Source organism: Symbiobacterium turbinis (assembly GCF_055383075.1).
Window position 1 is genome coordinate 3,204,771 of sequence record NZ_AP042433.1, and the last position, 57,671, is coordinate 3,262,441.

The 57,671-nt window shown below is 64.1% G+C and carries 38 protein-coding genes, 20 tRNA genes, 6 rRNA genes, 1 other RNA gene, 3 pseudogenes and 1 riboswitch (2 of these 69 cut by a window edge); of the genes and pseudogenes, 60 read left to right on the forward strand and 8 right to left on the reverse strand.

Features of this window, described 5'->3' with window-relative positions:
• From ACZ45O_RS15395 to rrf (ACZ45O_RS15510), 24 genes are all read left to right on the forward strand, one after another.
• Positions 1-274 carry the 3' end of a MetQ/NlpA family ABC transporter substrate-binding protein gene (locus ACZ45O_RS15395; RefSeq protein WP_464854225.1) on the forward strand. 572 nt of this gene lie to the left of the window's left edge, so 274 of the gene's 846 nt are visible here — the last part of the coding sequence; its start codon lies off the left edge, out of view; its stop codon occupies positions 272-274.
• Positions 275-582: 308 nt separating this feature from the next.
• A riboswitch (cyclic di-AMP (ydaO/yuaA leader) is annotated at positions 583-746 on the forward strand.
• Positions 747-906: 160 nt separating this feature from the next.
• Positions 907-2,001, forward strand: coding sequence for an NAD/NADP octopine/nopaline dehydrogenase family protein (locus tag ACZ45O_RS15400; protein WP_464854227.1), 1,095 nt, complete (start codon positions 907-909; stop codon positions 1,999-2,001).
• Positions 1,994-3,640 (forward strand): methionine synthase, encoded by a 1,647-nt coding sequence (locus tag ACZ45O_RS15405; RefSeq protein ID WP_464854228.1) that lies wholly within the window; start codon positions 1,994-1,996, stop codon positions 3,638-3,640. Before ACZ45O_RS15400 ends, ACZ45O_RS15405 begins: the two co-directional genes overlap by 8 nt.
• Before the next feature lie 16 nt (positions 3,641-3,656).
• Complete coding sequence (gene asnB, locus ACZ45O_RS15410; protein ID WP_464854230.1) at positions 3,657-5,177, forward strand: asparagine synthase B; 1,521 nt, start codon at positions 3,657-3,659, stop codon at positions 5,175-5,177.
• 91 nt (positions 5,178-5,268) lie between these two features.
• On the forward strand, positions 5,269-6,318 hold the full coding sequence (locus ACZ45O_RS15415) for a DUF1646 family protein (RefSeq protein ID WP_464854232.1): 1,050 nt from the start codon (positions 5,269-5,271) through the stop codon (positions 6,316-6,318).
• A gap of 439 nt (positions 6,319-6,757) precedes the next feature.
• Positions 6,758-8,321: ribosomal RNA gene (locus tag ACZ45O_RS15420) — 16S ribosomal RNA — on the forward strand.
• 445 nt (positions 8,322-8,766) lie between these two features.
• Positions 8,767-11,711 (forward strand): 23S ribosomal RNA (locus ACZ45O_RS15425).
• Between the two features lie 56 nt (positions 11,712-11,767).
• A 5S ribosomal RNA gene (gene rrf, locus ACZ45O_RS15430) occupies positions 11,768-11,875 on the forward strand.
• Between the two features lie 6 nt (positions 11,876-11,881).
• A tRNA-Lys gene (locus ACZ45O_RS15435) sits at positions 11,882-11,957 on the forward strand.
• A 5-nt stretch (positions 11,958-11,962) separates the two neighbouring features.
• Positions 11,963-12,038 (forward strand) — tRNA-Glu (locus ACZ45O_RS15440).
• Positions 12,039-12,061: 23 nt separating this feature from the next.
• A tRNA-Met gene (locus ACZ45O_RS15445) sits at positions 12,062-12,138 on the forward strand.
• Positions 12,139-12,143: 5 nt separating this feature from the next.
• Positions 12,144-12,219 (forward strand) — tRNA-Phe (locus tag ACZ45O_RS15450).
• Positions 12,220-12,224: 5 nt separating this feature from the next.
• Positions 12,225-12,309: transfer RNA gene (locus ACZ45O_RS15455), tRNA-Tyr, on the forward strand.
• 6 nt (positions 12,310-12,315) lie between these two features.
• Positions 12,316-12,391, forward strand: a tRNA-Gly gene (locus ACZ45O_RS15460).
• A 7-nt stretch (positions 12,392-12,398) separates the two neighbouring features.
• Positions 12,399-12,474, forward strand: a tRNA-Ala gene (locus ACZ45O_RS15465).
• Between the two features lie 32 nt (positions 12,475-12,506).
• A tRNA-Val gene (locus tag ACZ45O_RS15470) sits at positions 12,507-12,582 on the forward strand.
• A gap of 27 nt (positions 12,583-12,609) precedes the next feature.
• A tRNA-Asp gene (locus tag ACZ45O_RS15475) sits at positions 12,610-12,686 on the forward strand.
• A gap of 5 nt (positions 12,687-12,691) precedes the next feature.
• A tRNA-Leu gene (locus ACZ45O_RS15480) sits at positions 12,692-12,782 on the forward strand.
• A gap of 10 nt (positions 12,783-12,792) precedes the next feature.
• Positions 12,793-12,868: transfer RNA gene (locus ACZ45O_RS15485), tRNA-Thr, on the forward strand.
• A 3-nt stretch (positions 12,869-12,871) separates the two neighbouring features.
• Positions 12,872-12,948, forward strand: a tRNA-Ile gene (locus ACZ45O_RS15490).
• 9 nt (positions 12,949-12,957) lie between these two features.
• A tRNA-Met gene (locus ACZ45O_RS15495) sits at positions 12,958-13,034 on the forward strand.
• A gap of 338 nt (positions 13,035-13,372) precedes the next feature.
• Positions 13,373-14,936: ribosomal RNA gene (locus ACZ45O_RS15500) — 16S ribosomal RNA — on the forward strand.
• A 183-nt stretch (positions 14,937-15,119) separates the two neighbouring features.
• Positions 15,120-18,064, forward strand: a 23S ribosomal RNA gene (locus tag ACZ45O_RS15505).
• Positions 18,065-18,120: 56 nt separating this feature from the next.
• Positions 18,121-18,228: ribosomal RNA gene (rrf, locus tag ACZ45O_RS15510) — 5S ribosomal RNA — on the forward strand.
• The 16S, 23S and 5S rRNA genes sit together here with 13 tRNA genes alongside, the layout of an rRNA operon.
• A gap of 62 nt (positions 18,229-18,290) precedes the next feature.
• Here the strand turns inward: rrf (ACZ45O_RS15510) and ACZ45O_RS15515 are convergent.
• Positions 18,291-19,280 (reverse strand): S41 family peptidase, encoded by a 990-nt coding sequence (locus tag ACZ45O_RS15515; RefSeq protein WP_464854234.1) that lies wholly within the window; start codon positions 19,278-19,280, stop codon positions 18,291-18,293.
• A gap of 212 nt (positions 19,281-19,492) precedes the next feature.
• Between ACZ45O_RS15515 and ylbJ the strand changes: the two genes are divergently transcribed.
• The 16 genes from ylbJ (at position 19,493) to ACZ45O_RS15595 (ending at position 29,442) form a co-directional block, all read left to right on the forward strand.
• Positions 19,493-20,731 (forward strand): sporulation integral membrane protein YlbJ, encoded by a 1,239-nt coding sequence (gene ylbJ, locus ACZ45O_RS15520; RefSeq protein WP_464854236.1) that lies wholly within the window; start codon positions 19,493-19,495, stop codon positions 20,729-20,731.
• A 101-nt stretch (positions 20,732-20,832) separates the two neighbouring features.
• The gene (locus ACZ45O_RS15525) at positions 20,833-21,336 is read left to right on the forward strand and encodes an inorganic diphosphatase (RefSeq protein ID WP_464854238.1); all 504 of its coding nucleotides are present in this window, start codon (positions 20,833-20,835) and stop codon (positions 21,334-21,336) included.
• A gap of 189 nt (positions 21,337-21,525) precedes the next feature.
• Positions 21,526-24,066, forward strand: a complete 2,541-nt coding sequence (gene rnr, locus ACZ45O_RS15530; RefSeq protein WP_464854240.1) for a ribonuclease R — start codon at positions 21,526-21,528, stop codon at positions 24,064-24,066.
• Between the two features lie 163 nt (positions 24,067-24,229).
• Positions 24,230-24,706, forward strand: a complete 477-nt coding sequence (gene smpB / locus ACZ45O_RS15535) for an SsrA-binding protein SmpB (protein ID WP_464854242.1) — start codon at positions 24,230-24,232, stop codon at positions 24,704-24,706.
• Between the two features lie 45 nt (positions 24,707-24,751).
• Positions 24,752-25,131, forward strand: a transfer-messenger RNA (tmRNA) gene (ssrA, locus tag ACZ45O_RS15540).
• Positions 25,132-25,408: 277 nt separating this feature from the next.
• Positions 25,409-25,858 carry a MarR family winged helix-turn-helix transcriptional regulator gene (locus ACZ45O_RS15545; protein ID WP_464854244.1) on the forward strand — a complete coding sequence of 150 codons (450 nt, stop codon included), beginning with the start codon at positions 25,409-25,411 and terminating at the stop codon, positions 25,856-25,858.
• 156 nt (positions 25,859-26,014) lie between these two features.
• Entirely contained in the window at positions 26,015-26,833 is an 819-nt protein-coding gene (gene murI, locus ACZ45O_RS15550; protein ID WP_464854246.1) for a glutamate racemase, read from the forward strand.
• A 24-nt stretch (positions 26,834-26,857) separates the two neighbouring features.
• A complete protein-coding gene (gene rph / locus ACZ45O_RS15555; RefSeq protein WP_464854247.1) occupies positions 26,858-27,679 on the forward strand; it encodes a ribonuclease PH in 822 nt (273 codons plus the stop codon).
• Complete coding sequence (rdgB, locus tag ACZ45O_RS15560; protein WP_464854248.1) at positions 27,615-28,187, forward strand: RdgB/HAM1 family non-canonical purine NTP pyrophosphatase; 573 nt, start codon at positions 27,615-27,617, stop codon at positions 28,185-28,187. Before rph ends, rdgB begins: the two co-directional genes overlap by 65 nt.
• A gap of 1 nt (position 28,188) precedes the next feature.
• Positions 28,189-28,701, forward strand: a complete 513-nt coding sequence (locus tag ACZ45O_RS15565; RefSeq protein ID WP_464854250.1) for a metallophosphoesterase family protein — start codon at positions 28,189-28,191, stop codon at positions 28,699-28,701.
• Between the two features lie 43 nt (positions 28,702-28,744).
• Positions 28,745-28,821, forward strand: a tRNA-Pro gene (locus ACZ45O_RS15570).
• 37 nt (positions 28,822-28,858) lie between these two features.
• Positions 28,859-28,932: transfer RNA gene (locus tag ACZ45O_RS15575), tRNA-Gly, on the forward strand.
• Positions 28,933-29,060: 128 nt separating this feature from the next.
• Positions 29,061-29,136 (forward strand) — tRNA-Arg (locus tag ACZ45O_RS15580).
• Between the two features lie 33 nt (positions 29,137-29,169).
• Positions 29,170-29,246, forward strand: a tRNA-His gene (locus tag ACZ45O_RS15585).
• A 5-nt stretch (positions 29,247-29,251) separates the two neighbouring features.
• Positions 29,252-29,327 (forward strand) — tRNA-Gln (locus ACZ45O_RS15590).
• 40 nt (positions 29,328-29,367) lie between these two features.
• Positions 29,368-29,442 (forward strand) — tRNA-Lys (locus ACZ45O_RS15595).
• A 105-nt stretch (positions 29,443-29,547) separates the two neighbouring features.
• On the opposite strand, the gene ACZ45O_RS15600 is transcribed toward ACZ45O_RS15595, so the two are convergent.
• Positions 29,548-29,632, reverse strand: a tRNA-Leu gene (locus ACZ45O_RS15600).
• A gap of 102 nt (positions 29,633-29,734) precedes the next feature.
• Positions 29,735-29,926, reverse strand: a complete 192-nt coding sequence (locus ACZ45O_RS15605; protein ID WP_464854252.1) for a DUF378 domain-containing protein — start codon at positions 29,924-29,926, stop codon at positions 29,735-29,737.
• A gap of 524 nt (positions 29,927-30,450) precedes the next feature.
• Here ACZ45O_RS15605 and ACZ45O_RS15610 point away from each other — a divergent pair.
• The 16 genes and pseudogenes from ACZ45O_RS15610 to ACZ45O_RS15685 all read left to right on the forward strand — a co-directional run.
• Positions 30,451-30,585 (forward strand): annotated as a pseudogene (locus ACZ45O_RS15610) (IS256 family transposase); the annotation flags it as partial.
• A gap of 137 nt (positions 30,586-30,722) precedes the next feature.
• Positions 30,723-32,216 (forward strand): IS21 family transposase, encoded by a 1,494-nt coding sequence (istA, locus tag ACZ45O_RS15615; RefSeq protein ID WP_464857806.1) that lies wholly within the window; start codon positions 30,723-30,725, stop codon positions 32,214-32,216.
• Positions 32,213-32,986, forward strand: a complete 774-nt coding sequence (gene istB / locus ACZ45O_RS15620) for an IS21-like element helper ATPase IstB (RefSeq protein ID WP_464854254.1) — start codon at positions 32,213-32,215, stop codon at positions 32,984-32,986. Before istA (ACZ45O_RS15615) ends, istB (ACZ45O_RS15620) begins: the two co-directional genes overlap by 4 nt.
• Positions 32,987-33,118: 132 nt before the next feature.
• A pseudogene (locus ACZ45O_RS15625) lies at positions 33,119-34,210 on the forward strand (IS256 family transposase); the annotation flags it as partial.
• A 44-nt stretch (positions 34,211-34,254) separates the two neighbouring features.
• Positions 34,255-34,830 (forward strand): M20/M25/M40 family metallo-hydrolase, encoded by a 576-nt coding sequence (locus ACZ45O_RS15630; protein WP_464854255.1) that lies wholly within the window; start codon positions 34,255-34,257, stop codon positions 34,828-34,830.
• A gap of 398 nt (positions 34,831-35,228) precedes the next feature.
• On the forward strand, positions 35,229-35,771 hold the full coding sequence (locus ACZ45O_RS15635) for a hypothetical protein (RefSeq protein WP_464854257.1): 543 nt from the start codon (positions 35,229-35,231) through the stop codon (positions 35,769-35,771).
• Between the two features lie 251 nt (positions 35,772-36,022).
• The gene (locus tag ACZ45O_RS15640) at positions 36,023-36,883 is read left to right on the forward strand and encodes a cysteine hydrolase family protein (RefSeq protein WP_464854259.1); all 861 of its coding nucleotides are present in this window, start codon (positions 36,023-36,025) and stop codon (positions 36,881-36,883) included.
• An 87-nt stretch (positions 36,884-36,970) separates the two neighbouring features.
• Entirely contained in the window at positions 36,971-38,323 is a 1,353-nt protein-coding gene (locus ACZ45O_RS15645; protein WP_464854261.1) for a uracil-xanthine permease family protein, read from the forward strand.
• A gap of 186 nt (positions 38,324-38,509) precedes the next feature.
• Positions 38,510-39,697, forward strand: coding sequence for an amidohydrolase family protein (locus ACZ45O_RS15650; RefSeq protein ID WP_464854263.1), 1,188 nt, complete (start codon positions 38,510-38,512; stop codon positions 39,695-39,697).
• Positions 39,698-40,951: a hypothetical protein gene (locus tag ACZ45O_RS15655; RefSeq protein ID WP_464854265.1), complete on the forward strand. Its 1,254-nt coding sequence runs from the start codon at positions 39,698-39,700 to the stop codon at positions 40,949-40,951.
• 25 nt (positions 40,952-40,976) lie between these two features.
• Positions 40,977-42,548, forward strand: a complete 1,572-nt coding sequence (gene fdrA / locus ACZ45O_RS15660; protein ID WP_464854266.1) for an acyl-CoA synthetase FdrA — start codon at positions 40,977-40,979, stop codon at positions 42,546-42,548.
• Positions 42,545-43,975 carry a YlbE family protein gene (locus ACZ45O_RS15665; RefSeq protein ID WP_464854268.1) on the forward strand — a complete coding sequence of 477 codons (1,431 nt, stop codon included), beginning with the start codon at positions 42,545-42,547 and terminating at the stop codon, positions 43,973-43,975. Before fdrA ends, ACZ45O_RS15665 begins: the two co-directional genes overlap by 4 nt.
• 19 nt (positions 43,976-43,994) lie before the next feature.
• Positions 43,995-45,110, forward strand: a complete 1,116-nt coding sequence (atzD, locus tag ACZ45O_RS15670) for a cyanuric acid amidohydrolase (protein WP_464854269.1) — start codon at positions 43,995-43,997, stop codon at positions 45,108-45,110.
• 38 nt (positions 45,111-45,148) lie between these two features.
• Positions 45,149-46,090 (forward strand): carbamate kinase, encoded by a 942-nt coding sequence (arcC, locus tag ACZ45O_RS15675; protein WP_464854271.1) that lies wholly within the window; start codon positions 45,149-45,151, stop codon positions 46,088-46,090.
• A gap of 115 nt (positions 46,091-46,205) precedes the next feature.
• Positions 46,206-47,150: a carbamate kinase gene (locus ACZ45O_RS15680; protein WP_464854272.1), complete on the forward strand. Its 945-nt coding sequence runs from the start codon at positions 46,206-46,208 to the stop codon at positions 47,148-47,150.
• A gap of 17 nt (positions 47,151-47,167) precedes the next feature.
• Positions 47,168-48,832 (forward strand): PucR family transcriptional regulator, encoded by a 1,665-nt coding sequence (locus tag ACZ45O_RS15685; protein WP_464857808.1) that lies wholly within the window; start codon positions 47,168-47,170, stop codon positions 48,830-48,832.
• A gap of 25 nt (positions 48,833-48,857) precedes the next feature.
• On the opposite strand, the gene ACZ45O_RS15690 is transcribed toward ACZ45O_RS15685, so the two are convergent.
• Entirely contained in the window at positions 48,858-49,340 is a 483-nt protein-coding gene (locus tag ACZ45O_RS15690) for an oxamate carbamoyltransferase subunit AllH family protein (RefSeq protein ID WP_464854273.1), read from the reverse strand.
• 633 nt (positions 49,341-49,973) lie between these two features.
• Here ACZ45O_RS15690 and ACZ45O_RS15695 point away from each other — a divergent pair.
• Both ACZ45O_RS15695 and ACZ45O_RS15700 read left to right on the forward strand, forming a co-directional pair.
• The gene (locus tag ACZ45O_RS15695) at positions 49,974-50,213 is read left to right on the forward strand and encodes a hypothetical protein (protein WP_464854274.1); all 240 of its coding nucleotides are present in this window, start codon (positions 49,974-49,976) and stop codon (positions 50,211-50,213) included.
• On the forward strand, positions 50,210-51,460 hold the full coding sequence (locus tag ACZ45O_RS15700) for a nickel pincer cofactor-dependent isomerase, group 22 (RefSeq protein WP_464854275.1): 1,251 nt from the start codon (positions 50,210-50,212) through the stop codon (positions 51,458-51,460). Before ACZ45O_RS15695 ends, ACZ45O_RS15700 begins: the two co-directional genes overlap by 4 nt.
• A 100-nt stretch (positions 51,461-51,560) precedes the next feature.
• Here ACZ45O_RS15700 and hydG read toward each other — a convergent pair.
• Positions 51,561-52,652: pseudogene (hydG, locus tag ACZ45O_RS15705) on the reverse strand ([FeFe] hydrogenase H-cluster radical SAM maturase HydG); the annotation flags it as partial.
• A gap of 129 nt (positions 52,653-52,781) precedes the next feature.
• On the opposite strand from hydG, the gene istA (ACZ45O_RS15710) reads away from it, so the two are divergent.
• Positions 52,782-54,275, forward strand: coding sequence for an IS21 family transposase (gene istA / locus ACZ45O_RS15710; protein ID WP_464857611.1), 1,494 nt, complete (start codon positions 52,782-52,784; stop codon positions 54,273-54,275).
• Positions 54,272-55,045: an IS21-like element helper ATPase IstB gene (istB, locus tag ACZ45O_RS15715; protein ID WP_011196820.1), complete on the forward strand. Its 774-nt coding sequence runs from the start codon at positions 54,272-54,274 to the stop codon at positions 55,043-55,045. Before istA (ACZ45O_RS15710) ends, istB (ACZ45O_RS15715) begins: the two co-directional genes overlap by 4 nt.
• Positions 55,046-55,126: 81 nt before the next feature.
• Here istB (ACZ45O_RS15715) and ACZ45O_RS15720 read toward each other — a convergent pair whose 3' ends face one another.
• The 3 genes in view from ACZ45O_RS15720 to hydF are tightly spaced (at most 15 nt apart) and all read right to left on the reverse strand, a layout consistent with a single transcriptional unit that may run on beyond the window.
• Positions 55,127-55,504 carry a hypothetical protein gene (locus ACZ45O_RS15720; RefSeq protein WP_464854276.1) on the reverse strand — a complete coding sequence of 126 codons (378 nt, stop codon included), beginning with the start codon at positions 55,502-55,504 and terminating at the stop codon, positions 55,127-55,129.
• Positions 55,505-55,519: 15 nt separating this feature from the next.
• A complete protein-coding gene (gene hydE / locus ACZ45O_RS15725) occupies positions 55,520-56,572 on the reverse strand; it encodes a [FeFe] hydrogenase H-cluster radical SAM maturase HydE (RefSeq protein ID WP_464854277.1) in 1,053 nt (350 codons plus the stop codon).
• Positions 56,569-57,671 carry the 3' portion of a [FeFe] hydrogenase H-cluster maturation GTPase HydF gene (gene hydF / locus ACZ45O_RS15730; protein WP_464854278.1) on the reverse strand. The gene runs 139 nt beyond the window's last position, so 1,103 of the gene's 1,242 nt are visible here — the last part of the coding sequence; the start codon falls outside the window, past its right edge; the stop codon is at positions 56,569-56,571. Before hydF ends, hydE begins: the two co-directional genes overlap by 4 nt.

Sequence of the window (57,671 nt, forward strand, 5' to 3'; positions counted from 1 at the left end):
GCAGGCCGAGTTCCTGCCGCGCAGCCTGCAGGACGTGGACGCCGCTGTCATCAACACCAACTACTACCTGGACGCTGAGAAGAACCTGGGCTTGAAGGCCAACGTGCTGGCCCGGGAGTCGGCGGAGGATAACCCGTATGCCAACATTGTCGCCGTGCGCGCCGGCGACGAGGCTCGCCCGGAGATCAAGAAGCTGATGGAGCTGCTGCAGTCTGAGGCGGTGGCGAAGTTCATCGAGGAGAACTACGACGGCGCGGTGATTCCGGCGTTTTGATCTAAGTGGGGAGGGGGGAGGTGTCCCCCCTCCCCACACCCCTCCCCCTGCCAGTCGGAGGGCAGTGCCACGGTGCCGCCCGGCAGAGCCGGTCGGACACCGTGAAGTGGGGAAGGTACCAGGCGTGTAACGCTGGGGAAAGCTGTCACTTCCCGACGCTCCCTCGCCTGCCAGTCGGAGGGCAGTGCCACGGTGCCGCCCGGCAGAGCCGGTCGGACACCGTGGGAGTCAGAAAATTCGGCGCGCTTGACGCCGGTCCTGATGATTTGGTAGAATAGTCTCGCTTGCGGTAACGGAATAACGCTGGACCCGCCTGATCGCTGAATCCCCGCGCAAGCGGGGAACGGGGGAACCACATTCCTGGGGCGAATCGCACCGAGGCTCCGGCGGAGGCCGGAGGGAGGATGCGTAGGGGCACGCTTTGGCGCCCCGAGTCCGTCAGCTAACCTCGTAAGCGTGGCTGAGGTGGTGGGCCCTTGCCATTGTTGCCTATACATAATACGGAGGGGGTCACCAGACCTTAAGCTTTGCTGTGCCTTCAGGCGGGCGCCGACCAACGCGGTCGGCGCCTTCTCCGTTCCCCCAAGCCTGGCTGGACGCCAGTAACCAAGGCATTGAGGAGGGAGGAGACCGTGCTGCGATACTGCGTGATCGGAGCCGGCCACGGTGGGCTCGCCATGGCCGGTCATCTGGGAGTGATGGGGTTCCCTGTATCGCTCTGGGCCCGCAATCCCGAGGCACTGCAGCCGATCGAGGCCGCCGGAGGCGTCTTCCTGGAGGGTGAGGTAGAGGGCTTTGGCCCCGTGCAGGTCGCCTACAGTCTGCAGGCGGCCCTGGAGAGCGCCGATGTCGTGCTCGTCGTGCTGCCCGCCTCGGCCCACCGGGAGATCGCCACGAGGTGCGCGCCCTACGTGCGCGACGGGCAACGGATCCTCCTGCTGCCCGGCCGGACGGCGGGGGCCATCGAGTTCAGACACGCGCTGAGGGAGGCCGGGTGCACCGCCGACGTAATCGTCGGCGAGGCACAGACCTTCCTTTACGCCAGCCGCAAGATCGGACCTTTCCAGGCCCGCATCCACGGTATCAAGCGCCAGGTGCTGGCAGCGGCCCTGCCGGCGTCGCGCACCGGAGAGCTGTTGGAGGGGATCAAGCCTGCCTTTCCCCAGTTCATGCCGGCCCGCTGGGTCTGGAAGACCTCGCTGGACAACGTGGGGGCCATCTTCCACCCCGGCGTGACCCTCCTGAATGCCGGGCGCATCGAGTCCACCGGCGGCGCCTTCCGTCACTATGTGGACGGCATCACCCCCTCGGTCGCGGCGCTCCTCGAGCAACTGGACCAGGAGCGGGTTGCGGTTGCCCGGCGCCTTGGCGTGGGCGCACTGACCGCCCGGGAGTGGCTGGCCGAGGCGTACGGGGTGGAGCGCCCGAGCCTGTACGAGGCGATTCAGGCCACCCGGGCCTACGCGGACGTGGGGGCGCCGGCGCAGCTCCACCACCGGTACATCTGGGAGGACGTGCCGACCGGCCTCGTCCCCATCGCCTCGCTGGGCGCTGCCTTCGGCATCCCGACGCCCGTCGCCGATGCGCTGATCCACATCGCCAACGGGATCTGCGGCGTCGACTTCCGGGAGACGGGCCGGACAGTGGAACGGCTCGGCATGGCGGGATGGGCCCCTGAGCAGATCAGCAACTACGCACTGGAAGGAGATGTGATGGACCTTGTCTAATCGACGCATTATTGGAGCAGCCATCGGGGACGACGTGCACGTGGGGGGCGTCATCCGTTTTCTCCAGATGGCCGAGCAAATGGGCTACGAAGCACGCTCCCTCGGGCCCGCCGTCTCCGTGGAACGGCTTCTCGCCGAGGTGGCCGCCTGGGATCCGGAGATCGTCGCCGTCGGCTACAGGCTTACGCCCGAATCCGGCCGCGCAGTGCTCGCCCACCTGGCCCAGAGCGCGCGGGAACAGGGGCAGGCCGGCCGCCGCTGGGTGCTCGGGGCCACGGATCCCGTGGCCGAGCACGGACGGGCTCTCGGCTTCTTCGAAGCGGTGTTCGGCGGGTCTGCGGACTGGCAGGAGGTGGTGGACTTTCTGCGCGGGGCTCCGGCCCGGGAGGCGGGCGGCATGCCGCCCCAAACGCTGGTGGAGCGCATTCTGTGGAAGCGGCCTTTCCCGCTTCTGCGCCACCACTTCGGCCAGCCTACCGTCGCCGCGACGGTGGAGGGGGTCCGGCAAATCAGCGAGGCCGGGGTGCTGGACGTGATCAGCCTGGGCACCGACCAGAACGCCCAGGAGCACTTCTTCCGGCCCGATGAGATGGACCCGCGCGAGCACGGCGCCGGCGGCGTGCCCGTCAGGACCGCCGATGACCTGAGGGCGCTTTACGCTGCCTCCCGAACGGGCAACTTCCCGCTGATGCGCTGCTATGCCGGCACCCGCGATCAGCTGGCCTGGGCCGAGATGCTGCACGACACCATTCACAACGCCTGGGCGGCGGTGCCCCTCTTCTGGTACAGCCAGCTGGACGGGCGCTCACAGCGGCCGCTCCTGGAGTCGATTCCGGAGGTGCAGGCCGTGTTCCGGTGGCACGCCGAGCGCGGCATCCCTGTGGAGTCGAATGAGAGCCACCACTGGTCGCTGCGGGACGCCCCGGATGTGGTCGCGGTGGTCGCCGCCTACATCGCGGCCTACAACGCCAGGCGGGCAGGCGTCACCGATTACATCCAGCAGCTGATGTGGAACAACCCGCCCCTCACCTCGCCCGCCATGGACCTGGCGAAGATGCTGGCCAAGCTCGAGCTCGTGGAATCGCTGGCCGGCCCGAACTTCCGGGTGTGGCGGGAGTGCCGGACGGGGCTCACCTCGATGCCTGCGGGCTTTGACCGGGCAAAGGGGCACCTGGCCGCCTCGACCTTCCTGCAGATGGCGGTGAAGCCTGACATCGTGCACATCGTGGGCCACTCCGAGTACCACCACGCCGCCACGGCGACGGACGTGATCGAAGGGTGCCACGTGGCCATTGGGGCCATCCAGCTGGCGCTTCAGGGGCTGCCGGACATGACGCAGGATGAGGCGGTGCAGGCCCGAAAGGCCGAGCTGGTGGCCGAGGCCAAGCTGCTCCTGGAGGCGATCGCCTCGCTGGCCCCGGCGGGCGTGGATGATCCCCTCACCCATGCCCCCACGCTGGCGGCTGCCGTCCGAACGGGGCTGCTGGATGCTCCGCACCTGATGGGCAATCCGGCGGCCAGGGGCGAGGTGGCGGTCCGGTTCGACGACGGCGCGTGCCGCGCGGTCGACCGGCAGACGGGGCGGATGCTCAGCGAGGCGGATCGCATCGCCGCACTGCTGGAGAAAGAGATCGTGTAAGGAGGAGGTCGCTACATTGAGTGGGATCGCAGGGATCCTCGGCAAGCCTGATCAGGCCCGCATCGCAAGGATGCTGGATCAGCAGGCGCACCGGGGGCCTGACGGTCGGGGTATCTGGACTGCAACGGCCGGTTTTGGCCTCGGGCATGTGCGTCTGGCCACCGTCGATGTTGAGGGCGGTGGCCAGCCGCTGGCCAACGAAGATGGCAGCCTGTGGCTGGCGATGACCGGCGCCATCTACAACCACCGCGCCCTCCGGCAGGAGCTGGAGGGGCGACATACCTTCAAGACCCAATCGGATGCCGAAGTGGTGCTGCACCTGTTCGAGGAGCACGGCCCCGCCTGCGTGGAGCGGCTGGATGGCATGTTTGCCATTGCCATCTGGGGCGAGGAGCTGGGCCTGTTTCTCGCCCGCGATCCACTGGGCATCCAGCCGCTTTACTGGGGGGAGGATGACGAGGGGAACCTGCTCTTCGCCTCAGAGATCAAGGCCTTGATCGGGGAGACGAATCAAGTGCGGGAGTTTCCCCCGGGCCACCGGTGGCGCGTTGGGGAGCCTATGGAGGCCTACGAGCAGATTCCGGCACACACAGGGGAGCTGACGGACCCGGACCAGGCGGTCCTCACCCTGGACCGCGTGCTGAACAACGCGGTGCGCAAGCAGCTCGCGGCAGACGTGCCCGTCGGCTGCCTGCTCAGCGGCGGGCTGGATTCCAGCCTGATCACGGCCATCGCGCGCCAGCACGTGGACGATGAACTGCACACCTTCGCGGTGGGGCTGGAAGGGTCCGCGGACCTGGAGCAGGCCCGGCGTGTGGCCGAGGATCTGGGCACCATCCACCACGAGCGTGTGCTGACGGAGGAAGAGGTGACCGCGGCCCTGCCGCGCGTGATCGACGCCCTGGAGTCGTGCGATCCTGCGCTGGTGCGCAGCGCCGTGGCCACCTACTACGTGTCGGAGCTGGCCTCCGAGCACGTGAAAGTGGTGCTCTCGGGCGAGGGCGCCGACGAGCTGTTCGCCGGTTACGATTATCTGACGGAGCTTGAGTCCGACGCCCAGGCCCTGGGTGCGGAGCTGTACGAGATCACGGCCGCGATGCACAACTCCAACCTGCAGCGGGTGGACCGCATGACCCAGGCCCACGGCCTGGAGGGGCGGGTGCCCTTCGCGGATCAGGCCGTCGTGGATCTGGCCTTCCGGATCGATCCCTTTCTGAAGCGCCGGGATGGCGAGAGCAAGTGGATCCTGCGGCGCGTGGCCGAAGAGTACCTGGCGCCCGGCATCGTCTGGCGCGAGAAGGAGAAGTTCGCCATCGGTTCGGGCGTTGCGCCTTTGCTGGAGGGCTACGCCGCGGAGGCCGTGCCCGTAGAGATCTTCAACCAGGAGCGGAGCCCCAAGGGCATACCCTTTGCTTCAAGGGAAGAGTTGCTGTACTGGCAGCTCTTCCGGGAGCGGTACGGCCGGGAGGATGTGCTGGCGCTCATGGGCCGCAGCCGCAGCCTGAACCAGGGCGAGCGCTGGGTGGGAGCACTTTAGTCCGCTGGCGGACAAAGTTCATAAACCACTTGCCCCATCAGCCTTGCAGTCGTTATCCTGTTGAAGGATTTAAATTGAGGAGGCCAGATACGTGGCACCTGCGTACGTCATTCCGGGGCTTGTGGTCATTCTGCTTCTGGTACTGACCCTTCCGTTTCTGTTCAAGGCTGTTGAGCAGCAGCTCGAGATCTTTCTCTTCGTGATGGGTGTCGCGGCTGCCCTCGTGAGCGGTATCATGGACCGGGACCTGATCATCAAGGCCCTTGAGGAGCCGGTCATGATCACGGCCGCTGTCCTGATTGCCGGCATCCTGTTCAAGGTGTTTCAGACGAAGCTGCAGTCGGGCATTCGGGCGACGCTTCGGGTGGTGCCGTTCCGGGTATTTGTCTTTCTGGTCGTCACCGTCCTTGGCCTGGCCTCCAGTGTCATTACGGCCATCATCGCGTCGCTGGTGCTGGTGGAGATCGTCAGCGCCCTGCGACTCGACCGCAAGACAGAGGTCAACTTCGTCATCCTGGCCTGTTTCAGCATCGGCCTCGGGGCTGCCCTCACTCCGTTAGGCGAGCCGCTGGCCACCATCGCGATCTCGAAGATGAACGGCGACTTCTGGTACCTGATGCGCACCATCGGGATCTATGTCATTCCGGCGGTGGTTGCGCTGGGGCTCTTCGGGGCCTTCTTCCTGAAGGGTCGCCCGGAGGCCGCGGCGCGGGCAGAGGGCCCCGGTCTGATCCATGAGGAGGAGGCTGCCGGGGAGAGCTATAAGGACGTCGTCGTGCGGGCCCTGAAGATCTACCTGTTCGTTATGGCGCTGACCTTTTTGGGGGACGGCTTCAAGCCGCTGATTGACAAGTACGTATTGGGCCTGCCCAGCCAGGCGCTGTACTGGATCAACATGCTCTCGGCAGTGCTGGACAACGCGACCCTGACCGCCGCCGAGCTGAGCCCGGCGATGGAGTTGACGCAGGTGAAGGCCATTCTGATGGGTCTCCTGATCAGCGGCGGCATGCTGATTCCCGGCAACATCCCCAACATCGTGTCGGCCAGCAAGCTGAAGATCGGTTCGAGGGAGTGGGCCCGCATGGGCGTGCCCTTCGGACTGGTGTTGATGGTGATCTTCTTCTTCATCGTCGCGATGTAATGCTTAAGGTCGGCAACCGGCGGGCTCCTTCTGGAGCCCGCCTTTTGGGTGCGCGAATGGGCCTTTCTGGCTGTTGACTGGAGTGTGCCGCGCGTCGTAAGATAGCTATCGCTGCACGGAACGGCGCCGGCCGAAGGGGCGCGGATGCGCTTTGCCAGGCGTTGGGTGTTGACGAAGCGCACTGGTTTCGGCTAGACTATTTGACGCCCCAACGGGGTGTCCGCAGCAGCGGCGGGCTCGGCCGGAGCGGTCGGGCCGGAAGCTTCCGGTGGAAACGAACGGCTGGAACGAACTGGCCGGTTGACACGAAGCCGAGAGCTTGTTAAACTGATAAAGCTGTCGCCTGACGGCGGCGGCGGTCTCGAACCTTGAAAACTAGACAGTGCAGAAGAGGAAAAGCCAAGCGAGCCGAGTACTTCAAACGAGCCAATCGAACTTTTCCACGGAGAGTTTGATCCTGGCTCAGGACGAACGCTGGCGGCGTGCCTAAGACATGCAAGTCGAGCGGGGCTTTGAGGCTTCGGCTTCAAGGCCTAGCGGCGGACGGGTGAGTAACACGTGGATAACCTGCCCTTTGCTCCGGGATAACAGGCCGAAAGGCCTGCTAATACCGGATAAGCTCACGGCCTCGCATGGGGCTGGGAGAAAAGGCGCTAGAGCGATTGGCGCTGGCAGAGGAGGGGTCCGCGGCCCATTAGCTAGTTGGTGAGGTAACGGCTCACCAAGGCGACGATGGGTAGCCGGCCTGAGAGGGCGACCGGCCACACTGGGACTGAGACACGGCCCAGACTCCTACGGGAGGCAGCAGTCGGGAATTTTGCACAATGGCCGAAAGGCTGATGCAGCAACGCCGCGTGAGCGAGGAAGGCCTTCGGGTTGTAAAGCTCTGTTGCCTGCGAAGAAGGGCCCTGTCAGGAAATGGGCAGGGTTTGACGGTAGCAGGCGAGGAAGCCCCGGCTAACTACGTGCCAGCAGCCGCGGTAATACGTAGGGGGCGAGCGTTGTCCGGAATTACTGGGCGTAAAGGGCGTGTAGGCGGCCTGTTAAGTCAGGGGTGAAACTCCGGGGCTCAACCCCGGGCGTGCCTCTGAAACTGATGGGCTTGAGTGCTCTAGAGGGCAGTGGAATTCCCGGTGTAGCAGTGAAATGCGTAGAGATCGGGAGGAACACCAGTGGCGAAGGCGGCTGCCTGGGGAGTAACTGACGCTGAGGCGCGAAAGCTAGGGGAGCAAACAGGATTAGATACCCTGGTAGTCCTAGCCGTAAACGATGAGTGCTATGTGTGAGGGGTATCGACCCCCCTCGTGCAGTAGTTAACGCAATAAGCACTCCGCCTGGGGAGTACGGCCGCAAGGCTGAAACTCAAAGGAATTGACGGGGGCCCGCACAAGCAGCGGAGCATGTGGTTTAATTCGAAGCAACGCGTAGAACCTTACCAGGGCTTGACATCCGCCGAATCCTGCAGAAATGCGGGAGTGCTCCTTCGGGAGAACGGCGAGACAGGTGGTGCATGGTTGTCGTCAGCTCGTGTCGTGAGATGTTGGGTTAAGTCCCGCAACGAGCGCAACCCCTGTCGCATGTTGCCAGCACGTAAAGGTGGGGACTCATGCGAGACTGCCGGTGACAAACCGGAGGAAGGTGGGGATGACGTCAAATCATCATGCCCCTTATGTCCTGGGCTACACACGTGCTACAATGGCCGTCACAGAGCGCCCCGAACCCGCGAGGGGGAGGCAATCGCTGAAAGGCGGTCTCAGTTCGGATCGCAGGCTGCAACTCGCCTGCGTGAAGTCGGAGTTGCTAGTAATCGCGGATCAGCATGCCGCGGTGAATGCGTTCCCGGGCCTTGTACACACCGCCCGTCACACCATGGGAGCTGGCAACACCCGAAGTCGGTGAGCTAACCCCGCAAGGGGAGGCAGCCGCCGAAGGTGGGGCTGGTGACTGGGGTGAAGTCGTAACAAGGTAGCCGTATCGGAAGGTGCGGCTGGATCACCTCCTTTCTAAGGAGCTTTCCTCCCTGAGCAGGGGGAAGACTCCCAGGTCGATACTCAGCCCATCAAAACGGGATGAGGGGAACTGACGGCCGTTTGGCGGACCGATTCTGCACTGTTTAGTTTTGAGGGTTCGAGAAGATGAGCGGTGGGCTGTGAGCTGTGGGCAGTGAGAGCTGCAGCAGGTCAGGGCTCGCTGATCGGTAAGCTGCTCGTTGAGCGGTGAGCAGTGGGCTGCTGGCTGAATGGCTGTGGCCCACGATTTGCAGACTCAACGGCGGCTACTTCTATGAACGCCTCAATTTCCAGGACTTGTGGGTTGTGGGTGAGCGGCGGAGCCGTTATACTCATAACTCCCGGTCACGGGAAAACACCCGTGCCTGCGGGAGCCTGTGGTTCCCTGCAGCGGGGTCGTACCTTGAAAACTGCACAGTGAACATGCGATTCTTAGCGAAATCAAGCTAGGAAGGGCACACGGTGGATGCCTTGGCGCCAGGTGCCGATGAAGGACGTGGAAAGCTGCGATAAGCCTCGGGGAGCCGCAAGCGGGCGTAGATCCGGGGATCTCCGAATGGGGCAACCCGGCTGGCGTAATGGCCAGTCACCCACAGCTGAATCCATAGGCTGTGCGGAGGGCACCGTCCGAACTGAAACATCTCAGTAGGACGAGGAAAAGAAATCAACCGAGATTCCCTCAGTAGCGGCGAGCGAACGGGGAGGAGCCTAAACCAGTGCCGAGCAATCGGCGCTGGGGTTGCGGGACGCCGAGAATGCGATGCCCGGAGTCTAGCCGAACCGGTCTGGAAAGGCCGGCCACAGAAGGTAAAAGCCCTGTAGGCGAAAGGCGAGGGGCCGCAAGGCGGATCCCAAGTACCACGGGACACGAGGAATCCCGTGGGAATCCGGGGGGACCACCCTCCAAGGCTAAATACGCCTGGCGACCGATAGTGAACCAGTACCGTGAGGGAAAGGTGAAAAGCACCGCGGGAGCGGAGTGAAAGAGACCCTGAAACCGTGTGCCTACAAGCAGTACGAGCGCCGTACGAGCGTGAGTGCGTGCCTTTTGCAGAATGAACCGGCGAGTTACGGTCACTGGCATGGTTAAGGGCCTCAGGCCCGGAGCCGAAGCGAAAGCGAGTCTGAAGAGGGCGTAGTCAGTGGCTGTAGACCCGAAACCCGGTGATCTATCCATGGCCAGGGTGAAGCGGGGGTAAGACCCCGTGGAGGCCCGAACCGATTAGCGTTGAAAAGCTACCGGATGAGCTGTGGATAGGGGTGAAAAGCCAAACGAACCGGGAGATAGCTGGTTCTCCCCGAAATAGCTTTAGGGCTAGCGTCGGCATGTGAGCTTGCTGGAGGTAGAGCACTGATTGGGCTAGGGGCCTACACCGGTTACCGAACTCAGTCAAACTCCGAATGCCAGCAAGTATGGCCGGCAGTCAGACGGCGAGCGCTAAGGTCCGTCGTCGAGAGGGAAAGAGCCCAGACCGCCAGCTAAGGTCCCGAAGTTCCTGCTAAGTGGTCAAGGATGTGGCGTTGTAGAGACAACCAGGATGTTGGCTTAGAAGCAGCCATCATTGAAAGAGTGCGTAATAGCTCACTGGTCGAATGACGCTGCGCCATAAATACTCGGGGCTAAGCAGGACACCGAAGCTGCGGACTGCCGTAGGGCAGTGGTAGGGGAGCGTTCCATGCGGGCAGAAGCATGACCGGAAGGACATGTGGACTGCATGGAAGTGAGAATGCCGGTATGAGTAGCGAAAAGACAGGTGAGAATCCTGTCCACCGAAAGCCTAAGGATTCCTGAGCAAGGCTCGTCCGCTCAGGGTCAGTCGGGACCTAAGCCGAGGCCGAATGGCGTAGGCGATGGGAAACAGGTCGACATTCCTGTACCACCTACGGGTCGCTTGACCGATGCGGGGACGCAGGAGGCTAGGGGGACCCGGCCGTTGGTCGTGCCGGGGTAAGCGGGAAGCGTGGTCCGGCAGGGAAGTCCGTCGGACTAAACGTGAGCCGTGACGCCGACCGAATTGAAGTAGGGAAGCCCCTGACGCCACACTGCCGAGAAAAGCCGCTAGGGAGACCCGGGGTGCCCGTACCGCAAACCGACACAGGTAGGCGGGGAGAGAATCCTCAGGTGCGCGGGAGAACCCTCGCTAAGGAACTCGGCAAAATGCATCCGTAACTTCGGGAGAAGGATGGCCTTCCCTGGTGAGAGGAGAGACGCCTCAAAGCTGGGGGAGGTTGCAGAGGAGAGGCCCAAGCGACTGTTTACCACAAACACAGGTCAGTGCTAAGCCGGAAGGCGACGTATACTGGCTGACGCCTGCCCGGTGCTGGAAGGTTAAGGGGAGAGGTCAGGCCGCAAGGCCGAAGCTTTGAACCGAAGCCCCAGTAAACGGCGGCCGTAACTATAACGGTCCTAAGGTAGCGAAATTCCTTGTCGGGTAAGTTCCGACCCGCACGAATGGCGTAACGACTTGGGCGCTGTCTCAGCGAGGGACCCGGTGAAATTGAAATACCTGTGAAGATGCAGGTTACCTGCGATTGGACAGAAAGACCCCATGGAGCTTTACTGTAGCTTGGCATTGGACTTTGGTGGTGCGTGTACAGGATAGGTGGGAGCCTTGGAAACTGGGTCGCCAGATTCAGTGGAGGCGCCGTTGGGATACCACCCTCGCAGCATCGGAGTTCTAACACGGACCCCTGGATCGGGGTAGTGGACCGTGCCAGGTGGGCAGTTTGACTGGGGCGGTCGCCTCCCAAAAGGTAACGGAGGCGCCCAAAGGTCCGCTCAGGATGGTTGGAAATCATCCGGGGAGTGTAAAGGCAGAAGCGGGCTTGACTGCGAGACAGACAGGTCGAGCAGGGTCGAAAGACGGGCTTAGTGATCCGGCGGTACCGAGTGGAAGGGCCGTCGCTCAACGGATAAAAGCTACCCTGGGGATAACAGGCTGATCTCCCCCAAGAGTCCACATCGACGGGGAGGTTTGGCACCTCGATGTCGGCTCATCGCATCCTCGGGCTGAAGTCGGTCCGAAGGGTTCGGCTGTTCGCCGATTAAAGCGGTACGCGAGCTGGGTTCAGAACGTCGTGAGACAGTTCGGTCCCTATCCATCGCAGGCGCAGGAGATTTGACGGGATCTGCCCCTAGTACGAGAGGACCGGGGTGGACGGCCCGCTGGTGTACCAGTTGTCCCGCCAGGGGCACCGCTGGGTAGCCAAGGCCGGAACGGATAAGCGCTGAAAGCATCTAAGTGCGAAGCCGACCCGAAGATGAGATCTCCCATCCCGTGAAGGGAGTAAGGCCCCTGGAAGATGACCAGGTAGATAGGCCGGGAGTGGAAGCGGCGTAAGTCGTGGAGCAGACCGGTACTAATCGGCCGAGGGCTTGATTTCGCTAAAGCTATAGCGCATGTTCACTGTACAGTTTTGAGGGTAAGACCTCAGCGCTTTTGGGTGGCGATACCGGAGGGGATCACCCGTTCCCATACCGAACACGGAAGTTAAGCCCTCCAGGGCCGAAGGTACTCCGCAAGGGGGAGAATAGGTCGCTGCCCAAATCTATTGGACCGCTAGCTCAATTGGTAGAGCATCCGACTCTTAATCGGCAGGTTGTAGGTTCGAGTCCTACGCGGTCCACCAATACCGGCCCCATCGTCTAGCGGCCTAGGATACCGCCCTCTCACGGCGGAGACACGGGTTCGAATCCCGTTGGGGTCACCAAACCGACAATTTCATACGTACACGGCGGTGTAGCTCAGTTGGTTAGAGCATGCGGTTCATACCCGCAGTGTCGCTGGTTCGAATCCAGCCACCGCTACCATCGGCGGCCCGGTAGCTCAGTTGGTAGAGCACGCGACTGAAAATCGCGGTGTCGCCAGTTCGATTCTGGCCTGGGCCACCACTGGCGGGGAGATACCCAAGTGGTCAAAGGGGGCTGACTGTAAATCAGTTGCGTAACGCTTCGGTGGTTCGAATCCACCTCTCCCCACCAGATTCTGCGGGTTTAGCTCAGTTGGTAGAGCGCCACCTTGCCAAGGTGGAGGTCGCGAGTTCGAGTCTCGTAACCCGCTCCAGTGTTTCGGGGCTATAGCTCAGTTGGGAGAGCGCTTGAATGGCATTCAAGAGGTCAGGGGTTCGACTCCCCTTAGCTCCACCAGGCGGCGGTTTCACAGGCCGCCGCAGCAAGATGCGCGGTTAGCTCAGTTGGGAGAGCGCATGATTGACGTTCATGAGGTCAGAGGTTCGATCCCTCTACCGCGCACCAAGGCGTTTGTGGCCTGTCTCAATATGCGGAGGCGTGGTGTAGAGGCCTAACATGCGGCCCTGTCACGGCCGAGATCGCGGGTTCGAATCCCGTCGCCTCCGCCAGACCTGCAGATGTGGCGGAATTGGCAGACGCGCACGGCTCAGGACCGTGTCGGGTAACCACTCCCGGTGGGAGTTCGAGTCTCCCCATCTGCACCAGGTGTACTCCGCTGATGTAGCTCAGTAGGTAGAGCACGTCCTTGGTAAGGACGAGGTCACCGGTTCGAGCCCGGTCATCAGCTCCATATGCGAGGGTAGCTCAGTTGGCCAGAGCACACGGCTGATAACCGTGAGGTCCCGGGTTCGAATCCCGGCCCTCGCACCATTTTCATACCGCGGGGTGGAGCAGCCAGGTAGCTCGTCGGGCTCATAACCCGGAGGTCGAGGGTTCAAATCCCTCCCCCGCAACCAATTCGACTTCGGAAGTGGCCTTTGCCGCTTCCGAAGTCGCCTGCCGGGGCAGGAAGAGGCGCAGGCAGCAATTGGTCGGTTGACGCCGATCGGTCTGCCTGATAGAATGACTTCTTGCCGCCGGTTGGTGGCGGGCTCGGCCGGAGCGGCCGGGCCGGAAGCTTCCGGTGGAAACGAACGGCTGGAACGAACTGGCCGGTTGACACGAAGCCGAGAGCTTGCTAAACTGATAAAGCTGTCGCCTGACGGCAGCGGCGGTCTCGAACCTTGAAAACTAGACAGTGCAGAAGAGGAAAAGCCAAGCGAGCCGAGTACTTCAATCGAGCCAATCGAACTTTTCCACGGAGAGTTTGATCCTGGCTCAGGACGAACGCTGGCGGCGTGCCTAAGACATGCAAGTCGAGCGGGGCTTTGAGGCTTCGGCCTCAAAGCCTAGCGGCGGACGGGTGAGTAACACGTGGATAACCTGCCCTTTGCTCTGGGATAACAGGCCGAAAGGCCTGCTAATACCGGATAAGCTCACGGCCTCGCATGGGGCTGGGAGAAAAGGCGCTAGAGCGATTGGCGCTGGCAGAGGAGGGGTCCGCGGCCCATTAGCTAGTTGGTGAGGTAACGGCTCACCAAGGCGACGATGGGTAGCCGGCCTGAGAGGGCGACCGGCCACACTGGGACTGAGACACGGCCCAGACTCCTACGGGAGGCAGCAGTCGGGAATTTTGCACAATGGCCGAAAGGCTGATGCAGCAACGCCGCGTGAGCGAGGAAGGCCTTCGGGTTGTAAAGCTCTGTTGCCTGCGAAGAAGGGCCCTGTCAGGAAATGGGCAGGGTTTGACGGTAGCAGGCGAGGAAGCCCCGGCTAACTACGTGCCAGCAGCCGCGGTAATACGTAGGGGGCGAGCGTTGTCCGGAATTACTGGGCGTAAAGGGCGTGTAGGCGGCCTGTTAAGTCAGGGGTGAAACTCCGGGGCTCAACCCCGGGCGTGCCTCTGAAACTGATGGGCTTGAGTGCTCTAGAGGGCAGTGGAATTCCCGGTGTAGCAGTGAAATGCGTAGAGATCGGGAGGAACACCAGTGGCGAAGGCGGCTGCCTGGGGAGTAACTGACGCTGAGGCGCGAAAGCTAGGGGAGCAAACAGGATTAGATACCCTGGTAGTCCTAGCCGTAAACGATGAGTGCTATGTGTGAGGGGTATCGACCCCCCTCGTGCAGTAGTTAACGCAATAAGCACTCCGCCTGGGGAGTACGGCCGCAAGGCTGAAACTCAAAGGAATTGACGGGGGCCCGCACAAGCAGCGGAGCATGTGGTTTAATTCGAAGCAACGCGTAGAACCTTACCAGGGCTTGACATCCGCCGAATCCTGCAGAAATGCGGGAGTGCTCCTTCGGGAGAACGGCGAGACAGGTGGTGCATGGTTGTCGTCAGCTCGTGTCGTGAGATGTTGGGTTAAGTCCCGCAACGAGCGCAACCCCTGTCGCATGTTGCCAGCACGTAAAGGTGGGGACTCATGCGAGACTGCCGGTGACAAACCGGAGGAAGGTGGGGATGACGTCAAATCATCATGCCCCTTATGTCCTGGGCTACACACGTGCTACAATGGCCGTCACAGAGCGCCCCGAACCCGCGAGGGGGAGGCAATCGCTGAAAGGCGGTCTCAGTTCGGATCGCAGGCTGCAACTCGCCTGCGTGAAGTCGGAGTTGCTAGTAATCGCGGATCAGCATGCCGCGGTGAATGCGTTCCCGGGCCTTGTACACACCGCCCGTCACACCATGGGAGCTGGCAACACCCGAAGTCGGTGAGCTAACCCCGCAAGGGGAGGCAGCCGCCGAAGGTGGGGCTGGTGACTGGGGTGAAGTCGTAACAAGGTAGCCGTATCGGAAGGTGCGGCTGGATCACCTCCTTTCTAAGGAGCTTTCCTCCTGAGCAGGGGGAAGACTCCCAGGTCGATACTCAGCCCATCAAAACGGGCTGGGGGGAATTGGCGGCCGTTTGGCGGACCGATTCTGCACTGTTTAGTTTTGAGGGTTCGAGAAGAACCCCAGGTCGTACCTTGAAAACTGCACAGTGAACATGCGATTCTTAGCGAAATCAAGCTAGGAAGGGCACACGGTGGATGCCTTGGCGCCAGGTGCCGATGAAGGACGTGGAAAGCTGCGATAAGCCTCGGGGAGCCGCAAGCGGGCGTAGATCCGGGGATCTCCGAATGGGGCAACCCGGCTGGCGTAATGGCCAGTCACCCACAGCTGAATCCATAGGCTGTGCGGAGGGCACCGTCCGAACTGAAACATCTCAGTAGGACGAGGAAAAGAAATCAACCGAGATTCCCTCAGTAGCGGCGAGCGAACGGGGAGGAGCCTAAACCAGCGCCGAGCAATCGGCGCTGGGGTTGCGGGACGCCGAGAATGCGATGCCCGGAGTCTAGCCGAACCGGTCTGGAAAGGCCGGCCACAGAAGGTAAAAGCCCTGTAGGCGAAAGGCGAGGGGCCGCAAGGCGGATCCCAAGTACCACGGGACACGAGGAATCCCGTGGGAATCCGGGGGGACCACCCTCCAAGGCTAAATACGCCTGGCGACCGATAGTGAACCAGTACCGTGAGGGAAAGGTGAAAAGCACCGCGGGAGCGGAGTGAAAGAGACCCTGAAACCGTGTGCCTACAAGCAGTACGAGCGCCATATGAGCGTGAGTGCGTGCCTTTTGCAGAATGAACCGGCGAGTTACGGTCACTGGCATGGTTAAGGGCCTCAGGCCCGGAGCCGAAGCGAAAGCGAGTCTGAAGAGGGCGTAGTCAGTGGCTGTAGACCCGAAACCCGGTGATCTATCCATGGCCAGGGTGAAGCGGGGGTAAGACCCCGTGGAGGCCCGAACCGATTAGCGTTGAAAAGCTACCGGATGAGCTGTGGATAGGGGTGAAAAGCCAAACGAACCGGGAGATAGCTGGTTCTCCCCGAAATAGCTTTAGGGCTAGCGTCGGCATGTGAGCTTGCTGGAGGTAGAGCACTGATTGGGCTAGGGGCCTACACCGGTTACCGAACTCAGTCAAACTCCGAATGCCAGCAAGTATGGCCGGCAGTCAGACGGCGAGCGCTAAGGTCCGTCGTCGAGAGGGAAAGAGCCCAGACCGCCAGCTAAGGTCCCCAAGTTTCTGCTAAGTGGTCAAGGATGTGGCGTTGTAGAGACAACCAGGATGTTGGCTTAGAAGCAGCCATCATTGAAAGAGTGCGTAATAGCTCACTGGTCGAATGACGCTGCGCCATAAATACTCGGGGCTAAGCAGGACACCGAAGCTGCGGACTGCCGTAGGGCAGTGGTAGGGGAGCGTTCCATGCGGGCAGAAGCATGACCGGAAGGACATGTGGACTGCATGGAAGTGAGAATGCCGGTATGAGTAGCGAAAAGACAGGTGAGAATCCTGTCCACCGAAAGCCTAAGGATTCCTGAGCAAGGCTCGTCCGCTCAGGGTCAGTCGGGACCTAAGCCGAGGCCGAATGGCGTAGGCGATGGGAAACAGGTCGACATTCCTGTACCACCTACGGGTCGCTTGACCGATGCGGGGACGCAGGAGGCTAGGGGGACCCGGCCGTTGGTCGTGCCGGGGTAAGCGGGAAGCGTGGTCCGGCAGGGAAGTCCGTCGGACTAAACGTGAGCCGTGACGCCGACCGAATTGAAGTAGGGAAGCCCCTGACGCCACACTGCCGAGAAAAGCCGCTAGGGAGACCCGGGGTGCCCGTACCGCAAACCGACACAGGTAGGCGGGGAGAGAATCCTCAGGTGCGCGGGAGAACCCTCGCTAAGGAACTCGGCAAAATGCATCCGTAACTTCGGGAGAAGGATGGCCTTTCCTGGTGAGAGGAGAGACGCCTCAAAGCTGGGGGAGGTTGCAGAGGAGAGGCCCAAGCGACTGTTTACCACAAACACAGGTCAGTGCTAAGCCGGAAGGCGACGTATACTGGCTGACGCCTGCCCGGTGCTGGAAGGTTAAGGGGAGAGGTCAGGCCGCAAGGCCGAAGCTTTGAACCGAAGCCCCAGTAAACGGCGGCCGTAACTATAACGGTCCTAAGGTAGCGAAATTCCTTGTCGGGTAAGTTCCGACCCGCACGAATGGCGTAACGACTTGGGCGCTGTCTCAGCGAGGGACCCGGTGAAATTGAAATACCTGTGAAGATGCAGGTTACCTGCGATTGGACAGAAAGACCCCATGGAGCTTTACTGTAGCTTGGCATTGGACTTTGGTGGTGCGTGTACAGGATAGGTGGGAGCCTTGGAAACTGGGTCGCCAGATTCAGTGGAGGCGCCGTTGGGATACCACCCTCGCAGCATCGGAGTTCTAACACGGACCCCTGGATCGGGGTAGTGGACCGTGCCAGGTGGGCAGTTTGACTGGGGCGGTCGCCTCCCAAAAGGTAACGGAGGCGCCCAAAGGTCCGCTCAGGATGGTTGGAAATCATCCGGGGAGTGTAAAGGCAGAAGCGGGCTTGACTGCGAGACAGACAGGTCGAGCAGGGTCGAAAGACGGGCTTAGTGATCCGGCGGTACCGAGTGGAAGGGCCGTCGCTCAACGGATAAAAGCTACCCTGGGGATAACAGGCTGATCTCCCCCAAGAGTCCACATCGACGGGGAGGTTTGGCACCTCGATGTCGGCTCATCGCATCCTCGGGCTGAAGTCGGTCCGAAGGGTTCGGCTGTTCGCCGATTAAAGCGGTACGCGAGCTGGGTTCAGAACGTCGTGAGACAGTTCGGTCCCTATCCATCGCAGGCGCAGGAGATTTGACGGGATCTGCCCCTAGTACGAGAGGACCGGGGTGGACGGCCCGCTGGTGTACCAGTTGTCCCGCCAGGGGCACCGCTGGGTAGCCAAGGCCGGAACGGATAAGCGCTGAAAGCATCTAAGTGCGAAGCCGACCCGAAGATGAGATCTCCCATCCCGTGAAGGGAGTAAGGCCCCTGGAAGATGACCAGGTAGATAGGCCGGGAGTGGAAGCGGCGTAAGTCGTGGAGCAGACCGGTACTAATCGGCCGAGGGCTTGATTTCGCTAAAGCTATAGCGCATGTTCACTGTACAGTTTTGAGGGTAAGACCTCAGCGCTTTTGGGTGGCGATACCGGAGGGGATCACCCGTTCCCATACCGAACACGGAAGTTAAGCCCTCCAGGGCCGAAGGTACTCCGCAAGGGGGAGAATAGGTCGCTGCCCGAACTAGTTTAAAGACCACCGCACTCAGTGCGGTGGTCTTTTGCTGTACCCGGGCACGTGCTGCCTCAGGGCGTCTCCCGGTCATCCAGATCCGCCAGCGCCCGGTCGACTTCCGCCAGCAGGGACTCCGCCACCAAGGATTCGCTGGTGCGCAGCCGCTCCCGCACCTGCTCCAGCGCAATCCGGTAGGCCGTCTTGAAGGCCTGCTCCGCCGGTACTGCGATGTCGGGCTCGACGCCCGTACCCTCCCAGTTGGTGCCCGTAATGGGGTTGATGGGCCGGCCCAGGGGAACGAACACCTCCAGCCCATGGGGAAGTGCATAAGCGTCGCCGGGATGCGCGCCGCCGGCCGTGGTCTCGCCGACGATCGTGGCCCTCTTCAGGTGCTTCAGGTTGTAGGCGAACTCCTCCCCGCCCGAGAAGGTCTTGCTGCTCGTCAGGACATACACGGGATGATCGCTGAGCCGTTCTCCCGGCACGTAGGGAAGGGTCCAGCTCTGGGTGGTGGTGTCGTCAGGCCGATAATAGAAACTTTCCAGGTGTACGGGCTCAGCGAACAGGTAGGTGGTGAGGAGCTGCACCATGGCGGGGCTGCCGCCCGGGCAGCGCCTCAGATCGATGAGCAGGGCGCTGGTGTTGGCCAGCAGCCGCATGGCGGCGACAGCGGTTTCGCCGGCCACGCTGGGATCGTGAAGCACGCGAAGGTCGAGGTAGCCGATGTTCCCGCTCAGCCGCTCGACCCGATAGAAGCCGTGGTTCTGCAGCGCAGCCCACTCGCGGTGCCGCTCCGGGTCGGTGAGTTGGTGGCCGCTGCCGGGCTGGCTGATGCGGAGCCGCAGGTGCTTGTCCCCGCACACGGCCTGCATGTGTGCTGTGACGGTCTTGCAGAAGTCCCTCAGGTCGTCCAGCTCCGCGTAGTCTCCCCGGGAGATGTGCTGCCGCACCCGTTCTACAATCAGGGCCGCTGTCTCGGGGTACACGTACCCGTCGGCGATCCGGGAAAGCATCTCCTCGAGAATCTCCAGCCGGCTCTCATAAGGAAGTGATTTCGCCACGGTCATCTCTCCCCATCTCTCAATTCGCCTCTACCCCATCTACCTTACGGTACGGCGGAACGGCCGGCAATGGCCAAAGCAAAGCTGCGCAGCTCGAGCGGCCTGCAGGGGCGGCCGGGGTCGCGGCGCCCCGCATGGCTTCGTCATCCGGCTCATAAGCATGTCTCACGGCCCGAATGGGACGTGCCATACTCTACTGCCGGAGGTGCCCCATGCGAGGCAAGTTCTCATCCCTGGCCCTGGCGGCCGTTGCCGTGATGCTTACCCTTGCCCTGGTGATCTACCCGAAGGACTCCCTGGAGGCTGCCAAGGAAGGGATGAACCTGTTCTTCACCGTCGTCTTCCCCTCCCTGCTGCCCTTCTTCATCCTGAGCGAGATGCTGCTGGGCCTAGGGGTTGTTCACTTCATCGGGGTCCTCTTCACGCCGCTCATGCGGCCCCTGTTCAACGTGCCGGGCGAAGGCGCCTTCGTCCTGTCGATGGGCCTGGCCGCAGGATACCCCATGGACGCAGTGATCACCGCGCGGTTCCGCAAGAGCAACATGTGCACCCGCGTGGAGGGGGAGCGCATGCTGGCCTTCTCCAACACGGCGGATCCCCTGTTCATCTGGGGGGCCGTCGCCGTGGGCATGTTCGGCATGCCGGCCCTGGGCGGTACGATGGCCCTGGCGCACTATCTTGCCGCCTTCCTCGTGGGGCTCACCTTCCGATTCTACGGGATTCAGGAAACCGAGCGGACGCCCGAGCCGGATCGGAAAGGGAACGTCCTCAGCAGGGCGATTGCCGCTCTGATCAAAGCGCGGCGGGAGGACGGCAGGCCGATGGGCCAGATGCTGGGGGATGCCATCAAGGACTCCATGAAGACCATGGCATTGATTTGCGGTTACATCATGCTGTTCGCGACGCTGGCCCGCATGATTGAGGTGACTGGCCTCTTTCCCTACATCGGCGCGCCCTTCCGGTGGCTGTTTGAACTGCTCGACATCGACACGGCCCTGGTGCGGGCCGCGGTCATCGGCCTCCTGGAGCTCGACCTGGGCACCCTGGCGGCCTCACGGGCCACGGGCGCCCCGCTGGTGCAGCAGGTCGCCATCGCCGGCGCGATCATCGCCTGGAGCGGGCTCTCGGTGCACGGCCAGGTGGCCAGCGTGCTGAGCGGCACCGACATCCGGATGGGTCCCTACGTGGCCGCGCGGCTCCTGCATGCGGTCCTGGCTTTCATCAGCACCCTCGTCCTGCTGCCGGCGGCCGGGCCGGCCCTGGGCGCGGCCCGGGTGCTGCCGGTCCTGGGGGGGCTGCCGACAGCGCTCTGGCAGATGCCTTTCTGGGAGCAGCTCATCCGGGGCGCCGGCTGGTCGCTGATCATTCCGCTCTGCCTGGCGCTGATCGGCGCCGGGGCCGCCCTGGTCACCGGCGGCGTCCGCTGGGTGTTCTTCCACGCCCGCCGGTAGGGGATTGCGGGCCGGGCCATGCTTGCGGGTTCGCATCCGTGTTACTATAATGGCAGCGTGGTGTATCGGGCCGGCCGGTGGCGTGAAAGGAGACTGTTACGGTGTCTGAGGCTCTGGTTGAAGCGATCATAGAGATTCCCGCAGGCAGCCAGAATAAGTACGAGGTCGACAAGGAGCGCGGTCTCCTGCGCCTGGACCGGGTGCTGTACTCGCCTGTACACTACCCGGCCGACTACGGCTTTGTCGACGAGACCCTCGAAGAGGATGGCGACCCGATCGACATTCTGGTTCTGGTCACCAACCCGACGGTGCCGGGGTGCATCATCGATACCCGCCTGATCGGCGTGCTCGTGATGTCAGACGACAAGGGAGTCGACAACAAGCTGCTCGGAGTGGCGGAGCGGGACCCCCGCTACGCGCAGGTGAAGGACCTGAGCGGGGTGCCGCCGCACAGGCTGCTGGAGATCGAGCATTTCTTCCGTACCTATAAGGACCTCGAAGGTAAGCAGACCGTCATCGAAGGCTGGTTCGGCCTGGATGTCGCCCTGGAGAAGCTGCGGGCCGCCAGGGAGCTGTACCGGTGGTCCAGGTCGGCGCGCGCGTGAGCGGGCAGGGGAATCGGTGCACCTGGCTGTCCACTGCGGCGGCGCGGGCTTCCGTGGGCGGGCCCGGCCGCCGCAGTCCGGCGCGCGGGGATCTTTTTGTCGCCTGCGTTCATGATGCTGTCGCTTTCCGTGCAGGATAGACGGTAATCGCGGGCGCAGAGGCTGTAGTTGATGTAAGGTGGTAATGAAGTGAGAGAACGAATCGCCGAATTCATCCGGGAGAAGGCGTACAAGCCCATGGGCTTCACCGAGCTCGCCGAGGCCCTGGGCATTCCGGAGAAGCAGCATGCGCGGCTGCGCAGGACCCTGGAGCAGATGGAGCGCGCAGGCGAGGTGGTGCGAACCCGCACCGAGCGATACGGGGCCCCCGAACGGATGAACCTGGTTGTCGGCCGCCTTCAGGGGCACCCCCGCGGATTTGCCTTCGTGGTGCCTGACCAACCCGGCGCCGAGGACGTGTTCATTGGCCGGGAGGCGCTGGGCGGCGCCTGGCACAACGACCGGGTGATCGCGCGGATTCACGGCCGGGTCCGCGCCGACGAGCGGCCGGAGGGCGAGGTGATCCGCATCCTGGAGCGCGCCAACGCGCGCGTGGTGGGCACCTTTGAGGCGACCCGGCACCTGGCCTACGTGGTGCCCGACGACAAGCGGCTGCCCGAGGATATCTACGTGCCCAAGGGCATGACCAACGGCGCGCGGAACGGCGAGAAGGTCGTGGTCCAGATCGTGCACTGGCCCGACGCCCGCCGGGGCGCCGAGGGGCGCGTGGTCGAGCGCCTGGGCATGAAGGGCGATGCCGGCGTCGACATCGTCAGCATCATCCGTAAGCACGGACTGCCCGAGGCCTTCCCGGACAAGGTCCTGCGGGAGGCCGAGCAGGTTCCCGACGCGGTGTCAGAGGAGCAGGTGCGCGCGGAGGGGCGCCGGGACCTTCGCTCCTGGACGATCGTCACGATTGACGGCGAGGATGCCAAGGACCTGGACGACGCCATCAGCGTGGTGCGGCTGGGCCCCAACCGCTGGCAGCTCGGGGTGCACATCGCCGACGTGTCCGCCTACGTTCCCGAGGGTTCCGCGCTGGACCGGGAGGCGTACAGGCGGGGCACGTCCGTCTACCTGGCGGACCGGGTCGTGCCGATGCTGCCGCCGCGCCTTTCAAATGGCATCTGCTCGCTCAACCCCGGGGTGGACCGGCTCACGCTCTCGTGCGTGATGGAGATCGACGCACGCGGTGAGGTCAGGTCCTACGAGATCTTTCCTGCTGTCATCCGCACGACGGCCCGGCTGACCTACACCGCGGTGAACCGCATTCTCGCGGGCGAACCGGGGGCGGCGGAGGGCCTGGAACCGCTGGTGCCCATGTGCCGGGAGATGGCGGAGCTGATGGCGGTGTTGCGGGAGCGGCGCATGCGGCGCGGCGCCCTGGATTTCGACCTGCCCGAGGCCAAGGTGCAGCTCAACGAGCAGGGCTGGCCCACCGACATCCTGCGGGTGGACCGGGGCATCTCCGAGCGGATCATCGAGGAGTTCATGCTCATTGCCAATGAGACGGTGGCGGAGCACTGCAGCGAACTGGGTCTGCCCCTGCTGTACCGCATTCACGAGCCGCCGGCTTCCGACCGGGTCGCGGGCCTGAGCGAGTTCCTCCACCTGTTCGGGTACAACCTGAGGCTGCCGCGGGACGGCTCGGTGGCGCCGAAGGATCTCCAGAAGGTGACGGCCTGGGCGAAGGACCGGCCGGAGGAGAACCTGATCGGCTCCGTGCTGCTGCGCACGATGAAGCAGGCCCGTTACAGCGAGGAGCGGCAGGGGCACTTCGGCCTTGCGGCGGAGTACTACTGCCACTTCACCGCGCCCATCCGCCGCTACCCCGACCTGGTGGTTCACCGGACGCTCCATGCTCACCTGAAGCATCCCAGGGGGCTGCCGGCCAGGCTGAGGAGCCGGTGGGAGCGGAAGCTGCCCGAGGCCGCTGAGCACTGCTCCGACCGTGAGCGGCTCGCGGCCGAGGCCGAACGGGAGACCATCGAGCTGAAGAAGGCCGAGTTCATGTCGGACAAGATCGGCGAGCGGTTCGAGGGCATCATCTCGGGCGTGACGCCGTGGGGCTTCTACGTGCAGTTGGCCAACACCGTCGAGGGGCTGGTGCACGTCTCGACGCTCACGGACGACTACTATCACTTCCACAGCGAGCTCTATGCCCTGATCGGCGAGCGCAGCAGAAGGCGTTTCCGGCTGGGCGACCGGGTCATGGTGAAGGTCCACGGGGTGGATGTGGACAACCGGCAGGTGGACTTCCTGCTCGATGAAGAGAGCGATGTGCAGACCGTGGTGGCCGTGCCGCGCAAGGGCAGGCAGCGGGCTGCGCGGAAGGCGGCGGCCGGGGGATCCGGCCAGCTGGGCAAGGCGAAGGCGGCGACCAAGAAGGGACGGCGCAAGGAGAAAAGCCGGGCGACGGGCTCCCGGGCGGTGGCGGATCTGGTGAACGAGCCCGCAGAGCCGCGGCGGGAGCCGGACGTGGTGCGCCTGCACGGGCAGAGCCGTGAGGGCGCCCGCTACGACATGTGGGGCCTGCCGGTGCCGGCCGGCCGGGGCCGGGAGCGGGACGGAACCGATCCGACGGTGAACAACCCCTTCTCCCTGACCGCGCCTCCAGCGAGGGCTGAGGCGAAACCGTCCCGGACGGTGAAACGGGTGCGGCGCCGCCCGGGCATGCGTCCCTCTAAGTGAGCAAGCGCCGCTTTCCAGGCGGCCGGTCTGCGGACAGGCGGGCTGCTGCACACGGGCAGCCCGGCTGCCGGCCCGGGCGCCTGCGGCTGCGAGATGGCCTGCGACTTTACTTTACAGATTGCGGCCTTCGCGGTATAATTAATAGTCCTGGCGAGGTGAGAGCATGGCCCGGTCGAAGGCCGAGATTCAGCCCATTGCGGTGAACCGCAAGGCTCGCCACGACTACTTTATTGAGGAGACCTACGAGGCCGGAATTGCGCTGGTGGGCTCCGAGGTCAAGTCGTGCCGTTTGGGGCGGGTGAACTTGCGTGACGCCTACGCCCAGATCAAGGACGGCGAGGTCTTTCTGCTCAACTGTCACATCAGCCCTTTTGAGCAGGCGAATCGGTTCAACCACGAACCGCTGCGGCCGCGGAAGCTGCTGATGCACAAGGCAGAGATCCGGCGCCTGTACGGCAAAGTGCGCGAGAAGGGTTTCACTTTGGTGCCGCTGCGGTTATACTTTAATCAGAAGGGCAAGGTAAAGGTCGAACTGGCCCTGGCGAAGGGCAAGCGGGCCTACGACAAGCGTGAAGACATCGCGGCGCGCGATGCCAGGCGCGAGATGGCCCGGGCCCTGCGGGGCAGATACGACGACTGAGCCGGCCCGGGTTGGCACTCGCTGGGGCAGCCCAGCTGTGTAAAAGGGGGCGAACTAGGTTCGACGGGGGAGGATTCATCCAGGAAAGCGAGCCGAGGTTGCGGTCGGCCTCGTTAAACAGGCCGCAAAGGCATAAGTGCCAACGAAGACTTCGCTCTCGCTGCGTAAGCAGCACGCGGCTTAACGCCGCGATCGCTCCTCCGGACCGTGGGCTCCGTGCGCCGGGGTTGTAGCGTCAAAGCAACGGGCTGTTCCGTTCGGGGTGACCGCGGACCCGGACGGCGAGGATTCTGACTGCGGTTGGTCCGGACTGCAGCCCGCCGTCAGGCGGCAGACCGGGCGAGACCTAAAATGACGGCTGCGCTCGGAGACGTCCTGTTTGAAGCTCCTTCGGACGCGGGAGGCAGAGCCCGCCGCCTCCACCAGAATACGAAACGCCCTGCGGCTGCGGCCGCAGGGCGTTTAATACGTAAACGACAGCATGTCGACAAACTGTCGAAGCGGAATATTCGCGTCAAGTTATTTGGATCATGCGAACCAAAACGAAAATGTAAACGTATTAGAGAGTAGGGGGAACCCAGGCAGGAGATTAGGACCAGTTCAGCCAATCACCACAGTATCCTTTTATGCCTCATATCTTTCGGGGACCATAGGACGGCGTGGTGTAAAGAACTGAGGCAATTCCCGTGGGGGTGACAGGGTATGCTCGCGAAGCCGTCGGTGAATTCGCAGGTGGCCGAGATCGATTACCTGCTGCGTGAGGTGGGTGGCCTGCTGCGGAAGTGGGGGCGTGATATCTTGGGGGGATTCGATATCACGAACCCGCAGTTCGAGGCCCTGCTGGTGCTGCGTGAACATGGGGAGTTGACGATGGGGGAGCTCTGTGCCAAGATGTTTCTCGCATGCAGCACGGCCACAGACCTGATTGACCGCATGGAGCGCAACGAACTGATCGAGCGGGTGCGGGATACCGCTGACCGCCGCGTGATCCGCCTGCGGGTGCTTGCGAAGGGGGATCAGATCATTGATCGGATCCTGGAGGCCCGGCAGGCCTATCTGACCAACGCGATGTCGGGCATGGGCGCGAGCGAAAAGGCCCGCCTGATCTGGTCGCTGCAGCAGCTGAGTTCCGTGCTGAGCCGCGAGGCGTAGGCCCGATCGGTCGGCCGCGCAGGCGCCGCTCCTCCGGGGCGGCGCCTGCGCCGCGTCGTCTCCGGAACTTCCGGCATCGCCCGCCCGTCCAACCCGTACGTTAGGAGTAGCAGCAAGACACGCATACAGGCAGTGTCCCGAAGGAGAGCACGCCACATGAAACAACTGAGCCCAGATGCGGTGCGCCCCATCGGACTGTTCGATTCCGGGGAGGGCGGTCTCACCGTCGCCCGGGCGGTTGCCGATCTCCTGCCCCGCGAGCATCTGGTGTACGCCTGTGACACCGCGCACTTTCCCTACGGCCCCCGACCGCTCGCAGAGGTGCGGGCGTTTTTCCTGCGGTTCATGGAATTCTTTGCGGAGCAGAACTGCAAACTGGTCATAGTGGCCTGCAACACGGCCACCGCCGCGGCGATGGACCTGCTGACCGCCGATGCATTCGCCATCCCCGCGCTGGGGGTCGTTCAGCCGGGCGCCGTTACGGCGGCGAAGGTCTCGGCCACCGGCCGGATCGGTGTGGCCGCCACCCAGGGCACGTGCGACTCGGGCATCTACCCGCGGACGATCCGCCAGCTTCGCCCCGACGCGGTGGTGGTGCAGCAGGCCTGCCCCATTCTCGTCATCCGTGCGGAAGAGGGCGTCATCTCCGGACCCGAGGTGAGGAGCGAGGTGGAGCGCTGCCTCGCGCCCATCCTGGCCGAGAGGGTCGACACCCTGGTGCTGGGATGCACCCACTTTCCCCACATGGCGACGGTGATCCAGGAGGTCGTGGGGCCGGCGGTCCGGCTCGTGGACCCCGGGAAGGCCACGGCGGCGCAGGTGGCCGACCTGCTCCGGGCGCGCGGCCTGCTGAATCCCGGGCCGGAGCCGGGGCGGCGGCGCGCCTTCACGACGGGCGACCCCGGGCGGTTCCTGGAGGTGGCCGGCCGGCTGTGGCCGGGGGGCATCGACGCGGCCGTACACATCAGACTCTGATCGCGGCAGGAGTGAAGCAGCCAGATGCGGCAGGACGGAAGGATGCCTCATGAGATGCGCCCCGTGCGCATCACGCGCGAGTACAACATGCACGCCGAGGGTTCGGTCTTGATCGAGGTCGGCCGCACCCGCGTGATCTGCACGGCCACCGTGGAGGAGCGGGTGCCGCTGTTTCTGAGGGGAAGAGGAGAAGGCTGGATTACCGCCGAATATGGCATGTTGCCCCGCGCCACGGGGCAGCGCACGATGCGGGAGGCGGCCCGGGGCAGGCAGGGCGGCCGCACGATGGAGATCCAGCGGCTGATCGGGCGGGCCCTGCGGTCTGTGATCGATCTGGGGGCCCTGGGTGAACGAACGCTGATCATCGACTGCGATGTCATCCAGGCCGACGGCGGCACGCGCACCGCGTCCATCACCGGCGCTTTCGTCGCCATGGTGGACGCCCTGGAGGGGTTGCGCGCGGCGGGGCTCATCGATCGGCTGCCGGTGAGCGACTACCTGGCGGCAACGAGCGTGGGCGTCGTCGACGGTGTGCCCCTGCTGGATCTCGCCTATGAGGAGGACTCGCGCGCCGAGGTGGACCTGAACCTGGTGATGACCGGGTCGGGCGGCGTGGTGGAGATCCAGGGGACTGGTGAGGCACGGCCCTTCAGCCGGCAGCAGCTGGACGAGCTGCTGGCGCTGGCCGAGAGCGGGGTGCGGCAGCTCGTGGCGATTCAGCGGGAGCAGCTCGGCCCCCTGGGAGTGGAGGTTGATGCACGTGGCGGGAAAGCGTCTGGTCTTGGCCAGCAAGAACGAGGGGAAGCTGCGGGAGTTCCGGTCGCTCCTGGCGGGAGCGGGCATTGAGATCATCGGGCTCGGGCCGGACGCCCCGGAGGTCCCGGAAACGGGACAGACCTTTGAGGAGAACGCGCTGATCAAGGCGCGGGCCGCGGCGGCCTTCACGGGGCTTCCTGCCCTCGCGGAGGACTCGGGCATCGCGGTGGACGCCCTGGGCGGGGAGCCCGGGGTGCACTCGGCCCGCTGGGTGCCGGGCACCGACGAGGACCGGCTTCATGCGCTGCTCGCCCGCATGGTGGGCGTTCCGGCCGAACGGCGGACCGCCCGGTACGTGTCGGTGATCGCGGTGGTGCTGCCCTCCGGCCGGGAGGAGCTCTTCCGGGGAGAACTGGAGGGGCGGCTGACGGAGGCGCCCCGGGGCACGGGGGGATTCGGCTACGACCCGATCTTTGAGGTGGAGGGCGGGCGGACGGTGGCGGAGATGACCCTGGAGGAGAAGAACGCCATCAGCCACCGTTCGCGGGCTCTGGCGAAGTGCATGGAGCGCCTTCCGGCCCTGCTGGAGGAGGCTTAGCATGCTGCGGGTCGGTGTTGTGAGCGACAGCCACCGCCGCTTCGGCAATGTGCCGGCCATGCGCGCGCAGTGCGGCCGGCTCGACTGGCTCCTGCACGCGGGCGACCACCTGGCCGACGCGGCCCGCATCGCGTCGGACCTGGGGGTGGACCGGTCCCGGGTGCGGGCCGTCGTGGGCAACTGCGACTTCCCCGCGACCGAGCCGGCCGAGTTGCTGCTGGAGCTGGGCGGGGTGAAACTGCTCATGGTGCACGGCCACCAGCACGGCGTGAAGGCGGGGCCGCAGCGGCTGCTGTACAGGGCCCAGGAGGTGGGCGCCCGGGCGGCAATTTTTGGCCACTCCCACATTCCGTTCCTGGAGGACGTGGGTGGTGTGCTGCTGCTCAACCCGGGCTCGCTCAGCCTGCCCCGCAGGCCGCAGGATCCGCCGTCGTGCGCCGTGTTGGAGATTGCGGATGGCACCGTGCGTGCGCATCATGTTTTTCTGGGCGAAGAGGCAGCATTTAGGTTTTGACAGCAGGCACTCGGATAGGATATACTCTCTTGTGCGGGTACGGCGGGGTGTGGCGCAGTCTGGTAGCGCGCCTGCTTTGGGAGCAGGATGTCGCAGGTTCAAATCCTGTCACCCCGACCAACGCAGCCACTGCGGCGAAGGGGCCGACACAGCATCTGCGGGTGTAGCTTAGTGGTAAAGCTCCAGCCTTCCAAGCTGGCGACGAGGGTTCGATTCCCTTCACCCGCTCCACAGAAAGTCCACTTCAGGGGCGAAAGCACTTCGTCCTTTTTTATCTGAATCGTGTCGGCCCCGACGCTGGTATCACGGGCGTCTTGTGCTGTGGTTAGCGCTGTGCTAAACTAACCTGTGCTGTACAGGCGCCTGTAGCTCAGTGGATAGAGCAACCGCCTTCTAAGCGGTTGGCCGCAGGTTCGAATCCTGCCAGGCGCACCAAGCTTTTCCCCTGTGCTCCTGATTGTTCATACGCTGACCGTAGCTCAGTTGGTTAGAGCGCCAGATTGTGGCTCTGGAGGTCGCCGGTTCGACTCCGGTCGGTCAGCCCACTTCTTGGGGCGTAGCCAAGTTGGTAAGGCACGGGACTTTGACTCCCGGATGCGTAGGTTCGAGTCCTGCCGCCCCAGCCACGGGCCAGGCTCCCGCTCGCGGCGGGGGTCTGGGTCTGACGGGCCATTAGCTCAGTGGCAGAGCATCCGCCTTTTAAGCGGGGTGTCGTTGGTTCGAATCCAACATGGCCCACCATAAGCAAAGCTCCCTCCACTTGTGGGGGGGGCTTTCGTTGTGCTGTCATGTCGGCGTGCCAAAGGGCCACAGGGTCATCACCCTGTGGCCCTCATCCCTCCGGGTTGGTGCGAGAGAGGGGACTTGAACCCCTACGCCTCACGGCACAAGATCCTAAGTCTTGCGCGTCTGCCAGTTCCGCCACTCTCGCGCGTTCCGCAACTGATATGTTACCTCAGCGTTCGCGTCCGTGTAAAGGGCTACAAACAGGCACACCCCCGGCCCCAGCCGGAGGCGTACAGTTTCGGATCACTCAGGTGCGTTGCCGGGTACCGACCAGGTCCCCGATCATGAGTACGCCGGCCAGTCCCACGAGCGTGTAGACGATCCGCGATACCAGCGACATCTGGCCGCCAAACAGGAAGGCCACCAGATCAAACCCGAAAAGGCCGATCAGCCCCCAGTTGAGGGCACCGATGATCACAAGCAGTCTCGCGATGAACACCTTCACACCGCTCCCTTTCTCGGGAATAGGGTGTGCAGGTGACTCCGGGCTCTATTCACCTCCCGCCAAAATGCTGCCGGCCCCAGCCGGCCAGGGTGGCCGGTAACCGAGCGGGCGGGTGCACCTCACGCCGTCCGGCAACAAACCCGGCGGGAAGGCCGGGTGCGCAGCGATCGGCGGTGCAGCCGGGCCGTGCGCTCGACCCATCCTTCCAGAAAGCCTCAGGTAGACATGAAGCCTAGCATGCCGCACCCTCTAGGGGGGAAACAATACAGGGGAATTCGTACTGGCACTGCGCCTGACGGTGCGTATGATCGGCTATTCTGGTCACCATGCGGAGCAACATCTAACGGGGGTGCGACCTACGTCCATGGCTTCATCGTCAGCTGCAGGCACGGGTTAGAGTCCAAAGTAGTGGTGTAAATTCCCCGGACCTTCCGGTGGGAGGGGCTGCTTGACATAAGTGGCCACCTTTGGGTTCCATGCGAAGTAGGAGCAATACATCGCAAAGGGGGAACCCGCAGGTGACCAACTTTAGGATCGCATTGGAGGAGCTTCTGCGCAAGTCCGGTGTGGACGACGTGGATTTCCTCCGGGAAGGAGTTCGGGTGCTGGCTCAGGGTCTCATGGAACTGGAAGTATCGCAGCAGATTGGCGCTGTGTGTTTGATAACCTAAAAGGGAGCCATTCGGGGGCCATTTGATCACGCAAAAGTGAGCCACCTCGAACTTCCAAACCTGTAAACTGGGATGTACCGCATTTCCAGTTTGCAGGGGTGAAAGGATTGAAGATCGAGATGGCTCATGTAGAGCGTATCAGATGGCTCCTTCATGTGGAAGGGAAGTCACAACGACAGGTTGCCAAAGCGTTGGGGATCTCGCGGAAGACCGTCGCCAAGTATGCACAGCTTACCGAAGTCCCGCGCTACCAGCGGCGGAAGCCGACCGAGCCCGTGGTGCTGACCCCGGAGTTTCAGGCAGAGATCGAACGGCGACTCGCGGAAAACGAGATTTTGCCCCGCAAGCAACGCTGGACTGGGAGGACGATCTACGAGGACCTGGTTGCCCTGGGCTACCAGGGCAGCGAGCCCACTGTCCGCCGCCACATCGCCAAGATCCGCAGGCTGAAGCGAGTGCAGCCGGCATTCATCCCCCTTGCCCACGACCCTGGCGAGAGCATCGAGGTGGATTGGGGTGAGGCGGTAGTGGTCCTCGACGGTGCAGAAGTCACAGTCCAGATCCTGTGTGTCCGCTTACGCTGGAGCGGCATGCCGGTTGTGATTGCGTACCCGACTCAGCGGCAGGAAGCCATGTTCGACGGCCTCCGAAGGGCGCTGGAGCTGCTGGGCGGAGTGCCCCGCCGCATGACCCTGGACAACCTGAAGCAGGCGGTCAAGCGAATCCTGGAAGGCCGCAACCGGGAAGAGCAGGATGCCTTCCTGAGCTTCCGCACCCACTACCTCATCGACAGCAACTTCTGCAATCCGGCTTCCGGTAACGAGAAAGGCTCGGTAGAGAATCTGGTCGGTCTCGCCCAGCGTTACATCGTCGGGCCACACCGGGAAGCCAGAACCTGGGACGAACTCAACGCCATCCTGTGGGAGCGGTGCCTGGAGTATGCCCGGCGCGTGCCCCAGGGTTCGACACAGTCCATCCTGGAACGCTGGGAGCATGAGAAGAAGTTCCTGCGCCCTCTGCCTGCTCGGCCATTTGACTGCTGTAAGGTGGCGCTGGTCACGAGCAACAAGGTGTCCTGCGTGACGTTCGAGACCTGCCGCTATTCCGTTCCGGTTCAGTATGCGAACCGGTCACTACAGGTGCGGGCTTACTGGAACCGAATCGACATTTACGCTGGGCAGGAGAAGATCGCCAGTCATCCGCGCTGCTACGAACGGAACCGGGAAATCCTCGATCTGGACCACTACCTCGAACTCCTGTATGCAAAGCCCGGGGCGCTGGCGCAGGCCAAGCCCTTCCGCATGGCAGAGCTTCCGCCCGTTTACCACCGGTTCCGGGCTGAAATGCAGGCGCAGGGTCGCAGTGAGCGGGAGTTTGTCGAGATCCTCATGCTGCACCGCACCTACTCGGTTTCTGAGGTCAGCAGGGCTCTGCAGCAAGCCCTGGCCCAGCGTACGGCTTGCTGCGCAGCGGTCCGGCAACTCCTTGGCGCTCAACCGGATCTTGCAGCTGGAGCACCGCCCTCCACGGACGGGAAACTGGCCAGCATCCGGGTGCAGCAGCCCTCGCTGGCCGAGTACAACCGGCTGCTGAAAGGGGGCGTAGTGCATTGAGCCAGGAACTGCTGCTGGATTACTACCTGAAGCGCCTGAAGCTCCCCACGGTCCGGCGTCTGTACAAGGAACTGGCGCGGGATGCAGCAGAGCACAACAAGACCTTTGAGGAGTACCTCGAGGCCCTGATGGAACAGGAGGTGATCCACCGGGAGGACAACCAGCTGCAGCGCCGTCTTAAAGCTGCTGGCTTCCCGGTTCCCAAGACCCTGGAATCCTTCGACTTCACGGCCATTCCGTCCGTGAACAAGGCGAAGATCCTGGCACTGAGCAAGGGTGAATACATCCGGGATCGGGAGAACGTGCTCTTCGTTGGCAACAGCGGCACCGGCAAAACGCACCTGGCCACAGCGCTGGGCATCGCCGCGTGCCGGCAAGGCTACCGGGTTCGTTTCTGGCGAGTGGGCCAGCTTGTGGCCGAACTTGAGGAGGCGCAGAATGAGCACCGGCTCAGCCGCGTCGAGAAACAGTGGCTGCGTCAGGATCTGGTGGTACTGGACGAACTCGGCTATGTGTCCCTCAGTCGGGCCGCCAGCGAACTGCTGTTCCACTTTGTCGCCGCACGCTACGAACGGGGCAGCCTGATCATTACGACGAACCTGGAATTCTCGGAATGGGCGCAGGTATTCGGAGACGAGAAGATGACAGCGGCACTGGCCGACCGTGTGACCCACAAGGCCCACATCATCGCGATGAACGGGGAGTCGTACCGATTCCGTGAGACCCTCCGACGGCAGGAAGCCGTGAAGCAACGCGCGGAGATACCGTAAGTCCCGCACGCACCCCCAGAAGTTGCCAGGTAACTGGAAACCGCAATGGAAACAAAATCGGCCCCGTAGGGTTGGCAGGTGGCTCACTATTTGATGATCAAAGTGGCTCCCAATCTCTTGATCAAACACAGCGCTGAGCGGTACGAACGGTCGTCTGAGCGCAGCAACTACCGCAACGGCTATCGGGAACGTCAGTGGGATACGCGGGTCGGGACGATCGATCTGCAGATCCCCAAACTCCGGAAGGGGTCCTACATGCCAAGCTGGCTCGAACCTCGCCGACGGGCCGAGAAGGCCTTGGTGGCTGTGGTTCAGGAGGCTTACATTCAGGGGGTCAGCACCCGGAAGGTAGATGAGTTGGTGCAGGCCCTGGGGATGACCGGCGTGAGCAAGAGCCAGGTCTCCCGGCTTTGCGCCGAGTTGGACGAGGTGGTTGAGGCCTTTCGCAACCGACCGTTGGAAGGGCGCTACCCTTACGTTTGGCTGGATGCCAAGTACGAGAAGGTTCGGGAGAACGGCAGGGTCTCCAGCATGGCCCTGGTGATCGCCATGGGTGTACGAGAGGATGGCGAACGGGAGATTCTGGGGCTAGACGTGGGTCCCAGCGAAGATGGGGCCTTCTGGACCGCGTTTTTGCGGCAGCTGGTCGCTCGGGGCCTCAAGGGCGTGCTTCTGGTGATCAGTGATAACCACGTCGGTCTGCGTGAAGCGATCCGAACCGTGTTCAGTGGCGCCAGCTGGCAACGCTGCCGGGTTCACTTCATGCGGAATCTGCTCGGCTATGTGCCCAAGAACCTGCAGTCCATGGTGTCGGCTGCTGTGAGGACCATCTTCGCACAGCCGGACCAGCAGGCAGCGAGGTCTCAGCTAGCCGTTGTGGTCGAGAACCTGCGGAAACAGTTCCCCCGGGCGGCCCAACTGCTGGAAGATGCCGAGGAGGACATTCTGGCTTACATGGCCTTCCCGACTGAGCACTGGCGGCGACTGCACTCCACGAACCCCCTGGAACGGCTCAACAGAGAGATCGGCCGGCGGACGGAGATCGTGGGCATCTTCCCCAACAGAGAAGCTCTGATCCGCCTGGCCGGAGCCGTCATGATCGAGCAGCAGGAAGAGTGGATGACCGCCCCACGAAGATACTTCAGCCAGGCGTCCATGGCGAAACTGTACGCCCATGACCCGAGCCTCGGCCGTCCTGAACTTTTGCCGCTGAGTGCCGACTAGAGCAACTACAATGCTGGAACCCGATTTACACCACTTGACGGGACTTGATCCACGGTTCGATGCCCGAGCTTGCGATTGATCCGGTGGTGGCTGGATCGTCGCTGGTCATGGCGCTGCAGACGATTGTCGCGCGCAATGTGTCCCCGAAGAGAAAGGCCGTGGTCACGGTCGGCGCGTTCCAGGCCGGGTCGGCTGGGAATGTCATCGCCCATACGGCGACCTTGCGCTTGTCGGTCCGGACCGAGACAGAGGCTGATCGGAAACTCGTGCTCGATCGAATCCGTTCGCTGACCAAGGCGCACGCCGAAGGGTACGGATGCACGTACGAGATCAGAGAAGGCGTGCCCGGGGCCGTGCTCGTCAACGACAAGGAGGAGACCGCGAAGGCTTATGAAATCGCCAGAGCAGCGTTTGGTGACGACCGCGTCGTCTATCCGGGCCCCACGTATCTGGGTTCGGAAGACTTCGCCTTCATGCTGCAGCAGCGGCCGGGCACGTACTGCTTTATCGGCAACGGCGATACACCGATGGTGCACCACCCTCAGTACGTCTTTAACCAGGACCTCCTGCCCATAGGCGCGGCGTACTGGGTGGTGTTGACCGAGGCGTATTTGCGGTAGAACGGTGCGATGCGGGCGATGGCCCCACTCTGCTGATCGGTCGCGATCCAGGACGCCATATGAGGGCTACAGGGACAAGACCCTGTAGCCCTCGTTCACACAAGATCCTGAGGCGTATTCCGGCCGGCTCAACAATCCGTCGCGGCGCTGGGTTGGCTCCGGATGCCGTATGCTTGCCCCGCCCTGATTATGACCAGGGCGGGGTCTTCGCGTTGCAGTGTGCTGCCGGGGTTCGGAACAGGTTATCCGGAGCGTGAGGTCGAACGGGTAGAGGCGTGAGCCGCCCTTCGGTACATGCCACTGCTGGTCCGGCTGGCAGCGCCATCTGGGGAGGAACTCCAGCGGGTGGCCGATGCGACGGGGCGTTTGCTCGCAATAAAGTTGGTGGAGCGATGACCATGTCGGATGAAAAGGAGTACTTCTTCATCGGCGACAACGAAAGCGCGGAAGGTGTTTGGGGCATCAGCGGAATATGGAAGTCCGTGCTGGAATATGGCGTGCTCGCGGCCTCGCACTTTGAAGTCCGCTTTCCCGACGACCCCTGCCTCGGCGAAGGCAAAGACGAGTTCATGCGACTCCCGGGCATTTCCGTCGCGCCGTGGAGCGGGATGGAAGGGGCCATCGCGGTGACGGGCAGGATGACGCCCGTAGCGAGGCGGCTGTTCCTGCAAACCCTGGAGGAGGATGGCATCCGGCTCTGGGACTTCATCCTGTTCCGGGATGGGAGGAAGCTTCTGTCGGTCTCCGACTACACCGACCGGATCGTCACCGGGCGCTTCGCCCGGGAGTTCATGGAGCGGCTGTTTGCTTGCTGGTTTGAGCCCATTCCGGAGCCGGAGGTCACATCCCATGAGAAGGGACCAGGCGTCGCCTTGAACGGGCTGCGCGAGACGATCCGGGCCCTGATCACAGACCTCGACGATGACGACGGAGTTGGCTGACGCTGAAGCTGTTCTGTGCCCGCTGTCACGCAGCGACACCCTGTTTGTCGCAAAGTAACAAACAGCAGGAGCCGATTTCGGCGCGCCGTGACGTGTCGGCCAAACCTCACCCTTTGCTATGTTAGGTTCAGAGGACTCCTGATGATGCGGACCAGGGGGAGTTCTCAGGGCTTTAGGCGGGTAAGTACCGCATGGGATTCCGCTGTGATTGTCGATACATCCAGGGACCTATACGATGAGGTGATTGCGGTATGGCTACCAGCAGACCACGCTCATACGAACCCTACCTGTCCGGCCATCGGGAGAAGATGCTGCAGCGGGTGCAGGAGGCCTACGATCGGTTCCAGGAGACCAGGACCTTCGAGTTCCCAACCTGGCTCTACGGTCCACCCAAGGGCACGCTCTTCAACGTTGAGGTAGAGGACTGCCCCCGGTTTGGCGATACGGCCTACGTCCAGTTCGATTCCGCTCGCACGGCCTTCCTCTCCATCGACATGCAGACAGACTTCTGCGGACCCCGTGGCTACGTTGACGTCATGGGCTACGACCTGTCGCTTACGGCCGCGGCCATCGAGCCGATCAAGAACGTGCTGAATGCCATTCGGGGTACCGACATCACCGTCATCCATACGCGCGAGGGACACGAGCCCGACCTCTCCGATGCGCCCTTCAACAAGATCTTGCGGAGCAAGATCATCGGCGATGGCGTGGGCATCGGCGACATGATTCCCGGGGGGGCCGGGCGTCTGCTGGTGCGAGGCGAGAAGAACTGGGACATCATCGACGAACTCTACCCCATCCCCGGCGAGATCGTTGTGGACAAGGCCGGAAAGGGCGCGTTCGGCTCCAGCACCATCCACATGATCCTGAAGAACCTCGGGATCACGCACCTGGTCATCACCGGCATCACCACCGACGTCTGCGTGCACACCATCATGCGTGAGGCCAATGACTACGGCTACTGGTGCGTGCTCTTGAAAGACGGCACGGGTGCCACAGACTACGGCAACCACGAGGCGGCCATCAAGTCCATCAAGATGCAGGGAGGCGTCTTCGGCTGGGTTAGCGACTCCCGTCGCTTCATCGAGGCCGTCAACCAGAACCTGCGGTAACGCTCGTGCAGTCGAGCAGCGGCCTCAGCCGTCCTGATCGGACGGCTGGGCCGCTCTTTTGTCAACGAAAGGTGGAGAGATTGCGCCATGGCCAGCCGTACAGCCCCTTCTTCGCTCCAACTGGTCTACCGGCCCGACGAAAGGCCGCGCTCCAGGCGTGACACCGTCCTCTATTCGCTGCAGTGGATCTTTATCATGTTCTACCCGGTGGTCTGGGGCTACGCCCTCGTAGGCACCGGGCTCGGGTTCTCGGGGCCCGAACTGGGCAACTTCATGGCCCGCGTGGCGCTGATGGTGGGACTCACCACGATCGTGCAGGTGCTGCTGGGCCACCGGTTTGCGATGGTCTCGGGACCCAATATCGTTCCGTCTCTGGCAGTGGTGGCTGCAGCGGCCGTGGGGGGCAGGGAGTACGCGCTCCTTTCCTTCAACGCCTACATCATCGCCGGCGCGGTGGTCGCCGTACTGGGCGCCGCCGGTCTCTTCAGCCGCCTGAGCCGCGTGTGGACGCCGCTCGTCCAGGGCGCCATGGTGATGACCATCGGCCTGACCACGAGTGGTACTGCCCTGGGCATGTTGGCCTCGGAGTCTGCCGGTTGGCCGTTCTGGGCGGGGATTCTGCTGGCCCTGCTCTGCGGCTGGCTCTCGCTGCGGGGCCGCACGCTGCTGGCCACCGTGCCGGTCATGGTGACCATTGTTCTCGGCTATGTGATCTTCATGACATCGGGCCACTTCGACTGGACCATGGTGCGGGCCATGCCGGCCTTCAACTGGCCGAAGCTGTTTCCTTACGGCACACAGGTTCCGCCGCTGGACCTCATCATTACCATGATCATCGTCAACCTGTTCTCGGCCCTGAACCTGTACGGCAACGTCAACGCCTATGCTGACATCGTCGGGGCGGAGGTGACCCCACAGGCCCAACGATGCTACTTCACCGTGTTCGGCCTTGTTGAGGGGAGCCTGGCCGGGGCCCTGGGCGTGCCTGCGTACGTAGCCTACGGAGAGAACCTGGGTTTCGTCATGCTCACCCGGGTGGCATCCCGCACCTTCATCCTGATCGGCGCCCTCTGCCTGGTCGTCATGAGCCTCTTCGGTCCGGTTTCGGGGTTGATGGCCGCCATGCCCGAGCCGGTGGCGGGCGCGGTCCTGTTGGGCGTGGCCTGCACGCTGATTGGCATGGGCGCAAAGACCTGGGTCAGGAGCGGTTCTTTTGGCGAGCGGGAGATCTTCATCGGCGGGTTTGCGGTCTTTTTCGCCCTGGGTACTTCGCTCTTGCCGCCTGAGTTCTTCGATGCGCTGCCCCGGCTGGTGGGCACCCTGTTCAAGAACACCGTCATTCTGGTGATCGGCGTGGTGATGCTCCTGGAGCAGGTGCTTTTCCGTCCGAAGACGGGGACGGGTGCAGCCGCGCAGCCACCCTCGATTGTTACGAAGTGACAAACCCCTCGGGCCGGTTTCAGCACGCGTTGCCGTGTTGGACCGGCCCGTTGGTCTGTTACGTTAGAGCTGACTCTAAGCGAAAGGGGGGCGAATGTGAACCTTTGCAACGCTGCCCTCGTCGGCCGCGCCGGGCGCTGGGATATTGCGATTCGGGATGGCATGGTCGTATCTGTTACGCCGCACGTGTCTGCGGATGGGGGCTGCGTGAACGGTATTGACCTGTCGGGCAGGCTGGTGATGCGGCCGTTTGCGGATGTACACCTGCACCTCGACAAGGCCTTCCAGTCTGAAGCGATGCCCAATCGTTCCGGCACCCTTACCGAGGCCATACGGCTGGGACAGATCATCAAGGCTAACATGACCCGGTCTGCGGTTTACGAGAGGATCATGCGCGGGGCCCGGGCCGCCCTCTCGCACGGCGTCACCCGGCTGCGGACCCATGTGGATGTCGACCCGGTGGTCGGTCTCATCAGTGTTGAGGCAGCCCTGGAGGCTCGTGCGAAGCTGCGCGGCGTGGTGGACCTACAGGTGGTTGCCTTCCCTCAGGAGGGCATCACCAACCAGCCAGGCGTCGCCGAACTGCTGCAGGAGGCGATCCGGATGGGGTGTGACGCCGTCGGCGGCATTCCCGCCCGTGACCCGCAGCCCGAGGAGCATGTCCGCATCGTCTTCGCCCTGGCGGAGGCGGCCGGCTCTCTGGTGGACATGCACGTGGACGAGTCGGACGATCCGTCGGACCTGACCCTGCCGCTGGTGGCTGAATATACCCGGCGCCACGGCATGGCCGGCCGGGTGGCCGCGGGCCACTGTTGCTCGCTGTCAGCGCAGGAGCCCGCACGACGGGCCGGGATCATTGAATCGGTGCGTGACGCCGGGCTGCACGTGATCACCCTTCCTTCGACAAACCTCTACCTACAGGGACGGGGCGATCGGGTCAACGTGCGGCGGGGCCTGGCGCCTGTCAAGGAGTTGCTCGCCGCCGGCGTCAACGTTGCTTTCGGTTCCGACAACATTCGCGACCCGTTCAACCCCTTCGGCAACGGCAGCATGATCCAGGAAGCGCTCATCCTGGCCCATGCCGCCCACATGGGGGGCCAGGATGAACTGGCGACTGTATTGGAGATGGCCGGCCACAGGGCTGAGGCCATCATGGACGGTTGTCACCCCGACCGTCTGCCCGGGCCGGACATCCGGCCCGGCATGGAGGCCAACCTGATCGTGCTGGATGCCGCATCCCCAGCTGACGTCATCGTCGGCCAGCGCCCACCTGAACTGGTATTCGTCCGTGGACAGCAAGTTATGAGTCGACAGGAACAACTCTCTGTCACGGCTCCATTCGGCGAAAACGAGACTGAACAAGGAGAGTCTTAGATGAACACGTTCTTACTGCTCGTTCCGTTGATCGTGGTCATGGTTCTCCTGCTCCTCCGTCAGCACATGTTGGTGGCCGGCGCGGTGGGCGGCATCCTCGCCATTCTCATCGGTGGAATCTCGCCGGCCGACGCCGGCAGCATCTTCACCCAGGGCACCGCCTCCATGCTGGGCATCACCACGCCCATTCTCTATGCCGCTGCCGCCATGATGGTGGGCAAGGCGGGTTCCATCAAGGCGGCCGTCACCCTGGCCAATCGGGGCCTGGGCAAGCAGGTGGGCCTCCTGGCGGCCTTCATGGTGCTGATCCAGGCCGCCGCCACCTACATGGCCGGTATGGGCGCCGGCAACACGATGGTGACGGCGCCGCTGGTGGCCGCAGCGGTGGGTGCCGTTCCTCCCGTGATCGCCGGCATGGCCATCGCCACCGCCGCCTCCTTTACCACATCGCCCGCCTCCACGGAGACGGTCATTACCGCCGAATTTGCCGGCGTGGATGTGGCCATGCATGCCAGCAACATGATGCCCTACACGATCCTCTTCTGGGTGATCGGCGCAGCGCTGGCCTACTGGGGCGTGCGCAAGTACGGCAGCCTCACCGTCGGCGACGAGGGTGGGAAGGACGAGTTTGCCGACGTCTCCGCCGGCACGCTTTGGGTTCGGTCCATCCCTTTCATCGCACTGCTCGGGCTGGTGATTCTCGGCTCCAAGCTCAACGGTCTGCTCGGGGTCGCCCTGTTCACTCCCGGCTCGATCATCCTTCTCAGCACCGTGCTGACCTGGCTCTGCTGCAAGATGAGCCTCACCGAGGCCGCTGAGCAGCTCGTCAACGGCGGGCAGTTCATCCTGGTCACCCTGTTCTCGGTGGGTATGTTCCTCGGCTTCATCAACATGATGGGCGAGATCGGCACCTTCGAGGCGATCGCCGGTCTGGCCGGCGCTGCGCCTTCCTCGATCATCGCGCCGGTGGCGGCCATCGTCGCCTTCATCGTGGCCATCCCCTCAGGCGCCATGTGCGCTGGCGTACTGGCGCTGATCATGCCGACGATTGCTGCCATCGGTACGTCTCCCGCAGCCATGGGCCTGGTCGCGATCGCCACGGGCCTGGGCACCCAGATCAGCCCTGTGCAGATCAACGTGGCGGCCCTCGGTCAGGGCTTCAAGAAGGACATCATGGAAGTTGTTCGCATGAACATCCCCTACGTTCTGGGCACGCTGGCTGTCATCGTCGTGATCTGCTTCATCGTCGGTTAAACGGACTCTGGTTGGAGGAGTGTACATGCAGCGCCGTCTGATCAAGAGACCCAATACGTATTACGACTCTGTCACACTCATGCGGATTTCCTCTGAGGCGAAGCGCGTGCCCGGGGTCAGCCAGGTTGCGGTGGTCATGGTGACGGAGATGAACCGGGCCATACTGGCTGACACCGGCTTCGACCCGGCCGAGTATGCCGACATGGGTCCCAACGACCTGGTGATCGGCCTGGTTGCCGAGACCGAGGAGGCGCTGGGCGCCGCACTGATCCGGGTGGACGAGCTCTTGAACGCCGTGGGCCAGGAGAGCGGTCAGGCACAGGAGGAGCGCGTGCAGACCCTCGAAGGGGCCCTGGCCCGCATGCCTGAGGCCAACCTGGCCATCGTCTCCACCCCCGGCGCCTTCGCCGCCCGCGAGGCCCTGAAGGCACTGAAGAACGGCCTCCATGTCATGATCTTCAGCGACAACGTGGCGCTGGAGAAGGAGGTCGCCCTGAAGCAGGAGGCGCAGCGGCGCGGCCTGCTGGTGATGGGGCCGGACTGCGGCACCGCCATCATTCACGGCGTACCCCTGGGCTTCGTGAACGTCGTGCGGCGCGGCACGGCGGGCCTCGTGGCGGCATCCGGCACCGGCCTCCAGGAAGTGGCCGTGCTCGTGCACCAGCTCGGGGCAGGCATTTCGCAGGCCATCGGCACCGGTGGCCGTGATCTGAGCGATGAGGTCGGCGGCATCACCATGCTTCAGGGCATCGACCTGCTGGAGCACGACCCGGGCACCGAGCGCATCGCGCTCGTCTCCAAACCGCCGGCCCCGGCGACGATGCAGCGCCTGCTGGAGCGGGTGCGCCGGATGACCAAGCCCTGCGTGGTCTGCTTCCTGGGCGCCGACGAAGAGGTGGTCGCCCAGGCGAGAAGTGCCGGCCTGAAGATGGCGACGACGTTGGAGGAGGCAGCCCTCCTGACGGTGGAATCGCCTGCCACTCCGCTGCCCGATGCGACGGCCGAGGTGGCTGCCGCCGTGGCAACAGAAGCGGCCAGATACCCCCAGGGGAAGCGGCCCGGTGCCTTCGTGCGGGGGCTCTTCTCCGGCGGGACGCTCTGCCATGAGGCTTACCTCACCCTGCAGGCCATGCTGCCCGATGTCTCCAGCAACCTGGCCCAGAACGCCCGCTACAAGCTGGAGAACCCCAATGAGAGCCGGGGCCATACCCTGGTGGACATGGGCGATGACTACTTCACGCAGAGCCGGCCGCACCCGATGATCGACGCCAGCTATCGTCTGGAGCGCATCCGCAAGGAGGCCATGGACCCCGAGACGGCGGTTGTCCTGTTCGACGTGGTGCTCGGCTATGGGAGCAACAGCGATCCGGGCGGCGCGATCGCCGAAGAGGTGGCCAGGCTCCGGGCCGAGCTGGCCGCCGCCGGTCGCTACGTGGCATTCATCGCCTCGGTAACGGGTACCGAGGAGGACCCGCAGCCGCGCAGTGAGCAGGTGGCCAGGCTGCGGGAGGCCGGTGTGACGATCCTGTCCACCAACTACCGGGCGGCCCGGGCGGCCGGCTTGCTGGTTGAGACCTTGAAGGGGGTGGGGGCATGAGCAGCACTCTGTTGTATCGCTTGCTGGATCAGGAGTTGAAGATCATCAACATCGGCGTGCCGTCGTTCTCCGAGACGCTCACCGCGGTCAATGCCCCGCACATCCATGTGCACTGGGCCCCGCCGGCCGGCGGCAATGTGGAGGCGGTTGAACTGCTGGACCGGCTGGAGGTGCACGCAGAGACCATCCAGCGTGCCAACGCAGAGGCCCTGGCCCGTATCCTGGCCGCCCGGCCGGTGGCCGTCGACGTGCAGCCTGCCCGTGACGTGGTGCCGGGGATGGATGGGCGCATCCTGCTGCACGCCGGCCCTCCCGTGACGTGGGAGCGGATGTGCGGCCCGGTGCGCGGCGCGGTGATCGGCGCCATTCTCTTCGAGGGTTGGGCCACCACACACGCGGAGGCTGAGGCCCTCGCGGCCAGCGGGGGCGTGCGGCTGGAGCCCAACCACCATCACAGCGCAGTCGGACCGATGGCCGGCCTCACTTCGCCTTCCATGCCCGTCTTCGTGGTGGAGAACCAGGAGGCCGGCAACCGGGCCTACGTGAACATGAACGAGGGGCTTGGGAAGGTGCTCCGGTTCGGCGCGAACTCCGCCGAGGTGCTGGAGCGGCTGGCCTGGATGCGCGACGTGCTCGGGCCCGCCCTGGGCGCTGCCATTCGGGCGGCCGGCGGTGTGGACCTGAAGTCCATCACCGCCAGGGCCCTGCAGATGGGCGACGAGTGCCACAACCGGAATACCGCCGCGACCAGCCTCTTCGTGCGGACACTCTTCCCCTATCTGGTGAAGACCGCTGCGCCCGAACAGCTGGCAGAGGTGGCCGACTTCCTCGGCCGAAACGACCACTTCTACCTCAACCTCTCCATGGCAGCTTGCAAGGTCGCCATGGATGCCGCCCGGGGGATCGAAGGCTCCTCGGTCGTGGTGGCGATGGCCCGCAACGGTACGGAGTTCGGTGTTCAGCTCAGCGGCACGGGCGACCAGTGGTTCACCGCCCCATCGCCTGTGATCGATGCGCTCTTCTTCCCTGGCTACGGCCCCGAGGACGCGGCCCGTGACCTGGGCGACTCCTGCATTACGGAGACGGCGGGCATCGGTGGGTTCGCGATGGCGGCCGCCCCGGCCATCGTTCAGTTTGTCGGCGGCTCAGTCGGCGACGCCCTGAACTTTACCAAGGAGATGCGGAACATCACCCTGGGCGAGGAGCGGACATACGGCATTCCCGCCCTGGATTTCGCCGGCGCACCGACCGGCATCGACGCCCGGCTGGTGGTGGATACCGGCATCCTTCCGGTCATCAACACCGGCGTGGCGCACAAGGAGCCCGGAGTGGGCCAGGTGGGCGCCGGCATCGTGCGTGCGCCGATGGACTGCTTTGTGGAGGGTCTGCGGGCTCTGGAGGAGCGGCTGTCGCAATCCGACCGGTAATGTATGGGAGGTAGTGTAGATGCATAAGGTCGAGGTATATCGCCTTCCCATGGGTTCCCCTGACGATCTGTCCGCCCTGGAGGCGCTGCTGGATAACGGCACGATCGACGCGCGGGACATCATCGCCGTCCTCTGCAAAAACGAGGGCAACGGGTGCGTCAACGACTTCACCCGGGGCTTCACCACCCTGGCGGTCAAGGTGCTGCTGAGCGAGCGGCTGGGCATCAGCCGTGACGAGGTGGCCAACCGGGTCGCCCTGGTCATGTCCGGCGGGACCGAAGGGGTCATGACCCCGCACATGAACGTGTTTGTGCGCAAGCAGGTGGCCGACCGCGGCAGCATTCCCGCCGGGGAGAAGCGGCTGGCCGCTGGAATCGCCTTCACCCGTGACTTCAAGCCCGAGGAGCTGGGCCGCATGGCGCAGGTTCGTGAGGTCGCCCGGGCCGTGCGGGAAGCCATGGCTGAGGCCGGTATTTCCGACCCCGCGGACGTTCACTTCGTGCAGATCAAGTGCCCCCTGCTGACCGCGGACCGCATCGAGGATGCCCTCCGGCGCGGTGAGACGGTTGCGGTAAACGACACCTACAAGTCGATGGGTTACAGCCGGGGCGCCTCGGCTCTGGGCGTCGCAGTGGCACTGGGTGAGATTCCCGAGTCCGCGGTCTCCGATGAGAAGATCTGCAGCGACTGGAGCCTCTATTCGACCGTCGCTTCCACTTCGGCCGGGGTGGAGCTGCAGAAGTGCGAGATCATCGTCATGGGCAACTCCAGCGAGGCTGCCAGTGACCTGGTCATCGGCCACGATGTGATGCGGGATCCCATCGACATGCAGGCCGTCCTGCGGGCGATGAAGGCTGCGGGCCTTCGGTTCGATGTGCTGCCCGGCGAGGGGGAACTGGATAGGATCGTCAATGTGCTGGCCAAGGCCGAGGCCCCGTCCACCGGCCAGGTGCGTGGCCGGCGGAACACGATGCTGGACGACTCTGACATCAACCACACGCGTTCGGCGCGGGCGGTGGTGAACGCAGTGATCGCCGCGGTCACCGGCGACCCCATGGTCTACGTCTCGGGAGGGGCAGAGCACCAGGGACCCGATGGTGGCGGCCCTGTTGCGGTGATCGCCCGGGCGGACTAGGGGTTCTCTCGCGGCGAACTGGAGGAGGGGAAACCTGAGTGCCTGAGCGCATTGTGGTCGCGCTGGGCGGAAATGCCATCCTGCAGCCCGGTCAGCGCGGCCATTACGAAGAGCAGCGACAGAACATCGACCTTACGGCGGCGCAGCTGGCCGCTTTGGTGGAACGAGGATATGAGCTGGTACTGACGCACGGCAACGGGCCTCAGGTGGGGAACCTGCTGCTGCAGAACGAAGCCGTGACCGACTTGGTCGCCCCCATGCCGCTGGACGTTCTGGGGGCCATGACCCAGGGGATGATCGGCTACATGCTGCAGCAAAGTCTGACCAACGAGCTGCGGGCGCGGGGCATCGACCGCCCCGTAGTCAGCGTCGTGACGCAGGTGGAAGTGAATGCTGCTGACCAGGCCTTTGCCCGTCCGACCAAGCCCGTCGGCCCATTCGTCTCCGCGGAGCAGGCCAGGGAACTGGAGGCAGGCCGGGGGTATGTGATGAAGCCTGACAGCGGCCGGGGCTGGCGCCGTGTCGTGCCGTCGCCTCAGCCTCAGCGGGTGGTGGAGACGCCGGTTATCGGGAACCTGCTGGCGGCGGGTGCAATTGTCGTCGCCGCCGGCGGGGGCGGCATCCCCGTGTGCTGCGGGGATGCCGGCAGGCTGACCGGGGTCGAGGCTGTGGTTGACAAGGACCGTTCCGCAGCCGTGCTTGCGCTTGCTGTGAACGCGGACCTTCTGCTGATTCTGACCGATGTGCCCAACGTCAAACTCTTCTACGGGACGCCGGAAGAGCGGAGTATCGGGGAGATCACAGTCGACCAACTCGAGGCTTACGTACGGCAGCAGCACTTCGCGGATGGGAGCATGGGGCCGAAGGTCGATGCTTCGCTGACCTTCGTCCGGCAGACCGGCCGGTCGGCCGTGATCACCTCTCTGAGCGAGGCTGCCCGTGCCGTGGCCGGACAGGCCGGCACCCGCATCCTGCCGTAAGTGCGTGCACGTTGACGGCGGCGCAGCGCGCAGGTGAGGGACGTCATGATGCATGGACGGAGCACCGTGGTGGTGCTCCGTCATCCACCATAAAGCCGGACTAGGAGAGAGTAGGATGAAACGGATAGTTGTGGCGCTGGGCGGAAACTTAATTCTTGAAGCCGGACATACGGCCACCTTTGAAGAACAAGTCAATGATATTGAGCTCAGGAGCCGGGGCATCGCCTATCTGGTGATGCAGGGACACCAGGTTGTCGTCGTCCATGGCAATGGCCCTCAGGTAGGCGCGTCACTCATTCAGAACGAGGAAGCGGCGGCCGTCGTGCCAGCCATGCCACTTCACAATTGTGTCGCTCAAACCCAGGGACAGCTGGGAACGATGTTGCAGCTTTCACTCACCAACGCGCTCCGGGCGGTTCAGATTGACCGCCCGGTGGTGACACTGGTGACGCATACGATTGTCTCCCAGGATGACCCAGCGCTTACGGCGCCCACCAAGGCCATTGGCCCCTATTACGCTGAGCAGCGGGCCCGGCGCCTGATGCGAGAACACCGTTTCCATCTGAAGAAGGTCGGCAACCGGGGCTGGCGCAGGTTGGTACCATCGCCTGATCCCAAGAAGATCCTGGAGGGCGCAGCCATTGAGCGGCTTCTGGAGGGCGGTGCGGTAGTCATCGCAGCCGGGGGCGGCGGAGTGCCGTTGATGGAGGTAGCCGGCACCTACAAGGGAATTGATGCGGTAATCGAGAAGGATCTGGCGGCTCAGCAACTTGCCCATCAGATCGATGCCGATCTTCTGTTGCACCTGACTGACGTTCAGGGGGTGGCGCTGGACTTCGGGAAGCCACAGCAGCGGTGGCTGGATCGGGTGACGGCTCCTGAGCTCAGGCATTATCAGCAGGAAGGGCATTTCGGTCCGGAAAGCATGGGTCCAAAGGTGGAGTCGGCTGTGCGTTTTGTAAGCCACGGCCAACCCAACCGCCGGGCGGTGATCGGCTCCCTGAGTGACGTCCCCCGGCTGTTGGCCGGCCATGCGGGCACGTGGGTCGTGCCATTGTGAGGTGAGTCGCGCTGGGAATTACCGTTCGCAAGGCCCTTGAACTTCCGGCCCTGGCCGACAGTCGGGTCGTGGGCGGCCGGAGCGGCCTTGACCGGGCAATCCAATCTGTCAATGTCATGGAGACCCCGGACATCTGGCGGTTCGTTGAGCCAGCCCAGCTTCTCCTGACGACGATGTATCCCATTCAACAGGACCCGACGGCGATGCGGGAACTCCTCCCCAGGCTGGCAGAGCGGAAGCTGGCCGGGCTTATTCTCAAGCCCCGTTTCATGGATGAGGTGCCGCAGGAGCTGATCCGGCAGGCCGATGAACTGGGCTTTCCACTCATCCTGGTTCCCAATGAGACTCCGTTCAGCAGTCTGCTCAACGCGATCCTCACTGAGATCGTTCATCATCAGACGGCGTTGCTCCGCCGCAGTGAAGAGATCCACCGCAAGTTAATCGACCTGGTCCTGCGCGGGGAGGGTCTGGAGGCTGTCGCCCGCACGCTTACCGCGCTCTTGAACCTGCCGGCCCTGATCACCGATGACCAGTTTCACATTCTGGCTGATGGTGCGGGGGCAGCAGGCGGAGAGGACGATTTTACCGCCTTCATCCGGAAACTCCAGACAGAAGGGCTGTACCCTGCCGGAGGTGAGCCCATTCGCAGGTCGATTCTCAGCGAGTCACAACTCTCCAGTGTGTTCATCTACCCGGTGCGTGTGGGTGCGGAGGTGACCGGATACATCTGCGTCTGGGAACGGGACGGAGAGCTGAAGGAATGGGATCGTCTCTGCGTGGAGCAGGGTGCGCTCGTGACGGCCCTCGAGCTGCAGAAGCAGGAGGCCGTAAGAGAGACCGAGCGTCGCTTCTACAACGAGTTCTTGCGGGACTTGCTGTCGGGCCGGGTGGCCTCCCGCGAAGAGGCGTTCGCCCGGGCGAGTGTCTATGGCTGGGATCTCACGCGGCCCCGGGTGCTGTGTCTCTTCCACCTCGGCAGCCTGGACGGCCATGAGATCTCACTGGACGTGCGGCGCCGCTGTCAGAAGCGGATTGAGCGCGCCATGTACTATGCCCTGGAGGAGTCGCACTCTACCCATCTTCTCAGCCATCTGGGCAACACCTCCGTTCTGCTCATGGTTCCACGCCGGCATGACGCAGCACGGGCCAAAGAAGAGGCCCTGCACGTGGCTCACCGGGTCCTGGAGGAAATGAAGCACGCCAGTGAGGCCCAGTGTTTCGCAGTGCACGTTGGCATCTCCCGGCTCCACGAGGACGTGCTGCATTTGAGCACTGCTTATCGCCAGGCGCGGGAGGCCCTCGCCATCGGCATGCAGTTGACGGAGAAGCAATCGGTGACGCATTTTGATGACCTCGGCAGCTTCCGCATCATCTTCCGGATCTCCGACTTGGACGAGCTGGAGCGATATTGCCAGGAGCACATCGGTGCGCTCATGGAGTACGACGCACAGCACGGTACAGACCTGCTCAGCACCCTTAGGGCCGTCATCGCTGCTGACGGGAACCTGAACCGCGCTTCTGAGTTGTTGTCGGTGCACTACAACACGCTGCGCTACCGCATCCGGCGCATTGAGGAGATTCAGGGAATCAAGGTGGACTCCTGGAGCATGCTCGCGGCTGTCGACGTCGCGCTGAAGGGCCTCAGGGTGCTCAAGGCGCGAAAGGCGGGCAGCCTTGGCTGAGAAATACGGGGACCCGGTTCCGCCCCTAGCGGGGCAGAACCGGGTCCTGTTCGTGCTGGAAACGGTACAGGGCCGTGAGCAGGCCGACCAGGGTATCCCACCCAGAGGTGCTGCCGACCTGGATGGCCCCGAGGACTGCCGTACGCAGTTCCTGGGGGTCGGCTGACCGGCTGTGGAGCACGGCGATCAGGCGGCGCAGCTGAGACCCGAAACGCCCCCGGAACGCATGACGCAGGTAGGAGGCTGAAACGAGCGAGGTCGCGTCGAATACCCTGTGCGAGAGGGCGCGCCCCAGGGCGCGCACCTCATCCCGCCGACCCTGCGCGAGCCGGCCTGCGACGAAGCCCAGCAGGAAATCGTCCCCCGAGGGGGTAAGGCCCAGGCCCAGCCCGAGCAGCCGGGGTGCGGCCTCCACCAGATCTGGTGTGTGGGCGTGGTCAAACACCATCATCGGCTCCCAGGCCCGGGCAACCCCGGGCGACAGGTTTGCCGGTGGTGGGACTGCCATCTGTGACAGGGGCTGACCGCAGGGCCAGTGTGGAAGCACCTCAGCCAGACCGCCCTGTTCCGGTTCAGCCAGGGAGAGCAGCAGCAGGTGAAAGGCTGCGGCGCTGACCCCGGGAACCGGAGTGTGCGCGGTGAGTCCGGTGGGATAGGGCGGCCGAGGGCTCAGGGTGAGCACGGGGTTCTCGTCTACCTGCCAGGTCCCGGTCCGGTAGGTGACTCGCCCCGCACGACGGATGGCCGGAAGGATGGCGCCAAGCTCAGTCTCAGCTACCAGTCCGAATGGGCTTCTGCCCAGGGATGGGCTCGTAACAGTCAGCAAGACGGTCGGGCCGACCGATAAGTTGAGACTGCGTTCGAACGTACTGTGTACCGGCAGTACCCGCCCCTCCAGGCGCGGGAGCAAGCGTGCGACGAAATCGGAAGGAATGACAAGCAACGGCCACATCTCCCTGTCGGGCCAACGGAATGCCCGAGGTCATGGTACCTTTCGGTGCCCACAGAAGCAAGCTCCGACCTCGGGCGACCTCGGTTCCGGAGACAACGCCCGGGACAGGTGCAATCCCCTGGGTCGGTGCGGGAGGTGATCTGGGCGATGATCGCGGAATTGCGAGACGATGAACGGGGGTGGCCGATATTGAAGCGCCGGACCGACCCCTGGCGCCGGCGTGCGCAGTGGACAACGGACTGCTCCACGGCGTGGCTCGGCGCAACCCCGAAAGAGGCGATGGACCGCGCCCGGCAGGGGCTGGCGCGCGCAGATCCGCGCTGCGACATGAAGGCGACGGTGGAGCAGATCGATCTGCCGGAGGCGGACGAACCGCCGGAGGAAGATGACCTGTGGAAGGATGAGCCGGAGGGGGAGATGGGTGAGTGAGCGCCCCGCGCCTGCCGCTGATGATCCCGGTGATCCAGCGTTTCCCGGCTGAGAAGGTCGCCGACGTGGAGGCCGCCATGCGGTCGGCGCTGGAGCGGCTCCGCCTGAAGGAGAAGGTCCGCCCGGGCATACGGGTGGCCATCACCGCCGGCAGCCGCGGCATCGCCAACATCCCCCTGATCCTGCGCACGGCCGCCCGGTATCTGAAGGAGCTCGGGGCCACGCCGGTCATGGTGGCGGCGATGGGCAGCCACGGCGGCGGAACCCCCGAGGGGCAGCTGGAGGTGCTCGCCAGCCTCGGCATCACCCCCGGGGCGGTGGAGTGCGAGGTGGTCGGCGGGGCCGAGGTCGTCGCACTCGGCAGCACCGCCAGCGGGCTGACGGTCTACTTCAATGCCTTTGCCGCGCGGTGCGACGGCGTGCTGGTCATCAACCGCATCAAGGCGCACACGTCGTTTCACGGCCCCCTGGAGAGCGGCCTGGTGAAGATGATGGTGGTGGGCCTCGGCAATCCGGCCGGCGCCGCCCAGTTCCACAGCCTCGGCCCAGGGCGGCTCTCGCAGGCCCTGGAGGAGATCGGCCGGGTGATCCTGGAGCGCATGCCGGTCCTGGGCGGGGTGGCCGTCCTGGAGAACGGCCGGGAGGAGACCGCCGCGCTGGTGCCGGTGGAGCCGGACGAGATGATCGAGCGGGAAAAGGAGCTGCTCATCCGCTCGAAGGCGCTCCTTCCCCGGCTGCCGGTGGAGGAGCTGGACCTGCTCATCGTGGAGGAGATGGGCAAGGACATCTCCGGCACGGGGATGGACACCAACGTCATCGGCCGCGTCGGCATCTTCGGGGTGCCCGACGGCGAGCCCGCCATCCAGCGCATCGCCGTGCTCGACCTGTCGGAGGGCTCCCACGGCAACGCCAACGGGATGGGGCTGGCCGACTTCATCACCCGGCGCTTCCGGGAGAAGATCGACTTCCAGGCCACCTACCTGAACACGCTCACGGCGACGTTCGTGCAGCGGGCCCGCATGCCCATCGTGCTGGAGACGGACCGGGACGTCATCCTCACCGCCCTGCAGACGCTGGGCAGCCCGGCGCCCGATCGGGTGCGGGCCATCCGCATCCGCAACACCCTCATGCTGGAGCGCATCCGGGTCTCGCCCGCCGTCTGGGAGGAGATCCGGGGCCTGCCCCACGTGGAGGCCACCGGGCCGGCGCAGCCCCCGGCGTTCGACGCGGAAGGTAACCTGCTGTAGACAAGCGAGAAGAGAGACCACCGCAACGCAGGCGGTGGTCTTCGTCTCCTTCTCAGTGATGCCCGGACCGTGCGGCCGGGCCGCAGAGCCAGAAGTCGGGCTAGAAATAAAGGTCCCGCTCGCCGGCCTTGATGCGCGCCAGCCGCCGCTCGGTCTCGGCGCGCACCTGCTCGCTGGGGATTTCCGCCAGGTTGGCCGCCTCGGTGCGCCGGCCGATCGCGCGGGTCTCCTCCGCGGCGTAGTCCTCCAGGTACTCCTGGAAGGTGAGCAGGGCGTTGGGCTGGCAGAGGTTCTGAATCTGCCCGGTCTTGGCGAGGGCCATGAACCGGTCGCCGGTCCGCCCCTGGCGGTAGCAGGCCGTGCAGTAGCTGGGCAGGTAGCCTTCCCGGCAGAGCCAACGGATGACCTCATCCGGGGTGCGGTGGTCGCCCTGGCCGAACTGGGCGGTGGCCTCCCGCTCCTCCTGGGTCATCTGGCTGTAGCCGCCGATGCCGACGCTGGAGCCGGCGCTCATCTGTGACACGCCCACCCGTAGCACCTCAGCCCGCATCTCGGGCGTCTCCCGGGTGGAGATGATCATGCCGGTGTAGGGCACGGCCAGCCGGAGGATGGCCACCAGCTTCACGAATTGGTCGTCGGACACCAGGTGGGGGAAGGTTTCGAGGCTTACCCCCGGCGCCGGCTGGAGCCGGGGCACCGAGATGGTGTGCGGCCCCACGCCGAACCGCTCCTCCAGGTGGCGCACGTGCAGCAGCAAGGCCAGGACCTCGTACCTGTAGTCGTACAGGCCGAAGAGCACGCCCACGCCGACGTCGTCGATGCCGGCCTCCATCGCCCGGTCGTGGGCGGTGGTGTGCCAGTCGTAGTTGTGCTTCGGGCCCCTGGGGTGCATCTCGGCATAGGTGGGCCGGTGGTAGGTCTCCTGGAACAGCTGGTAGGTGCCGATCTGGGCCGCCTTCAGCCTGCGGTACTCCTCGGTCGTGGTGGCGGCGATGTTGACGTTGACCCGCCGAATGTTGCCGTTGCCTTCCCGGACGCTGTAGATCGTGTTGATGCAGTCGACGATGTAGTCGATGTCGCAGTTCCGGGGATCCTCGCCGGCCTCAAGCAGCACCCGCTTGTGGCCCATGCGGATCAGGGCCCGCACCTCTTCCGCGACCTCTTCCTGGGTGAGCCGGCGGCGCATGTGTTTGATAACCTAAAAGGGAGCCATTTGGGGGCCATTTGATCACGTAAAAGTGAGCCACCTCAATCTTCCAAACCTGTAAACTGGGATGTACCGCATTTCCAGTTTGCAGGGGTGAAAGGATTGAAGATCGAGATGGCTCATGTTGAGCGTATCAGATGGCTCCTTCATGTGGAAGGGAAATCGCAGCGACAGGTGGCGAAGGCGCTCGGAATCTCTCGGAAAACAGTCGCCAAGTACGCACAGCTGACTGAAATCCCGCGATACCAGCGGCAGAAACCGGCTCAGCCCGTGGTGCTGACCCCGGAGTTTCAGGCAGAGATCGAGCGGCGACTCGCGGAAGACGAGATTTTGCCCCGTAAACAACGGTGGACCGGAAGGACTATCTACGAGGACCTGGTTGCCCTGGGCTACCAGGGCAGCGAACCTACCGTCCGGCGTTACATCGCCAAGATCCGGAAGCTGAAGCGAGTGCAGCCGGCCTTCATCCCCCTCGCCCACGACCCCGGTGAGAGCATCGAGGTGGATTGGGGTGAGGCGGTAGTGGTCCTCGACGGTGCAGAAGTCACAGTCCAGATCCTGTGTGTCCGCTTACGTTGGAGCGGCATGCCGGTTGTGATTGCGTATCCGACTCAGCGGCAGGAAGCCATGTTCGACGGCCTCCGGCGGGCGCTGGAGCGCTTGAGCGGAGTTCCCCGCCGTATGACCCTGGACAACCTGAAGCAGGCGGTGAAACGAATCCTGGAAGGCCGCAACCGGGAAGAGCAGGATGCCTTCCTGAGCTTCCGCACCCACTACCTCATCGACAGCAACTTCTGCAACCCGGCTTCCGGTAACGAGAAAGGCTCGGTAGAGAATCTGGTCGGTCTCGCCCAGCGTTACATCGTCGGGCCACACCGGGAAGCCAGAACCTGGGACGAACTCAACGCCATTCTGTGGCAGCGGTGCCTGGAGTATGCCAGGCGTATCCCCCAGGGCTCGACGCAGTCCATCCTGGAGCGCTGGGAGGAGGAGAAGAAGTACCTGCGCCCTCTCCCTGCCCGGCCATTCGATTGCTGCAAGGTGGCGCTGGTTTCCAGCAACAAGGTGTCCTGCGTGACGTTCGAGACCTGCCGCTACTCCGTACCGGTTCAGTATGCGAACCGGCCACTGCAAGTGCGGGCCTACTGGGACCGGATCGACATTTACGCCGGGCAGGAGAAGATTGCCAGTCATCTCCGTTGCTACGAGCGCAACCGGGAGATCCTCGCTCTGGACCACTACCTGGAACTCCTTCACGTAAAGCCAGGGGCGCTGGAGCAGGCGAAGCCCTACCGGATGGCGCAGCTTCCGCCCGTTTACCACCAGTTCCGGGCCGAGATGCAGGCGCAGGGCCGCAGTGACCGGGAGTTCATCGAGATCCTCATGCTGCACCGCGCCTATTCGGTTTCAGAGGTAAGTACCGCTCTGGAGCTGGCCCTGGCCCAGCGAACGGCTTGCTACACGGCTGTCAAGCAACTCCTTGCTGTTCAGCCGGATCTTGGAGCCGAGGCATCGACCTCCACCGCCGGGGAACTGGCCGGCATTCGGGTCCAGCAACCCTCACTGGCCGAGTACAACCGGCTCCTGAAAGGGGGTGTGGTGCATTGAGCCAGGAACTCCTGCTGGACTACTACCTGAAGCGCCTGAAACTCCCCACAGTCCGGCGGCTGTACAAGGAGCTGGCGCGGGATGCAGCAGAGCACAACAAGACATTTGAGGAGTACCTACAAGCGCTCATGGAACAGGAGGTGATCCATCGGGAAGACAACCAACTCCAGCGCCGTCTCAAGGCTGCCGGCTTCCCTGTTCCCAAAACACTGGAGTCCTTCGACTTCACGGTCATGCCGTCCGTGAACAAGGCCAAGATCCTGGCGCTGAGCAAGAGTGAGTACATCCGGGATCGGGAAAACATCCTCCTTGTTGGAAACAGCGGGACAGGTAAGACTCACCTAGCTACAGCACTCGGCATCGCAGCGTGCCGGCAGGGCTACCGGGTTCGCTTCTGGCGCGTGGGCCAGTTCGTTGCCGAACTGCAGGAGGCGCAGAACGAGCACCGCCTCAGCCGCCTCGAAAAGCAGTGGCTACGGTTCGACCTCGTCGTGCTGGACGAGCTTGGCTATGTGTCCCTCAGCCGCCCGGCCAGTGAACTGCTCTTCCACTTTGTCGCCGCACGGTACGAGCGGGGCAGCCTGATCATCACGACGAACCTGGAATTCTCGGAATGGCCGCAGGTGTTCGGGGACCAGAAGATGACAGCAGCGTTGGCAGACCGTGTGACTCACAAGGCCCACATCATCGAGATGAATGGGGAGTCGTACCGGTTCCGTGAGACCCTTCGACGGCAGGAAGCTTTGAAGCACCACCCGGAAACACCGTAAGCCCCGCAGGTATAAACTGGCAACCCGCCAACTGGAAACCGCAATGGAAGCAAAAACAGCCCTGTAGGGCTGTCAGGTGGCTCACTTTTGGATGATCAAAGTGGCTCCCAATCTCTTGATCAAACACAGGCGCACCTCCTTCTCGTTGGAGACGCGGAAGCCGCAGTAGCGGCAGTTGTTGACGCACAGGTTGCTGACGTAGAGGGGAGCGAACAGCACGATGCGGTTGCCGTAGATCTTCTGCTTGATCTCGTAGGCGGTGCGGTAGATCGCCTGCAGGTGGTCCGGATGTTCCACCATCAGGAGGTCTGCGACCTCCTCCAGGTCCAGCCCCCTGGCAAGGGCCGCCTTGTCCAGGATCTGCCCGAGGCGGGCGGCGGTGGGGGCGGAGGCGGAGCCCAGCAGGCGGTCCAGCACCGCGTCGTCAATAAAAGTCGCCTTTTCAGCGGCAATCGGCATGGCAGATGCCTCCTTTCAGGCGGTCCACCGGGGGGAGTGCCCCGGCCCGGTGGCCACAAACCGACCTTCGCCCAGAACAAGGGCGGTGACGCAGGGAGCGCAGTGTTCGGGCTCCTCCCGCAGGCAGATCTTGTTGGGGTAGAGCTGGTAGTGCTCCCGGTACCTTCCGGGGGTGACGTTGGGCATGATCACGTTTGCCCCGCAAGCCAGGGCGAGCTGTCTCCCACGGGGGTGGATTGAGCCCAGCGCGGTGGTGGCCGGCACGTGCGCGTCGGGGATGACGAGCCGGACGCAGGCGACCGCGTTCAGCGTCTGCTGGGCGGTGCCGGCCGGGGCATCCGCGAGGGGCGTGTCGGGGGCCGGGATGAACGGCCCGATGCCGGCCATCTCCACGTTCAGCCTCTTCAGGAGCAAGATGTCGTCGGCGAGGGTCAGGGCGGTCTGGCCGGGCAGTCCGACCATGAAGCCGCTGCCCACCTGGTAGCCCAGCTCCCGCAGCCACTGCAGGCACTGCAGCCGCTGCTCCAGGCGGCGGCCGGGCCGCAGCCGGGCGAAGAGGTCAGGATCGGCGGTCTCGTGCCGGAGCAGGAAGCGGTCGGCGCCGGCCTCCCGCCACAGCGCGTACTCCTCCCGGGTGCGCTCGCCCACGCTCAGCGTGACGGCCAGCGGGGTGGTGGCCTTGATCTCTCGCACCACCCCGGCCAACTCCTCGGGGTTCAGGGCGTCGCCCTCGCCAGACTGGAGCACTACGCTGCCGTAGCCCAGCCGGCTGGCGCTCTGCGCCGCCTCCACGATCTCCCCCGGGGTCATGCGGTACCTTCGCACCCGCCGGTTGGAGCGGCGGATCCCGCAGTAGCAGCAGTCCATCCGGCAGATGTTGGAGAACTCGATGAGGCCGCGCAGGTGGACCCCGTCGCCCACCGTGCGCGCCCGCACCCGGTCAGCCGAGGCGAACAGGGCCTTCTGCTCCTCGCCCTCCAGGCTGAGCAGGCAGGCGAGCTCCTCGCGGGCCAGATCCGCCCCGGCTTCGGCGCGCTGGATCAGCGCTGACACATCCTTCCGGATCATCCTGCGCTCCCTCCCAACAACTCGCCCAGCTCCGGGAACGGCGTCAGGGCACGGGGCAGGATCCCGTGCAGATGCGCGATGCAGACGCCGTAGTTGACGATGGGCACACCGGCGGCCTGCGCCCGGCGGATCCTGCTCAGCATCAGCCTCCGGTTGGCCATGCAGCCGCCGCAGTGGACGATGAGCCTGTACGCTTCCAGGTCCGCGGGCATCTCCCGGCCGTGCGCCCACTCGAACTGGAGCTTGCCGCCCACCCGCTCCTGCAGCCAGCGCGGAATCTTGACGGTGCCGATGTCGTCCTTCTGCTGGTGGTGGGTGCAGGTCTCGGCGATGAGCACCCGGTCTCCGAGGCGAAGTTTGTCGATTGCCCTGGCCCCCCTCACGAGCTCGGCGAGGTCGCCCTTGTGCCGCGCCATGAGGATCGAGAACGAGGTGAGGGGGATCTCGGGCGGCACGACCTTGCTCACCGGTCCGAAGACCTGGCTGTCCGTGACCACGAGGGCGGGGCGGCGCCCCAGGGCGCGGAGCGCGCCGGCCAGATCCGGTTCCCGCACGGTGGCGGCGACGGCCCCGGCATCCAGCGCTTCCCTGATCGCCTGAACCTGCGGCAGGATGAGCCGCCCTTTGGGTGCGCCCGCGTCGAGGTGCACCACGAGGACGACCAGGTCGCCGGGCGCAATCAGGTCCGCGAGCAGCGGCACTTCCGACGGATCGACGGGAGCGGCCGCGATGATGCGCTGCCGGAGCGCCGCCACGCCCGGCGGGCCCACGCTGCTGCACGCCCAGAACGGGAAGCCGAAGCGTTCGGCCAGGCGCTCGGCCTGGGCCACGGCGCCTGCAGGATCCCGGTCCGCCATGGTCACCGCGCCGACGGCGGGCGTGCCGCGCCGCTTCAGCTCCTCCACCAGCCGCGCGTCGGCCTCGCCCGGCTCCTCCCCGGCGGGGACGGCCAGAACGGCGAGGTCGGTCTCGTCCAGGATCTGAAGGCTGCGCGCCGCCCGGAGCCGGCCGAGCTCCCCTTCGTCGTCGATGCCGGCCGTGTCGATGAGGACCACAGGCCCCAGCGGGTGCAGCTCCATGGGGCGCCGCACCGGGTCGG

Bases quoted from the DNA above. Each gene is read 5' to 3' on its own strand.
- ylbJ (WP_464854236.1), top strand. From the start codon at position 19,493: ATGCGAGGCAAGTTCTCATCCCTGGCCCTGGCGGCCGTTGCCGTGATG.
- smpB (WP_464854242.1), top strand. From the start codon at position 24,230: ATGGCCCGGTCGAAGGCCGAGATTCAGCCCATTGCGGTGAACCGCAAG.
- ACZ45O_RS15545 (WP_464854244.1), top strand. From the start codon at position 25,409: ATGCTCGCGAAGCCGTCGGTGAATTCGCAGGTGGCCGAGATCGATTAC.
- murI (WP_464854246.1), top strand. From the start codon at position 26,015: ATGAAACAACTGAGCCCAGATGCGGTGCGCCCCATCGGACTGTTCGAT.
- rph (WP_464854247.1), top strand. From the start codon at position 26,858: ATGCGGCAGGACGGAAGGATGCCTCATGAGATGCGCCCCGTGCGCATC.
- ACZ45O_RS15565 (WP_464854250.1), top strand. From the start codon at position 28,189: ATGCTGCGGGTCGGTGTTGTGAGCGACAGCCACCGCCGCTTCGGCAAT.
- istA (WP_464857806.1), top strand. From the start codon at position 30,723: ATGGCTCATGTAGAGCGTATCAGATGGCTCCTTCATGTGGAAGGGAAG.
- ACZ45O_RS15635 (WP_464854257.1), top strand. From the start codon at position 35,229: ATGTCGGATGAAAAGGAGTACTTCTTCATCGGCGACAACGAAAGCGCG.
- ACZ45O_RS15640 (WP_464854259.1), top strand. From the start codon at position 36,023: ATGGCTACCAGCAGACCACGCTCATACGAACCCTACCTGTCCGGCCAT.
- ACZ45O_RS15645 (WP_464854261.1), top strand. From the start codon at position 36,971: ATGGCCAGCCGTACAGCCCCTTCTTCGCTCCAACTGGTCTACCGGCCC.
- ACZ45O_RS15655 (WP_464854265.1), top strand. From the start codon at position 39,698: ATGAACACGTTCTTACTGCTCGTTCCGTTGATCGTGGTCATGGTTCTC.
- fdrA (WP_464854266.1), top strand. From the start codon at position 40,977: ATGCAGCGCCGTCTGATCAAGAGACCCAATACGTATTACGACTCTGTC.
- ACZ45O_RS15665 (WP_464854268.1), top strand. From the start codon at position 42,545: ATGAGCAGCACTCTGTTGTATCGCTTGCTGGATCAGGAGTTGAAGATC.
- atzD (WP_464854269.1), top strand. From the start codon at position 43,995: ATGCATAAGGTCGAGGTATATCGCCTTCCCATGGGTTCCCCTGACGAT.
- ACZ45O_RS15680 (WP_464854272.1), top strand. From the start codon at position 46,206: ATGAAACGGATAGTTGTGGCGCTGGGCGGAAACTTAATTCTTGAAGCC.
- ACZ45O_RS15690 (WP_464854273.1), bottom strand. From the start codon at position 49,340: ATGGCAGTCCCACCACCGGCAAACCTGTCGCCCGGGGTTGCCCGGGCC.
- istA (WP_464857611.1), top strand. From the start codon at position 52,782: ATGGCTCATGTTGAGCGTATCAGATGGCTCCTTCATGTGGAAGGGAAA.
- ACZ45O_RS15720 (WP_464854276.1), bottom strand. From the start codon at position 55,504: ATGCCGATTGCCGCTGAAAAGGCGACTTTTATTGACGACGCGGTGCTG.
- hydE (WP_464854277.1), bottom strand. From the start codon at position 56,572: ATGATCCGGAAGGATGTGTCAGCGCTGATCCAGCGCGCCGAAGCCGGG.